Annotated in this window: 55 protein-coding genes and 1 pseudogene; 21 read left to right on the forward strand and 35 right to left on the reverse strand. The window is 61.3% G+C overall.

Annotation, left to right across the window (positions count from 1 at the left end; genetic code table 11):
- Nucleotides 1–138 precede the first annotated feature (138 nt).
- Nucleotides 139–2,457 (reverse strand): FdhF/YdeP family oxidoreductase, encoded by a 2,319-nt coding sequence (locus AWB69_RS11880; protein WP_062085211.1) that lies wholly within the window; start codon nt 2,455–2,457, stop codon nt 139–141.
- A gap of 161 nt (nt 2,458–2,618) precedes the next feature.
- On the opposite strand from AWB69_RS11880, the gene AWB69_RS11885 reads away from it, so the two are divergent.
- From AWB69_RS11885 to AWB69_RS11895, 3 genes are all read left to right on the forward strand, one after another.
- Nucleotides 2,619–4,049, forward strand: a complete 1,431-nt coding sequence (locus AWB69_RS11885) for an aminotransferase-like domain-containing protein (protein WP_062085212.1) — start codon at nt 2,619–2,621, stop codon at nt 4,047–4,049.
- Between the two features lie 16 nt (nt 4,050–4,065).
- Nucleotides 4,066–4,386 (forward strand): hypothetical protein, encoded by a 321-nt coding sequence (locus tag AWB69_RS11890; protein WP_062085106.1) that lies wholly within the window; start codon nt 4,066–4,068, stop codon nt 4,384–4,386.
- 409 nt (nt 4,387–4,795) lie between these two features.
- Entirely contained in the window at nt 4,796–6,496 is a 1,701-nt protein-coding gene (locus AWB69_RS11895) for a methyl-accepting chemotaxis protein (protein WP_062085107.1), read from the forward strand.
- Nucleotides 6,497–6,607: 111 nt separating this feature from the next.
- Here AWB69_RS11895 and AWB69_RS11900 read toward each other — a convergent pair whose 3' ends face one another.
- Nucleotides 6,608–7,117: a DUF1993 domain-containing protein gene (locus tag AWB69_RS11900; protein WP_062085108.1), complete on the reverse strand. Its 510-nt coding sequence runs from the start codon at nt 7,115–7,117 to the stop codon at nt 6,608–6,610.
- 451 nt (nt 7,118–7,568) lie between these two features.
- Between AWB69_RS11900 and AWB69_RS11905 the strand changes: the two genes are divergently transcribed.
- Nucleotides 7,569–7,973: a lysozyme inhibitor LprI family protein gene (locus AWB69_RS11905; protein WP_156528819.1), complete on the forward strand. Its 405-nt coding sequence runs from the start codon at nt 7,569–7,571 to the stop codon at nt 7,971–7,973.
- 165 nt (nt 7,974–8,138) lie between these two features.
- On the opposite strand, the gene AWB69_RS11910 is transcribed toward AWB69_RS11905, so the two are convergent.
- Nucleotides 8,139–8,612 (reverse strand): hypothetical protein, encoded by a 474-nt coding sequence (locus tag AWB69_RS11910; RefSeq protein WP_062085109.1) that lies wholly within the window; start codon nt 8,610–8,612, stop codon nt 8,139–8,141.
- A 341-nt stretch (nt 8,613–8,953) separates the two neighbouring features.
- Between AWB69_RS11910 and AWB69_RS11915 the strand changes: the two genes are divergently transcribed.
- Both AWB69_RS11915 and ydiK read left to right on the forward strand, forming a co-directional pair.
- Nucleotides 8,954–10,471, forward strand: a complete 1,518-nt coding sequence (locus tag AWB69_RS11915) for a sensor domain-containing diguanylate cyclase (RefSeq protein WP_082913360.1) — start codon at nt 8,954–8,956, stop codon at nt 10,469–10,471.
- A gap of 339 nt (nt 10,472–10,810) precedes the next feature.
- Entirely contained in the window at nt 10,811–11,932 is a 1,122-nt protein-coding gene (gene ydiK, locus AWB69_RS11925) for an AI-2E family transporter YdiK (RefSeq protein WP_062085111.1), read from the forward strand.
- A gap of 111 nt (nt 11,933–12,043) precedes the next feature.
- Here ydiK and AWB69_RS11930 read toward each other — a convergent pair whose 3' ends face one another.
- From AWB69_RS11930 to acs, 14 genes are all read right to left on the reverse strand, one after another.
- Nucleotides 12,044–12,367, reverse strand: coding sequence for a chaperone modulator CbpM (locus AWB69_RS11930; RefSeq protein ID WP_062085112.1), 324 nt, complete (start codon nt 12,365–12,367; stop codon nt 12,044–12,046).
- Between the two features lie 11 nt (nt 12,368–12,378).
- Nucleotides 12,379–13,311, reverse strand: coding sequence for a DnaJ C-terminal domain-containing protein (locus AWB69_RS11935; RefSeq protein ID WP_062085113.1), 933 nt, complete (start codon nt 13,309–13,311; stop codon nt 12,379–12,381).
- A 251-nt stretch (nt 13,312–13,562) separates the two neighbouring features.
- Nucleotides 13,563–14,870 carry an NRAMP family divalent metal transporter gene (locus AWB69_RS11940; RefSeq protein WP_062085114.1) on the reverse strand — a complete coding sequence of 436 codons (1,308 nt, stop codon included), beginning with the start codon at nt 14,868–14,870 and terminating at the stop codon, nt 13,563–13,565.
- Nucleotides 14,871–14,885: 15 nt separating this feature from the next.
- Nucleotides 14,886–15,830 carry a F0F1 ATP synthase subunit gamma gene (locus AWB69_RS11945; RefSeq protein WP_062085115.1) on the reverse strand — a complete coding sequence of 315 codons (945 nt, stop codon included), beginning with the start codon at nt 15,828–15,830 and terminating at the stop codon, nt 14,886–14,888.
- Nucleotides 15,827–17,410 (reverse strand): F0F1 ATP synthase subunit alpha, encoded by a 1,584-nt coding sequence (locus tag AWB69_RS11950; RefSeq protein WP_062085116.1) that lies wholly within the window; start codon nt 17,408–17,410, stop codon nt 15,827–15,829. The genes AWB69_RS11945 and AWB69_RS11950 overlap by 4 nt, the downstream gene beginning before the upstream one ends.
- On the reverse strand, nt 17,410–18,141 hold the full coding sequence (locus AWB69_RS11955; protein ID WP_062085117.1) for a F0F1 ATP synthase subunit delta: 732 nt from the start codon (nt 18,139–18,141) through the stop codon (nt 17,410–17,412). The genes AWB69_RS11950 and AWB69_RS11955 overlap by 1 nt, the downstream gene beginning before the upstream one ends.
- Nucleotides 18,142–18,154: 13 nt before the next feature.
- The gene (locus AWB69_RS11960; protein WP_031359402.1) at nt 18,155–18,403 is read right to left on the reverse strand and encodes a F0F1 ATP synthase subunit C; all 249 of its coding nucleotides are present in this window, start codon (nt 18,401–18,403) and stop codon (nt 18,155–18,157) included.
- Nucleotides 18,400–19,098 (reverse strand): F0F1 ATP synthase subunit A, encoded by a 699-nt coding sequence (locus tag AWB69_RS11965; RefSeq protein ID WP_062085118.1) that lies wholly within the window; start codon nt 19,096–19,098, stop codon nt 18,400–18,402. Before AWB69_RS11965 ends, AWB69_RS11960 begins: the two co-directional genes overlap by 4 nt.
- The gene (locus AWB69_RS11970; protein ID WP_062085119.1) at nt 19,095–19,373 is read right to left on the reverse strand and encodes an N-ATPase subunit AtpR; all 279 of its coding nucleotides are present in this window, start codon (nt 19,371–19,373) and stop codon (nt 19,095–19,097) included. The genes AWB69_RS11965 and AWB69_RS11970 overlap by 4 nt, the downstream gene beginning before the upstream one ends.
- Nucleotides 19,370–19,642: an AtpZ/AtpI family protein gene (locus tag AWB69_RS11975; protein ID WP_062085215.1), complete on the reverse strand. Its 273-nt coding sequence runs from the start codon at nt 19,640–19,642 to the stop codon at nt 19,370–19,372. The genes AWB69_RS11970 and AWB69_RS11975 overlap by 4 nt, the downstream gene beginning before the upstream one ends.
- A gap of 71 nt (nt 19,643–19,713) precedes the next feature.
- Nucleotides 19,714–20,157, reverse strand: coding sequence for a F0F1 ATP synthase subunit epsilon (locus AWB69_RS11980; RefSeq protein ID WP_062085120.1), 444 nt, complete (start codon nt 20,155–20,157; stop codon nt 19,714–19,716).
- Nucleotides 20,154–21,611 carry a F0F1 ATP synthase subunit beta gene (gene atpD / locus AWB69_RS11985; protein ID WP_062085216.1) on the reverse strand — a complete coding sequence of 486 codons (1,458 nt, stop codon included), beginning with the start codon at nt 21,609–21,611 and terminating at the stop codon, nt 20,154–20,156. Before atpD ends, AWB69_RS11980 begins: the two co-directional genes overlap by 4 nt.
- Nucleotides 21,612–21,977: 366 nt before the next feature.
- On the reverse strand, nt 21,978–22,589 hold the full coding sequence (locus AWB69_RS11990; protein WP_062085121.1) for an acetate uptake transporter: 612 nt from the start codon (nt 22,587–22,589) through the stop codon (nt 21,978–21,980).
- A gap of 104 nt (nt 22,590–22,693) precedes the next feature.
- Nucleotides 22,694–24,667, reverse strand: a complete 1,974-nt coding sequence (acs, locus tag AWB69_RS11995; RefSeq protein WP_062085122.1) for an acetate--CoA ligase — start codon at nt 24,665–24,667, stop codon at nt 22,694–22,696.
- Between the two features lie 428 nt (nt 24,668–25,095).
- On the opposite strand from acs, the gene AWB69_RS12000 reads away from it, so the two are divergent.
- Entirely contained in the window at nt 25,096–25,545 is a 450-nt protein-coding gene (locus AWB69_RS12000) for a universal stress protein (RefSeq protein WP_062085123.1), read from the forward strand.
- Nucleotides 25,546–25,695: 150 nt separating this feature from the next.
- Nucleotides 25,696–26,724: an alcohol dehydrogenase AdhP gene (adhP, locus tag AWB69_RS12005; RefSeq protein ID WP_062085124.1), complete on the forward strand. Its 1,029-nt coding sequence runs from the start codon at nt 25,696–25,698 to the stop codon at nt 26,722–26,724.
- A gap of 126 nt (nt 26,725–26,850) precedes the next feature.
- Here adhP and AWB69_RS12010 read toward each other — a convergent pair whose 3' ends face one another.
- The 5 genes and pseudogenes from AWB69_RS12010 to AWB69_RS12030 form a co-directional block, all read right to left on the reverse strand.
- Nucleotides 26,851–27,600, reverse strand: a complete 750-nt coding sequence (locus AWB69_RS12010; RefSeq protein WP_062085125.1) for a YoaK family protein — start codon at nt 27,598–27,600, stop codon at nt 26,851–26,853.
- Nucleotides 27,601–27,615: 15 nt separating this feature from the next.
- The gene (gene fnr, locus AWB69_RS12015) at nt 27,616–28,410 is read right to left on the reverse strand and encodes a fumarate/nitrate reduction transcriptional regulator Fnr (RefSeq protein ID WP_062085126.1); all 795 of its coding nucleotides are present in this window, start codon (nt 28,408–28,410) and stop codon (nt 27,616–27,618) included.
- Nucleotides 28,411–28,483: 73 nt separating this feature from the next.
- Entirely contained in the window at nt 28,484–28,882 is a 399-nt protein-coding gene (locus tag AWB69_RS12020; protein ID WP_062085127.1) for a response regulator, read from the reverse strand.
- Nucleotides 28,883–29,046: 164 nt separating this feature from the next.
- A complete protein-coding gene (locus tag AWB69_RS12025; RefSeq protein WP_062085128.1) occupies nt 29,047–29,694 on the reverse strand; it encodes a response regulator in 648 nt (215 codons plus the stop codon).
- A pseudogene (locus tag AWB69_RS12030) lies at nt 29,691–30,965 on the reverse strand (PAS domain-containing sensor histidine kinase); the annotation flags it as partial. The pseudogene AWB69_RS12030 and the gene AWB69_RS12025, both read right to left, overlap by 4 nt.
- A gap of 193 nt (nt 30,966–31,158) precedes the next feature.
- On the opposite strand from AWB69_RS12030, the gene AWB69_RS12035 reads away from it, so the two are divergent.
- Nucleotides 31,159–31,647, forward strand: coding sequence for a universal stress protein (locus AWB69_RS12035; protein ID WP_082913361.1), 489 nt, complete (start codon nt 31,159–31,161; stop codon nt 31,645–31,647).
- Nucleotides 31,648–31,709: 62 nt separating this feature from the next.
- Here AWB69_RS12035 and AWB69_RS12040 read toward each other — a convergent pair whose 3' ends face one another.
- Complete coding sequence (locus AWB69_RS12040; RefSeq protein ID WP_062085131.1) at nt 31,710–32,216, reverse strand: universal stress protein; 507 nt, start codon at nt 32,214–32,216, stop codon at nt 31,710–31,712.
- A gap of 42 nt (nt 32,217–32,258) precedes the next feature.
- Nucleotides 32,259–33,098, reverse strand: coding sequence for a universal stress protein (locus tag AWB69_RS12045; RefSeq protein ID WP_062085132.1), 840 nt, complete (start codon nt 33,096–33,098; stop codon nt 32,259–32,261).
- Between the two features lie 315 nt (nt 33,099–33,413).
- Here AWB69_RS12045 and AWB69_RS12050 point away from each other — a divergent pair, with 315 nt between their 5' ends.
- Together AWB69_RS12050 and AWB69_RS12055 are read left to right on the forward strand one after the other, a co-directional pair.
- Entirely contained in the window at nt 33,414–34,451 is a 1,038-nt protein-coding gene (locus tag AWB69_RS12050) for a zinc-dependent alcohol dehydrogenase family protein (RefSeq protein WP_062085133.1), read from the forward strand.
- A 117-nt stretch (nt 34,452–34,568) separates the two neighbouring features.
- On the forward strand, nt 34,569–34,805 hold the full coding sequence (locus AWB69_RS12055) for a hypothetical protein (RefSeq protein WP_062085134.1): 237 nt from the start codon (nt 34,569–34,571) through the stop codon (nt 34,803–34,805).
- Here AWB69_RS12055 and AWB69_RS12060 read toward each other — a convergent pair.
- Entirely contained in the window at nt 34,777–36,006 is a 1,230-nt protein-coding gene (locus AWB69_RS12060) for a PAS domain-containing sensor histidine kinase (RefSeq protein WP_082913362.1), read from the reverse strand. The genes AWB69_RS12055 and AWB69_RS12060 overlap by 29 nt on opposite strands.
- 295 nt (nt 36,007–36,301) lie before the next feature.
- Between AWB69_RS12060 and AWB69_RS12065 the strand changes: the two genes are divergently transcribed.
- The 4 genes from AWB69_RS12065 to AWB69_RS12080 all read left to right on the forward strand — a co-directional run bounded on the left by AWB69_RS12065 (nt 36,302) and on the right by AWB69_RS12080 (nt 41,023).
- The gene (locus tag AWB69_RS12065) at nt 36,302–36,892 is read left to right on the forward strand and encodes an OmpW/AlkL family protein (RefSeq protein ID WP_062085218.1); all 591 of its coding nucleotides are present in this window, start codon (nt 36,302–36,304) and stop codon (nt 36,890–36,892) included.
- Between the two features lie 129 nt (nt 36,893–37,021).
- On the forward strand, nt 37,022–37,714 hold the full coding sequence (locus AWB69_RS12070; RefSeq protein ID WP_062085135.1) for a CBS domain-containing protein: 693 nt from the start codon (nt 37,022–37,024) through the stop codon (nt 37,712–37,714).
- A 393-nt stretch (nt 37,715–38,107) separates the two neighbouring features.
- Nucleotides 38,108–39,493, forward strand: coding sequence for a glutamate decarboxylase (locus AWB69_RS12075; protein ID WP_062085136.1), 1,386 nt, complete (start codon nt 38,108–38,110; stop codon nt 39,491–39,493).
- Nucleotides 39,494–39,547: 54 nt separating this feature from the next.
- Nucleotides 39,548–41,023: an amino acid permease gene (locus tag AWB69_RS12080; RefSeq protein WP_062085137.1), complete on the forward strand. Its 1,476-nt coding sequence runs from the start codon at nt 39,548–39,550 to the stop codon at nt 41,021–41,023.
- 81 nt (nt 41,024–41,104) lie between these two features.
- Here AWB69_RS12080 and AWB69_RS12085 read toward each other — a convergent pair whose 3' ends face one another.
- Both AWB69_RS12085 and AWB69_RS12090 read right to left on the reverse strand, forming a co-directional pair.
- Nucleotides 41,105–42,025, reverse strand: a complete 921-nt coding sequence (locus AWB69_RS12085) for an NADP-dependent oxidoreductase (RefSeq protein WP_062085138.1) — start codon at nt 42,023–42,025, stop codon at nt 41,105–41,107.
- Complete coding sequence (locus tag AWB69_RS12090) at nt 42,025–43,089, reverse strand: alkene reductase (protein ID WP_062085139.1); 1,065 nt, start codon at nt 43,087–43,089, stop codon at nt 42,025–42,027. Before AWB69_RS12090 ends, AWB69_RS12085 begins: the two co-directional genes overlap by 1 nt.
- 103 nt (nt 43,090–43,192) lie before the next feature.
- On the opposite strand from AWB69_RS12090, the gene AWB69_RS12095 reads away from it, so the two are divergent.
- Entirely contained in the window at nt 43,193–44,083 is an 891-nt protein-coding gene (locus AWB69_RS12095; protein ID WP_062085140.1) for a LysR family transcriptional regulator, read from the forward strand.
- A gap of 183 nt (nt 44,084–44,266) precedes the next feature.
- Nucleotides 44,267–46,273: an APC family permease gene (locus AWB69_RS12100; protein WP_407923031.1), complete on the forward strand. Its 2,007-nt coding sequence runs from the start codon at nt 44,267–44,269 to the stop codon at nt 46,271–46,273.
- A 65-nt stretch (nt 46,274–46,338) separates the two neighbouring features.
- On the opposite strand, the gene AWB69_RS48635 is transcribed toward AWB69_RS12100, so the two are convergent.
- The gene (locus AWB69_RS48635) at nt 46,339–46,482 is read right to left on the reverse strand and encodes a hypothetical protein (RefSeq protein ID WP_197500216.1); all 144 of its coding nucleotides are present in this window, start codon (nt 46,480–46,482) and stop codon (nt 46,339–46,341) included.
- A gap of 238 nt (nt 46,483–46,720) precedes the next feature.
- Between AWB69_RS48635 and AWB69_RS12105 the strand changes: the two genes are divergently transcribed.
- The gene (locus tag AWB69_RS12105) at nt 46,721–47,437 is read left to right on the forward strand and encodes a dienelactone hydrolase family protein (protein WP_062085141.1); all 717 of its coding nucleotides are present in this window, start codon (nt 46,721–46,723) and stop codon (nt 47,435–47,437) included.
- 222 nt (nt 47,438–47,659) lie between these two features.
- Here the strand turns inward: AWB69_RS12105 and AWB69_RS12110 are convergent, their stop codons facing one another.
- The 5 genes from AWB69_RS12110 to AWB69_RS12130 all read right to left on the reverse strand — a co-directional run bounded on the left by AWB69_RS12110 (nt 47,660) and on the right by AWB69_RS12130 (nt 51,508).
- Nucleotides 47,660–47,980 (reverse strand): NIPSNAP family protein, encoded by a 321-nt coding sequence (locus tag AWB69_RS12110; RefSeq protein ID WP_062085142.1) that lies wholly within the window; start codon nt 47,978–47,980, stop codon nt 47,660–47,662.
- Between the two features lie 30 nt (nt 47,981–48,010).
- Entirely contained in the window at nt 48,011–48,760 is a 750-nt protein-coding gene (locus tag AWB69_RS12115; RefSeq protein ID WP_062085143.1) for an SDR family NAD(P)-dependent oxidoreductase, read from the reverse strand.
- A gap of 101 nt (nt 48,761–48,861) precedes the next feature.
- Nucleotides 48,862–49,851 carry a zinc-dependent alcohol dehydrogenase family protein gene (locus AWB69_RS12120; RefSeq protein ID WP_062085144.1) on the reverse strand — a complete coding sequence of 330 codons (990 nt, stop codon included), beginning with the start codon at nt 49,849–49,851 and terminating at the stop codon, nt 48,862–48,864.
- Nucleotides 49,852–50,034: 183 nt separating this feature from the next.
- A complete protein-coding gene (locus AWB69_RS12125) occupies nt 50,035–50,682 on the reverse strand; it encodes a glutathione S-transferase (protein WP_062085145.1) in 648 nt (215 codons plus the stop codon).
- A gap of 79 nt (nt 50,683–50,761) precedes the next feature.
- Complete coding sequence (locus AWB69_RS12130; protein WP_062085146.1) at nt 50,762–51,508, reverse strand: SDR family NAD(P)-dependent oxidoreductase; 747 nt, start codon at nt 51,506–51,508, stop codon at nt 50,762–50,764.
- A gap of 233 nt (nt 51,509–51,741) precedes the next feature.
- On the opposite strand from AWB69_RS12130, the gene AWB69_RS12135 reads away from it, so the two are divergent.
- Nucleotides 51,742–52,632 carry a LysR family transcriptional regulator gene (locus AWB69_RS12135; protein ID WP_062085147.1) on the forward strand — a complete coding sequence of 297 codons (891 nt, stop codon included), beginning with the start codon at nt 51,742–51,744 and terminating at the stop codon, nt 52,630–52,632.
- Nucleotides 52,633–52,693: 61 nt separating this feature from the next.
- Here AWB69_RS12135 and AWB69_RS12140 read toward each other — a convergent pair whose 3' ends face one another.
- Entirely contained in the window at nt 52,694–53,893 is a 1,200-nt protein-coding gene (locus AWB69_RS12140) for a cytochrome P450 (protein WP_062085148.1), read from the reverse strand.
- A 272-nt stretch (nt 53,894–54,165) separates the two neighbouring features.
- Here AWB69_RS12140 and AWB69_RS12145 point away from each other — a divergent pair, with 272 nt between their 5' ends.
- Nucleotides 54,166–54,588, forward strand: coding sequence for a GNAT family N-acetyltransferase (locus tag AWB69_RS12145; RefSeq protein WP_062085220.1), 423 nt, complete (start codon nt 54,166–54,168; stop codon nt 54,586–54,588).
- Nucleotides 54,589–54,642: 54 nt separating this feature from the next.
- Here AWB69_RS12145 and AWB69_RS12150 read toward each other — a convergent pair whose 3' ends face one another.
- Nucleotides 54,643–55,008, reverse strand: coding sequence for a hypothetical protein (locus AWB69_RS12150; protein WP_156528820.1), 366 nt, complete (start codon nt 55,006–55,008; stop codon nt 54,643–54,645).
- Between the two features lie 33 nt (nt 55,009–55,041).
- On the opposite strand from AWB69_RS12150, the gene AWB69_RS12155 reads away from it, so the two are divergent.
- Nucleotides 55,042–55,494, forward strand: a complete 453-nt coding sequence (locus tag AWB69_RS12155; RefSeq protein WP_062085150.1) for a MarR family winged helix-turn-helix transcriptional regulator — start codon at nt 55,042–55,044, stop codon at nt 55,492–55,494.
- The last annotated feature ends 153 nt before the right edge of the window (nt 55,495–55,647 follow it).

Here is a 55,647-nt window from a genome sequence, read left to right on the forward strand (position 1 = left end):
GCGTAAATCGATCATCGTTGCCTGCTGGAAGCAAGCCGAGCTTTGGTGATGTCATGATTTACGTAATACTCAATAGTGCTGAAAGCAGCAACCCGGCATTGACCCCAACCGCCCACCGGCGCGAGCACCCACCCTTGATCAAGCCGCTTCCAGCTCCTGCCCGGCAGAAGCATGCAACAACACAGGAATAGATTTCGACGTAGGTGTCCCCGCGCCATCGGCAACACTTGATAACGGCACAAGCGGATTCGTTTCCGGGTAATACGCGCCAAGACAACCACGCGGAATGTCATAAGCGACAAGCAAGAAACTGTCCGCACGCCGTTTGACGCCGTCGTCCCAAACGCTCGTGATATCCACGCATTGACCTGCTTCGAAACCCAGCATCTCGATGTCGAGCTGATTCGCGAACAACACCCGCCGCTGGCCATACACCCCACGATAACGGTCATCGAGACCATAGATTGTCGTGTTGTACTGATCGTGTGAACGCGTGGTCATCAGCGTCATCAACCGCTCGCCATGAATCGACCGGGCGCGATGAATCGGCGTATCAAACGGGATACCGTGCACCAGGAATTGCGCCTTGCCGCTAGGCGTGATCCAAACACGGTCGCGCGATGCCACGCCAAGATGAAACCCGCCCGGATGCTTGAGCCGCTCGTTGTAATTCTCGAATCCGGGAATCACTTTCTCGATACCGTCGCGAATCAGCGCATAGTCGTTCGCGTGCGCGAGCCAGTCCACCTTCGTGCTGCCGAGCGTGGCTAGCGCCATCCGCGCAACGATCGCAATCTCCGACAACAAATTCGCCGAAGCAGGGCGGTTCATGCCATACGAAATGTGCACCATGCTCATGGAGTCTTCCACGCTCACGCCTTGAGCCACGCCGTTCTGCAGGTCGATTTCAGTGCGCCCGAGCGTGGGCAGGATCAGCGCGTCGCGGCCATGAATGAGGTGGCTGCGATTAAGCTTGGTCGTGATATGCACGGTCAAATCGCATGAGCGCATTGCTTCCCATACACGCGGCGTATCGGGTGTCGCGATCGAAAAATTGCCACCCAGCCCGATGAACACTTTCAGCTTGCCGGCGAGCATCGCTTCAATCGAACCGACGACGTCGTAGCCATGTTCGCGCGGCGGCTCGAAGTCGTACGCGGCGCCCAGGCGGTCCAGGAATGCTTGCGTCGGCTGCTCTTCAATACCGACCGTGCGGTCTCCCTGCACATTAGAATGCCCGCGCACCGGGCACAGCCCCGCGCCCAGCCGGCCGATGTTTCCGCGCATCATCATCAGGTTCGACAGGAGCTGCACGGTCGGCACGGAGTTCTTGTGCTGCGTAAGACCCATGCCCCACGTCGATATGACGGCACGGCCGCGCGCGTAGATATCGGCGAGTTGCAACACGTCCTCCATCGGCACGCCCGATTCCGCGACGATCTCATCCCAGCTTTCGGCGCGCAGGTCCTCGGCGAAGGCGTCGAAACCAACCGCATGCTCCGCGATGAACTCAATATCGAGCACGCGCGGCGCGCCTTTCGCGAGCGCTGCATCGTCGAGTTCGACCACGCGTTTCGCCACGCCTTTGATCAACGCAAAATCCCCGCCGATCTTCGGGCGGATGAACACCGAACTGATTTTCGTGCTGCCGCCGGTGAGCATCTCGACCGGATGCTGGGGGCTTGCAAATCGTTCGAGGCCGCGTTCACGCAGCGGGTTGATCGAGACGATCGTGGCGCCGCGCTTCGCGCACTCGCGCAGTTCTCCGAGCATGCGCGGATGGTTCGTCGCCGGGTTCTGGCCGAAGAGCAGCAGGGTATCCGCGTGTTCGAAATCCTCGAGCGTCACGGTTCCCTTGCCCACGCCCACGGTTCCCGGCAGACCCCGGCTGGTGGCTTCGTGGCACATGTTGGAGCAGTCGGGGAAGTTGTTGGTGCCGTACATGCGCACGAACAACTGGTACAGGAACGCGGCTTCGTTGCTCGCGCGGCCCGACGTATAAAACGCGGCGCGGTCGGGATCATCAAGGCGACTCAGGTGGTCCGCGACTAGCGCAAACGCGTCGTCCCAGGCAATGGGCACGTAACGATCACGTTCTGCGTCGTAGACAAGCGGATCGGTCAGGCGGCCATGCTGTTCAAGCTCGAAATCCGACTGCTCCATCAACTGTTCGACGGTATGTTCTTCGAAGAATGCAGGCGTGACGCGCTTGCTGGTGGCCTCGGCCGCCACGGCTTTCACACCGTTTTCGCAGAACTCGAACGTGGATGCATGTTCGCGATCCGGCCATGCGCAACCGGGGCAATCGAAGCCGTCCGGCTGGTTCTGGCCGAACAGCGTGCGGTAATTCCCGCCCGACACCTTCTCCTTGAGGAGATTGATGGCGACATATTTGAGCGCGCCCCAGCCGGCTGCGGGGTGTGTGTACGGTTCAATGCGAGGTTCGGGTTTTTTCACAATGCCTGCCACGGATTCATGAGGGTTTTCACCAGTGACCGAAGGCTACTGTGTTCCGAAAATGACTCGGTATACAGAAAAATAGATAGACGAGGAGTACAGTTGACGACTTGCCGGGCCGGCTGGCCGCCCGGCTCACTCTTTTTGCTCATTCACTCAACGTGACGCTCTACGAAAAATTGGCGGCCGAGATCGAGGAAGCCGTACGACGCGGGGTATTCGCCGTGGGCGAGCGCGTGCCGTCGGTGCGTCAGGCAAGCGCCCAGCATGGCGTCAGCATCAAGACGGTCCTGCACGCGTACGCGCTGCTGGAAAGCCGCGGCGTGCTGGAAACCCGCCCGCAGTCGGGTTATTTCGTACGCGAACTGCCTGCGGCGCACGCGGCGAGTCCGGTCGCCTCGCAACCGCCGCCGGTTGCATCGAAAGTCGATGTCAGCCGCCTCGTGCTCTCTACGCTTCGCTCCATCCGATCGCAGGACGCCACACCGCTGGGGTCGCCTTACCCGGACCCGTCGCTGTTTCCGTGGCGCCGCATCAACCAGTTGGCGAACGCCATCGCGCGGCGGCATTCAAGCTGGAACCTGATGGACGACCTGCCGCCGGGCAACCCCGAACTCATCCGCCAGATCGCGCGGCGTTACGCGGAGAACGGCGTGCCCGTGGACCCCGACGAGATCATCATCACCGTCGGCGCCACTGAGGCGATCAACCTGAGCTTGCAGGCAGTGGCGAAACCGGGAGATACCGTCGCGGTCGAATCACCGACCTATTACGCGATGCTCCACGCAATCGAGCGCCTCGGCATGCGGGCGATCGAAGTGCCGACGCATCCGGCTGAAGGCATCGACATCGACGCGCTCGTGCTCATCATTCGCGAACACCGGATTGCGGCATGCATGGTCATGCCGAACTTCCAGAATCCCCTGGGTTTCGTGATGTCCGATGCAAACAAGGAGCGGCTTGTCGGCCTGCTCGGCGCGCATGAAATCCCGGTGATCGAAAACGATGTGTACCAGGAGCTGTATTACGGCGAGGCCCGGCCGTCGGCGCTCAAGAACTTCGATAAAAAGGGCTTGGTGCTGCACTGTGCGTCGTTTTCGAAAAGCCTGACCGCGTCCTACCGGATAGGCTGGGCCATGCCCGGGCGCTACCGCCGCGAGGTGGAAAAGCTCAAGTTCCTGAACACGCTGACCACCCCTTCGGTGCCGCAGATCGCGGTGGCCGACTATTTGCGCCAGGGCGGTTACGACCGTCATCTGCGGCATGTGCGCAAGGTGTACCGGCAGCAGGCGCGGCTCATGATTGCCATGGTCACGCGCTTCTTCCCCGCCGGCACGCATACGTCCGTGCCCATGGGGGGCTATGTGCTGTGGGTTCAGTTGCCGGGTAATGTCGACTCGATGCAGCTCTATGAGACCGCGCTGGCGCTTGGGATCACGATCGGGCCAGGCACGATGTTTTCATCGCGCGATGCCTTCCGCCATTTCATCCGGCTCAACTACAGTTGTCCCTGGAGCGCACAGACGGAAAGCGCGTTGAAGATGCTGGGTGAAATCGTCGCCGGCATGGTGCGCGGGAAAACCAGGGACTAGAGACGAGGACCAAAACATGAACGAAAGCACGGAAGACGAGATCGACCCGGCACTGATCGCGATCCTCGCGCAGTTGTGGCGGGCGGCTCAGGAGACATCCGGGCGGGCGTGGTCGCTCGCGAAGTTATCGAAGCAATCGGGCGTGCCTATGAGCAGCCTGATTCGCCACCTGACCGCGCTGTCCGACGCGGCGTTGCTGGCTCCGTCCAATCCGGATGATCCGGAAAAGACCGGCGAAAATGCCACGACCCCACCCACGGCTGCACTAAGCGAAGCGGGCCGCGAGCTGTGCGTGCAGTTATTCGCCCAAGGACCCCCGGAGAGTGACAAATCGTGAACGAACGTGCACTTGCGCGAGCGCTATTGGCTGCCAATTGGTGATCAGCCGCAACATCACGCGAGTTATTGCGTTTTCGACGCTGTAGATGAGGTGCCCCTGTAAGGGATATCGAATTATTTTGTGTTTCGCTCGATTAAGGAAAAAACTCTCAAAAAGTGCGACTCTCGCGTATGAACTACCAATTTTTGCCGATTGCCAGCATCGGAAACGTTATTTTTACCGAAAACTCAAGTATCGGTAGATACCCCATGTCGTCCTTATTAAAAATTACTGATTAAATTCAATGGCTTACAAAAAGGGTCGCATTCTTCATATGTTTTAAGCTAAACACCAAATTGAAAGGTTGTTTCAGGAAGTCGCGAATGCTCCGTAATCGTGTTCATCGTTTATCACACTGGAGCGTTAGATGAACCTGAGTAACTTCAAGATAGGCACCCGGCTCGGCGCGGGTTTCGCGGCAATTCTGCTGCTGTTGTGCACGGTGGGCGGGCTGACGCTTTGGCAGGCGTCGCACATCTACGCCGGTACGCTGGAACTGGGCAACGACTGGCTACCCAGCGTGCAGGCTGCCGGCAGAATGCAGGCCTATGCCAACAACGCGCGCCGGACATCGCTGCGCTCGATCCTCGCTGTCGATCCGAAGGAAAAGCAGGAACAGCGCGCGTCGCACGACGCTTCCGTGCTCAAGCTTCAGGAAGTTTTCACGAAATACGAGAAGCTCGTGTCGTCGCCTGAAGAGCAGCAACTCTTCGACAACATCAAGAGCGCGTGGGCCCGTTATGCGGTTCTCGACGCGAAACTGCTCGACCTGGGCGACAAGGGTGAAGCCGGATTCAACGACGCTCGTGCGCTCTCCAGCGGCGAGGCGGGCACTGCGTTCACGGACATGCTCAAGCTGATCGAAGCGGATATCGAACTCAATCGCACCGGCGCCGAAGGGCAAGTCGCGCGCGCAGCATCGACTTATGACACAGCCATAGTGAGCACGGGCTTGCTGATCGCTGTCGCGGTGTTCGCGGGCATTGCGATCGGCTGGCTGATCACGCGCTCCATTACTGCCCCGATCGGACGCGCCGTCGTGATTGCCGAGACCGTCGCCCGGGGTGACCTGACCGCGAAGATCGAGGTGACGGGCAAGGACGAAGCCAGCCAGTTGCTGGCCGCCATGCGCCACATGAACGAACGGCTGGTCGACGTAGTGGGCCGCGTGCGCAACAGCAGCGACAGCATTGCCACCGGCTCCGCGCAGATCGCGGCAGGCAATACCGATCTCAGCCAGCGCACGGAAGAGCAGGCGGCTTCGCTGGAAGAAACCGCCGCGAGCATGGAGCAACTCACCGCGACCGTGAAGCAGAACGCAGAGAATGCATTGCAAGGCAATTCGCTGGCTGCCAGCGCGTCGGAGACGGCCGTGCGGGGTGGTGACGTCGTCAATCGCGTAGTCCAGACGATGAGCGAGATTTCCAGTAGCTCGGCACAGGTGGCCCAGATCATCACGGTGATCGAAGGCATTGCGTTCCAGACGAACATCCTTGCGCTGAACGCGGCAGTTGAAGCGGCACGGGCGGGTGAGCAGGGCCGCGGGTTCGCGGTGGTGGCGGGCGAAGTGCGGACGCTGGCTCAACGCAGCGCGTCGGCTGCCAAGGAGATCAAGGACTTGATCAGCGCTTCGGTGCAGCGCGTGAACGCCGGCTCGGAGCTGGTTGACGAAGCAGGGCGCACGATGGGCGAGGTGGTTCAGTCGGTCAAGCGCGTGACGGACCTGATGGGCGAAATCAGCGCGGCATCGGGCGAACAGCACACCGGTATCGAGCAGGTCAATCAGGCGGTCATGCAGATGGACGAGGTGACGCAGCAGAACGCGGCGTTGGTTGAAGAAGCGTCTGCCGCCGCGCAGTCGATGGCGGCTCAGTCGGGCACGCTGCGCGAGCTTGTGTCGGTCTTCCGGATCAGTGCTTCCGATCCTGTTGCACAGGCCTTCACGCCGGCGAAAACCGCCCCGGCAGTCAGCCGTCCGGCAAGCAGGATCAAGCCCGCGAAACGGGCGGTGGCTGCGCCCCGGATCGCACCGGTCGTGGGCAAGGATCCGGAATGGCAGACGTTCTGACCGTTTGAAATTTGAAGCTTGAAATCAAGCCGGCTGCAACGGACTGTGTCGAGTCCCTTGCAGCCGGCTTGATGCATTTGCGCCAGATCAATAGCTGGCTCGGCAGCTAGCTTAGTAAGCGCCCATGTAGTCGCGCTTGCCGATCTCGACGCCGTTGTGGCGCAGGATCGCGTACGCGGTTGTCACATGGAAGAAGAACTGCGGCAGGCCGTAGTGTTGCAGGTAGGCGCTGCCCGCCAGCTTCTTCTCTTTCGGCGTGCCCGGGCGCAGCACGATTTCCTTATTCTCGCTGCCTTCGAATTGCGCGGCTTCGAACGTGCCGATGTAAGCCAATGCCTTGGCCACCAGCGCTTGCAGATCGGCAAACGTGACTTCGGTATCGGGCCACGACGGCACTTCCACGCCGGCCAGGCGCGAGGTCACGCCTTTGCTGAAGTCAGCGGCGATCTGTACCTGGCGGACCAGCGGGAACATGTCCGGGAACAAACGCGCTTGCAGCAGCGCGTTCGGGTCGATGTTCTTCTCGGTGGCGTGCGTTTCCGCTTTCTTGAGCACATCGGACAAGGCGGTCAGCATTTGCTTGAAAACCGGGACGGACGTGCTGTACATGGAGATGGTCATGGTCACTCTTTCATTCAGTCAGTGTGGGGGTGCCGGTGCGAACCATACCGCGCCGGTTTGTTTTATCTTTGGACATACCTGGGGCAGGTGATTGAGCCTGCTTCGGAGCAAACCTTCGGAGCAACCCTTTAGAGCAAACTTTGAAGCAGTTGTGGCGTTTCACCCAGCCCGGTACCGCGCAAGATTATAAGCGCGCTGCGGCAAATGCCTTGCGCGCAGGGCTTCATCTTGTGTGGATGGAGCTCGAAGCCCGGGATCGGGCTGACCGTCGATAAGCCATGTGCACCCGGACAGCGTTCGCACGTATCCCTGGTGTAATCTGCTTGTCGCGCAGAAAACCTGCTTCGAACGGAACGGGCTGACTACGCCGTTTGCCGAACGCGGACCAACGGCCGTGCCGCCGGATCCGGTTGCACCCTGCAGCGATTTTTACTTCTTCAGGAGGAGACGCATGACTATCCGCGGGAATCTGGTGGGGATCATCTTGTCGCTGTCGGTAGCGAGCAGCGCCGCTTATGCCCAGAAGCTCGATTGCAAGAACGCTTCCGATCAGTCGACGCTCAATCAATGCGCCGACAAGGACTTCAAGGCATCCGATGCGAAGCTGAACGAGGTCTACCGTGCGCTGTCGGAGAAAACCAGCCAGAAAGGGAAGGCGAGCCTGCAAAACGCGCAGCGCGCATGGCTGGCTTACCGCGACGCGCAGTGCCGGTTCGAGACCATGGGCACGATTGATGGCAGCATTCATCCCATGGTCTATGCGTCATGCATGGACAAACTTACGCAGGCGCAAACGAAGCTGCTCGGTGCGCAATTGCACTGCGAGGAAGGCGACTTGTCATGCGGCGGTCAATAGCGCCGCAAGCAAAAATAGGGCAGCACCACGTCGTCAGGAGGCGCGTGCTGAATGATCGACCGGCGATCAACATCGAAACGGCAGGCAACACCGGTCCCTCGAAGCGTTGTTCAGCTTCGATTTCCCCGAGTGCCAGTCCAGATGACCGCGAAGGATTACGCCGTCTTACGCGGTCGTGTCCGCGGTAACTTTTGAATAGTCGCAAAACCCCCGGAAATCGCTCACCAGGATCTGCAATAACGCAGTGCCTTTCCGTCCGGTGGTCCGATAAAGCTCGCCGTCGCGGCGGCCAGCCTCCATGCCTTTGCCGAAAGCCTCGGAGTTCAGCATCACGCTGTCGACCGAATGACTGAGCGATGCCCGGCTCTCGGGAAAAATCAAACTGACGACGAGGCCGGTGGCTTCGGCCGGAACATCGGTGCCACCGATTTGCCAGGCCGCGCAGATCGGCATGCAAAATCCGTGAAAATAACCAACAAGTTTCGCCTCCAGGTCGGCGGGGAGGGTCTGGTAAGCAAGCTCTGAACGTGAAATGGTGGGAATGGTAAGGGATGCGACGATCGCCGCAATCTTGCGGGCGGTCGCCAGTTCTTGAGTTTCTTGCGACACTTCATGGACTTGATAGGGCCGTTGGAACATCGACGCCTCCTTGTGAACCTGGTTGGGCCTGGGTTTCTACGAACACGCCGGGCATGGGGTTGATGGAATATGATTCGTAACGCGGGAAACCGCGGTTGGGGCGGCACATTCTCCGTTGGAAACCCGCTCGCCAATAATGGCGTGTGCATAACGGCATGGCAAATGACCCCCGGGACGGTTGATAGCTAAGCGGGCAGTAGTGCTCTTCTAATGGAGGTTCGGCGGCGGGATGTCGGTCAGACATGAGTTAACCGTCAGATCAGCGGTTGCATCGAGGCTGATCCGGCGGGGCCAGGAACGAGAACCGTGTCCTCTATCTAGCAGGGAAGACCGCAACCACAATGACAAAAACAGAGCAAGCGAGCTGCGCCGGTATCGTGAGCCGTATCAAGCTCGGACTGTCAACGTCCGTTGCTGTCGCTTCGTGTGGCGCTTTTATTGCAGTTGTCATGATGGGCCTGTGCGGTGTGGTCCTGTACCAGAGCCGGCAGGATGCGCTGGACCATACCCGCGACACTTTGCGCGATGTCGCCGTCATCGCACAGCGCGATATCGAACGTAATCTCGAACTTTACGCGCTGTCGCTGCAAGCCGTGGTCGACGGGCTTCAGGAAGCGGACGTGATGGCCTTGCCGCCGCGCTTGCGCCGGGAGGTGCTGTTCGACCGCGCAGCCAGCGCGAAATATCTCGGTTCCATGCTGGTGATGGACGCGCGCGGCGACGTCGTTATCGACTCCGCCGGCGACACCCCAAGAGCCGGCAATTTCAGCGACAGGGCGTATTTCACGGTTCAACGTGACAACCCCAATGCGGGTCTCTACATCAGTGATCCCTACCGGTCTCGCCTGCGCAACGCCGCGCCCAGCATTGGCCTGAGCAGACGGCTGTCCAACCCCGACGGATCGTTTGCCGGGATCGTGCTCCTGGCGGTGAATATTGCGTATTTCCATGACTTGTTCGTCGGCCTGGCGCTGGGTCCGCACGGATCGCTTTCGCTGATCGGAAGAGACGGCTCCATGCTGATGCGGCAGCCGTACGATCCCGCGGTCATCGGGCGAAACATCAAGGACGCGGCCACTTTCCAGCGGTTTTTGTTGGCGCCGGAGGGGAGCTTCATCGAAAAATCGAGCATCGATGGCATTCGCCGCTTGTATTGGTTCGCCAACTTTCCGCATGCGCCCCTGATCATCATGGTGGCGGCGTCCGAGGAAGATATCTACGCTCCATGGCGCCGCCGGGCGCTGACGATCGGGTCGCTGATGGGTGTATTCGGCGCGGCGTTCATTGCGCTTTCCGTGTTGCTCGGGATGCAGTTGCGGCGGCGCATGCGGGCCGAGTCGGAGCTTGAATTGCTGGCGCGCACGGACGGCCTGACCGGGTTGAACAACCGCCGCAGTCTTGGCGAAATACTCGAACTGGAGTGGCGTCGCGCGAAACGCTCGCAAAGTGTGCTGTCGCTGCTGTTCGTCGATATCGACAGGTTCAAGGCCTACAACGACACCTACGGCCATCAGGCCGGCGACGACGCGCTGGCGGCTGTCGCACGCTGCATTGCCGACAACATCCGGCGTCCGGCCGACAGCGCTGCGCGTTATGGAGGAGAGGAGTTTATTGTCGTGCTTCCCGATACCGCGGCGCACGGTGCCTCGCTGATCGCCGAGAAGATCCGGTCCGCGATTTGCGCATGCCATATCGAGCACGCAGGCAGCGAGTATGGATGCGTGACCGCGAGTATTGGCGCGGTAAGCCGAGAGCCGCAGATGGACGACGATCTGACGACGGTGATCAAGGCTGCCGATGAAGCCTTGTACAACGCCAAGGCGACTGGCCGGAACAAGGTGTCGAGCGCTGAGGTGTGATGCGTCGGCTCACGGCCGCGGTGTTAGTCAGCCGCTTTCGAACGCGTTGTACGTCGCGGCCCATGCTACGAAGATTGACCGCGTGAGCGCATTCAGCTCCTCGGATATATCGACATCCGGGGCGTTGCCTGTCAAAGTCGCTTCGCCACGCGCTGAGGGTGACGTTGCGCGGAAGCATTCGACATTATGTGCCCAGTCCGGGCACACTATTGGAAACCAATAGCCGGTAAACTCCATCAGGCATCGGGCTCGCTGTGCGGCTCGTGCGGCCGGAACCCATGTCGGGTGTTCGGCGCGCGCGTTCAAGCACAGCCAGGATATTCTTGTCAGGAGCACGAAATGAATCCGCGTCAGCCAGTCGATATTGCCCGCATCATGTTTGTCATTGTCATCCTGTCTGCGTTGATGATCGGCAGCCTCTATGTCCTGCGGCCTTTTATTCCCGGTCTTATCTGGGCGACTACCATTGTGGTTGCGACCTGGCCCGTGATGCTGGCGGTGCAGCGCCGCGTCGGAAATCGCCGGTGGATTGCCACCGCGATCATGCTGATCATCCTGCTGGTCGTGATCGCGCTGCCGCTCTATGAGGCAATTTCAACCCTGGCCTTGCACGGGAGCGACATCATGGGGGCCATCAAGGGCCTGCCCCAGTACGCACTGGCGCCGCCGCCCGACTGGGTCGGCGAGATTCCGCTTGCCGGGCAGCGCGCTGCGCATGAATGGCAGACCCTGTCGGACGCGGGGCCGGGCGGCCTGCTGGCGAAGCTGGAACCCTATCTGACGATTGTCGCGCGCTGGATGCTAGGTCATGCGGCGGCCGTGGGCGTGTTCGTGATTCACATGTTCGTCACGATCATCATCGCTGGCATTCTCTACAGCCAGGGTGAAGCAGCGGCCCGCTTCGTCACGCGCTTCGCATCCCGGCTGGCGGGTCAGCGCGGCGCGGAGGCGGTCAAGCTGGCGGGACTGGCGGTTCGCGCAGTTGCGCTCGGGATTGTCGTGACGGCGGTGGCACAGTCCGCGCTGGGCGGGATCGGTCTGTGGATAGCCGGTGTTCCTGCTGCCGGCATACTGACCGCGGTGATGCTGATGTTGTGCCTGGCCCAGATCGGCCCGTCACTGCCTTTGCTCGGCGGGGTCGTGTGGCTTTTTGTGCATGGCTCAACCGTCGTCGCAATCGTGCTGCTGGTCTGGTCAGTTGCAGTCGCCATGCTCGACAGTCTGTTGCGGCCGATTCTGATCCGGCGTGGCGTGAACCTTTCGATGCTATTGATCCTGGCCGGCGTGTTGGGCGGCATGTTCGCGTTCGGCATAGTAGGTTTGTTCGTCGGCCCGGTCATTCTGGCGGTGACATCGACGCTCCTGGAAGCGTGGATCAGCGAACCTTCGCCCGGACCTGTCGTCGACGCCGCGCAAGCCGATCGAGTCACGACGACAGAGAATCCGAAGAACTTCTCCTAGCAGCGAAGGTTTGGGAAATACCTCCCGGTTCATGGCCGATAACATCCGCTATCCGCCATGAACCGGACTCACTTCCGGACTCACTTCCGGTGACGGTCCGTCTCCACGCGATCAGCGAGGGTGTCCCAGCCGTGCCTTCGTCGCGTGTATTTCGGCTTGCAGTTCGTCTATGCGCTGCAATAAGGACAGCGCCAGCGCAAGCCCTCGCTGGTCGAGTTCGAAATCATCGCGTAGCCGCCGTGCTGTTTTCACGGTGACGACATAACGAAGCTGGAACACGCGTGGCGGCGCGCCGGTGTCTACCGGCTTGATGATGCCGGTATCAATGAGGTCTTCAATTTCTTCAATCGATAAACCCGACACCTCCGCCAGATACTCAACCTGGCAAACATCCACGTCGTTAAGCCAGACCGATTCGCTCAATGGTGTGCTCATGGCTTTGCTCCTTACGCGAAATGTTTGCGCGGGTTGAAGGTCGACGCCGCTGCCAGTTGTTCCAGTAACTCGTGTTCACGCGCGCTTACCGTCTTCGGCACTTCTATCCTGACCACGGCATACAACGCCCCGACGTTGCCATCGGCTGACGCCAGCCCGCGCTTGGCGAGCCGCAATTTTTGCCCGGCGGTCGTGCCCGGTTTCACGTTGAGCTCCACCGTGCCGGCAAGAGTGGGCACGTGTACGCTCGCGCCCAACACGGCCTCCCAGGGCGCGAGCGGCAGGTCGATATAGAGGTCGTGGCCATCGGGCCGATAAAGCGGATGCGGCTGTAATGCAAGCGACACATACAGGTCGCCGGGCCGTCCGCCATTAAAACCCGGGCCGCCCTTGCCGGCCAGCCGCAGGCGCTGACCGTTCGCCGCCGATTTGGGAATGGTGATTCGAAAGGTTCGCGGCACACGATGCGCGAGGCCATTGGCGTCGTACTCGGGAAGCTCGGCGCTCAGTTCGATCTCGTCGCCGCGATGGATCTGCTCAAGCGTCACCGGCGCGGCGATCTCGTAGTCCTGCCCGGGAACCGGAAAGCTTTGTCTGCGTTGACTGCCGGCGCCACCGCCCCGGCCGAAGGCTGAGAAAAGATCGGCGAGATCGACGTCGTCAAGACCGGCATCGCCTGTATGGAAATGTTGCTGCCAGTCCGGTGGCGGCGTGAACGATTCGCCGGCCGGATGTTTGCCCAGGTTGTCGTAGGCTTCGCGTTTTTCCGGGTCTTTCAGCGTGGCATACGCTTCGGCGACGTCCTTGAACTTCGCTTCGTTGTCCGGTTCGGCGGAGACGTCGGGGTGATATTTGTGAGCGAGCTTGCGGTACGCCTTCTTGATGTCCGCCAGTGTCGCGGTGCGCTCGACTCCCAAGGCTTCGTAATAGTCCTTGAATTTCATTTGAAACCTAAAATAAAAGTGGAAGGAGTTTTCGTCTGAGCTGATGCGTGGCGACGGCGGGTATCGCATTTGCCTGGTCACCGCGTGGCCGCCGCGTGGTCAAGCCACTCAGCTACCTCGATCAATCACATCGCTAGAAGTGTAGGTCAATGCGGCGCAGGACGGGAAGTGGCTGACAAGGCGCTGACCACGAGCCAACTGCGTGTGTTCTTCAGCAATTCGCAGGCCAAGGACGACACGCCAGCGCTGCGTCAGATCGAGGTGACCACCATGCCCACCGAAATCACCAGCATGACCGCCGTCGCGATCCAGCCCAGCGCCCGCAACCAGCCCTTCGCCGCAAACTTTCCCATGATGTCCGGACGACATACTATTTTCATCATCACGAACATCACCGGCACGGCGACCACGCCGTTGAGCACGGCGCTCCAGTAGAGCGCCTTGATCGGGTTGATCGAGGTGAAATTGATTACCATGCCGATCAGCGTAGCCACCGCGATGGTCGCGTAAAAGGCCTTCGCTTCCTGCATTTTGCGCGTGAAACCCACTGGCCAGTCCCGCGCTTCACCAATCGCATACGCCGCCGATCCGGCGAGCACGGGTACAGCCAGCAGGCCTGTTCCGATCAGCCCGACCGTGAAAAGCAGCGCGGCGAACGGGCCGGCGACAGGTCTCAAAGCCTGTGCCGCCTGAGCAGATGTTTCAATATCGACAATACCGCCTGCGTGCAATGTCGCGGCCGTGGTCGCCAGGATGGCAAGCGCAACCAGGTTGGATAATCCCATACCGGCAAGCGTATCGACTTCGATACGATGCAGCGCCTTGGGACCCTGTTCAGGTGCATCGAATAGATCGAGTCGCCGGGGGTGCACGTGCATGTCCTCGACTTCCTCATCGGATTGCCAGAAGAAGAGGTAGGGGCTGATCGTGGTGCCGAACACCGCCACGACGGCAGTGAGATACGCCGATGTCCACACCGGCCGCGGCAGGAGCAGGTTGCTGGCGAGTTGGCCCCAGTTGACGTGGGCCACCGCCAGCACGGCGAAATACGCAAACAGCGACAGCGTGAACCACTTCAGCACCGCTACGTAGCGCGTGTATTGCAGCAGGAGCTGCATCGCGACGCAGATCACCGAGAACAGCAGCACATAGAGCCACTTGGGGCCGGGCAGCAACAGCGCAAGGGCGTCGGCCATGGCGCCGAGATCCGCACCCAGGTTGACGATATTCGCAATCAGCAGGAGCACCACGATCCACTGCAGCAGCCAAGCAGAGTAGTGCAGGCGCAGCACACCTGCTATGCCGTGTCCCGTTGTGCGGCCGATGCGTGCGCTGATCATCTGGATGGCGACCATTAGCGGGTAGCTGAACAAGAGCGTCCAGGAGAGTCCGTAGCCGAAAGCCGCGCCGACCTGACTGTAGGTGGCTATGCCGCTCGGGTCGTCGTCGGAGGCGCCTGTGATCAGGCCCGGCCCGAGGACGCCGAGCAAATGCGGTTTGGTGGGGCCGATCACTGGATCGCGGCCCTCTGCATCGTATTCCTGGGAAGGCTCGTCCATGATGGCGTGGTGATGTCAGAAGGAGGGGGTGGAGCCGTGCCCATTGCGCGGGCGCGGTTTTTTTGAAGGTCTGCCGGCGGCGATGCTTCCTGCGGAAAGCTCCACGATTTCCGACGTGATCTCCTCTTGCCTCAGCCGGCGAAAGTCGCCGGTCAATGCTTCAAGTTTGTCGTGCACGTTCGTGCGCGCGGCGATCATCGCCCGCATGCGCGCTTCGTTTTCAGCCGCGAATGACAGCATGATTGCCTCGCAAAGCTGCGCGAAGATGTATTCCTCCGCAAGCTGCGATAACAGGCGCCGCGGTGCGAGCGTAATGAGTGGAGGGTTGCCGCGTACGGTTGCCGATGAGGTGGTCGATGAAGTGGCGGAGAAGCGCCCATAGTCAAACGGCAGCAGCGCCTGCTCCACGATCTCGACGGTAGCCGTCGGGTTCGGCGTCGCGTGGATCACGCTCACGCGAGTCGTCCGCCCGGCGACCATGCGTTGGAACAGGACGCCTGTAAGGCGATCGGCGAGCGCGGGCACTTCGTCGGCATGGGTGATCATCGGCGCGGACCAGCTTATGTTCAACCCGCGTTCCGTCGCCGCCACGATTCCGCGGTCGCCGAGCATCAGGTATTCCGTCGACGAAGCGCGCTCGGTGCCTGTACTCGATGCAAACGCTGCATCGATCAGATGCTCGTTGAACGTCCCGACAAACCCCTGTTCCGCGCACAGGACGATCACCATGGCCGCATCGCGCCCGGCTTTTGCGGTTTCGTTCGACGCGTGATCGTCGATCAGCAGCAGCGCGTCGCCGATCGCCGCACCAACAATTTGCGCGCAGGCCCGAATGCCATCCAGACGACTGCGCGCTTCACGCGAGCGGGCCGCCGCAATGCCACGCATGGCCCCGACCACCGATTCGAGCCCGTGTACGCCATTCATGCGCGCCTGAACTTCGCTGAGTTTATTGCTCATGTCGAGGTGGCCTCGGGGTTGGTTGCCTGTGTGACTTCAGCCGCAGGCGCCGTGCCAGCTTGTACTGCAAGATCGCGTACCGTCGCGACGAGCCCGGTTAGCGTGGGGTCATCGAGTGTGCCTGTGGCAACCAGCGCGGCGCTCGCGGCAGGGCCGCCATGCGCATCCAGATGCGCGGCAAGACGCGTGCGAGCCGCCGCAATGCAGCCGACCGGCAGCGAGTCAAACACGCCGTCGGCGAGCGCGGCCAGCAGCGCGATTTCATCGACGGGGCGCAGCGGCGAAAAACGCGGCTGCGTGATCAACGCGCGAATGCGCTCGCCGCGCACCACTTGCGCCTTCACTCTTGGCTCCGCCGCCCCGCCGAAGCGCGTGAACATTTCAAGTTCCAGAAACTGCGAATAATCGAGCCGCAAACGCCCGGAGACCTTGCGCAGCGCGGGCAACTGCGCCTTGCCACCGACCCGGCTCACGCTCAAGCCAACGTCCACTGCGGGGCGCTGGTTGGCGGCGAATAACGCTGCGTCTAGCATGATCTGTCCGTCGGTGATCGAGATCAGGTTGGTGGGGATATAGGCCGACAAATTGCCGGCATCGGTTTCCGCGATCGGCAGTGCAGTGAGTGACCCGCCACCCAGTTCCCTGGACAGTTTTGCCGCGCGCTCCAGCAGCCGCGCATGCAGATAGAAGATGTCGCCGGGATATGCCTCGCGCCCGGGCGGTTCGCGCGTGAGCAGGGCGAGTTCGCGATGCGTGGTGGCATGCTTGCTCAGGTCGTCGATCACAATGAGCGCATGTTGCCCACGGTCACGAAAATACTCCGCGATGGAGAATCCGCTGAACGGCGCGATCCATTGCAAGCCCGGCGAGGAAGCCGCCGGGGCAACCACGAATACGCATCGCTCGGGCGCACCGTGGCGGCGCACGGCATCGATCACGCGTTGTACGGCGGTCGCGCGCTGACCGATCGCCACATACACGCAGATCATGTCGGAGTGCTTCTGATTCACGATCGTGTCAATCGCGATCGAGGTCTTGCCGGTCGCCCGGTCGCCAATGATCAGTTCGCGCTGGCCGCGCCCGATCGCAAACAACGCATCGATCAGCAGGATGCCGGTGGCGACCGGCTGCGCGACCAGATCCCGGTCGATGATGGAAGGCGCCGGCCGCTCGATCGGCAAGTGCATTTCAGCCGCTACGGGTTCGTCGTTGTCGAGTGGCCGGCCGAGCGGATCGACCACTCGCCCGAGCAGTCCGGGACCGACCGGCACTTCCACCACCTGCCCGGTGCCGGTGACGCGGGACCCGGCGGAAATCGCGTCGCCGTCATCGAGAAGCACCGCGCCGATAGCATCGGCGTCCAGCGTGAGCGCAAAGCCGAACCGGCCGCCCTCGAAACGCAGCAGCTCGTTCAGGCGCACATCGGGCAGGCCGGAGACGGAGGCGATGCCGTCGGACACATGCTCCACGCGCCCGACGGTTTCAGCCTGCGCGGCAAACGGAGCGCGGGCGAGGGCGGCGCGGCTGCTGGCGAGCCAGTCGTTGTCTGCTGCAGCGAGGTCGGGCCGGGTGGGTGTCATCAGGCGAGAAGCTCCATTTTGAGGCCGGCGAGATCGTGGCGAAAACTATTGCGCACCACGGCGTGCGGCGCTTCCAGTTCAAGCCCCGCGATCACGGCGGGATCGACCGTGACCTGAACCTGCAACGGATGACCGAGCGCCTGGGTGATGGCCGCCTGACACGCGGCCAGTTCATCGGCACTGAGCGCGCGAGGCACGATCAGGTGGACCGTTTCGTCGTTGCCGGCGAGTTGCGTCCGGGTCGCCTCGGGCAGGGCGGCCAGCTCATGGGCCAGTCCGTCGATGAAACCCGCGATCCGGGCCTCGGCGGGCAGGCGATCGAGTAGCCGCGCGGTGACATCGAGTGCGAATTGCGACGCGCGATCAGAGTCCGCTGCGGCAGCCTCGCGCCGGCTGGCGTCAATCGCGGTTTGCGCGGCCGTGCGCATCTGGTCTGTCTCGGTGCGTGCCGCATTCTCAAGCGATGCCTTCAGTTGCGCGGCTTCGGCCGTCGCCGCTTCGAGCAGATGCGCGCGTTGCCCGGCAAGTTCAGCACTCTGCGCGGCGGCCTTCTGCTGTTCGTCGAGCGCCGCGGCTTTCGCGGCGGCTGCATCGACCATTAGCGCTGTGGCTGCGTGCTGACGCTCCGCCACGATCTTCGCCACCGGACGAAACAGAAAGCGCGCCAGCAACCAGACGAGCACGAGCGCGTTGATTGTCTGCAGCAGAAGAGTCCACCAGTCTATGTGCATGATCAGCGCCGGCTCACTTCACGAACGGGTTGGCGAACAACACGAGCAGGGCGATCACGAGACAGTAGATCGCCATGGTCTCGATCATCGCCAGGCCGACGAACAGCGTGCGCGAGATCGTGCCGGCGGATTCCGGCTGTCGGGCGAGCGCGTCCATGGCGGCCGCGACCGCGCGGCCTTCGCCGAGCGCCGGTCCGATAGCGCCGAACGAGACGGCAAGGGCTGCTGCGAGAATGCTCACTACCTGGATCAGATTGTTCATGGCTGGCCTGCCTCTTTGCTGGAAGTTTTTGTGGAGTTTTCGGCTAGCGCGGCGCCAATGAAGACCATCGCGAGAACCGTGAAGATGTACGCCTGCACCGCGCCGGTCAGCAGGTCGAGCGCCATCAGTGGGATAGGTACCAGCAGCCCCGCGAGCGACAGCACGATGCCAACTACAAAGACGCCGCTCATCCCGTTGCCGAACAGACGCACGACCAGCGAAAAGGTCCGCGTGATCTGCTCGACCACGTTGAGCGGGATCATGATCCAGGTGGGTTCGGCAAAGGTAGCGAGGTAACGGCCCAGGCCGCGCGTGCGCACGCCGTAGAAAATGGTCGCGCAGAACACGATCAGGGCCAGGGCGGCGTCGGTTTCCACATGCGCCGTGGGGGGCTCGACACCCGGCAGCAGCGACGACCAGTTGCTGACGAGGATGAACAGGAAGAGGGTACCGATAAGCGAACGATAGCGTTCGGGCTCGGCTTGCATCGTGTCGCGAATCTGGTCGTCCATGGTGCTGACCAGCAGTTCGAGCACCGTCTGCACTTTCGATGGCGTGAGCGACAAGCGGCGCGTGTACCAGGCGGCGCCTCCGCCAAGGAGGGCCATGATGACCCACGTTGCTACCACCGGCGCCGATATCTCAATCGGTCCGATATGGAACAGCGTGGCGGTAGCGAGAGGCGAGGCAATCATGGCGTGACCTGGACGCGTCGCAGGATGACGCTGCGTGCCAGCAGCAACCCGGCCGCGCCGCATAACAGCGGCCATGCGCCAAGTTTCGCAAGGATGCCGAACAAAATGGCCACGCCCGCAAGGCGCAGGAGTTGCAGCCCGATTGCTTTGACCGGCGTACCCGCGATCAGCAGCCGGACGTTCCAGCGCAAGGTCGCGAAGTGGATCGCACCGGCCGCGAGGCCGACACCCAAGCCAATCGCGATCCGGGCTGCGAGGGGAAAGTGATAGATCATTGCCGGTCTCTCCGGGTTTGCCGATGCATCCATTTCCATGCGGACCACAGTCCGATGGCCGCACCAACCATGAGTAGCGGCGCGGAAAAGAACACGCCCGTGTTGAAGTGCCGGTCGAGCCAATGGCCAATCACGAGCCCAAGCAGCGTCGGGACGACGATGGTCCAGCCAAGAATGCCGATCTGGCCGAGGCGGGCGCCAAGCGATGGTTCCGGCTCTTCCTTCGCCTGGCGTTCGCGCTCCACGGCTTGCCGCGCGGCGAGGGCCATGCGGTCGGCATTGTCTTCGGCATTGCGCTTCGGGTCGCGCTTGCGCTCTCCCTCATGCGGTGGGGGCTGAGTCACGATCCGGCTTCTTCCGCTGGTTTCGCGCTCGGCCGCAGATAGCGCAGCAACTGGCGCACGGCTTGCGCATGGAGACGGGTTTCATCTACGCGGGCGCGCCGCACCGCGTCGAGTTGCACCGCGCGGGCGGCATCGACTTGGGCCTCGAGTACTTCAAGCGATGTGCCGCTCGCGGCCATCACGCCTTCGCGGCAGGCTATCGATACTTCGTGGCCACCTGAAACCCGCAGTACACCTTCCTTAACGGCGCAGAATTGTTCGACACCGTCAGCCGCATGCCAGCGCAGCACGGACGGCGCAAGCACGGTCAGGAACGCCGCGTGGCCGGGCAGAATGCCGAAACTGCCGCTGGCATCCTCGGCGCGCAGCGCAACGACCTCCGTGCTGTCGAACAGCACGCGCGCCGGCGTGGCGATGGTCAGATGCAGGAGCGCGCTCATGATTCGACGTGCTCCGCAGTCGGCTTGGCTTCAGCCGCGGGCGCAGTTGACGAGGCCGCTTCGCGAGCGCGGGCTTCATCGAGTGTGCCGATCATGTACAGCGAGCTTTCCTGCCAGGTGTCGCACTCGCCGGCGAGGATCGCCTTGCAGCCGGCGATGGTGTCGGCAACCGCCACGGAGCGGCCGGGCACGCCCGTAAACGCCTCCGTGACCGTGAATGGCTGGCTCAGGAAGCGCTGCAGGCGACGGGCCCGCCCAACGATCCGGCGATCGTCCACGCCGAGTTCCTCGACGCCCAGCAGCGAGATCACGTCCTGCAATTCCCGATAATGTTCGATGGTCTTGCGCACCTCGATCGCGACCGCGGCGTGTTCGTCGCCCACGAAAGCCGGATCGAGCAGGATGGACGACGAAGCGATTGGATCGATGGCGGGATACATGCCCTCGGCAGCCATCGAACGCGACAGGACGATCATGCTGTCTACATGGGCCGCGATGGTCGTCACGGCCGGGTCGGTGAAGTCGTCCGCCGGAACGTAGACAGCCTCGATCGCCGTCACCGACACACCACCGACCGACACAATTCGCTCCTGTAGCGCCGCTACTTCACTGGCGAGCGTCGGCTGGTAGCCAACCCGCGAGGGGAGCCGTCCAAGCAGGCCCGAGACCTCGGCACCTGCTTGGACAAACCGGAAGACGTTGTCCATCAGCAGCAGCACGTTCTGGTGGCGTTCATCACGAAAGTATTCCGCGACAGTGAGCGCGGTCAACGGCACCCGCCAGCGCGCGCCGGGCGGCTCGTTCATCTGGCCGTAGACCAGCACGGTACGCGGCAGCACGCCGGAGTTGCGCATGTCGAGCAGCATCTCGTGACCTTCCCTCGACCGCTCGCCGACTCCGGCGAAGACCGAGATGCCTTTATAGCGTTCGACCATCGCATGGATGAGCTCCATCACGAGCACGGTCTTGCCCACTCCTGCGCCGCCGAAGGTCGCGGCCTTTCCGCCCTGCGCAAGCGGCGTCAACAAGTCGATGACCTTGATCCCGGTCCAGAAGATCTCGGTAGCCGCACTCTGTGATGCAAACGGCGGCGGGGCACGATGAATCGGGCGGCGCGGGACGTCGTCGGCGAAGGCGGCGCCGCGGTCTCCCGGCGTACCGGTGACATCGATCAGACGTCCGAGCGTGGCTTCACCTACCGGCACGAGGATCGGCCCGCCGGATGCACGCACCGCCGTGCCGCGATTCAGCCCGTTGGTCGACTGCAACGCAAGCGCGCGCACCGTGGATTCGTCCAGATGAGCTTGCACTTCCGCGATGATCGGCGGTCCGCGGTCAGTGAAGATGGAGAGCGATTCTTCAATGAGCGGCAACGCAGCATGGTCGAACGCGACGTCCACGATAGCGCCTCGCACCGCGACGACGCGGCCTTCCCGTCCGTCGTCGGAAAGCACGCCCGAAGGACAGTTTTTCTGCGGGGCGGACTTAACGGCCGTCTGATCGATCCCCGGAAGCGATTCGGCCGGCGTCGCGTTCGTGTTCTCGACTCCAACCGTCAATGGGTGGTTTTCGATGGAGGCGACCGGCTGGCGATGGTTCAATTTGGCTCCTTCAGGCAGACTGCGGCCCCGCAACGAAACAGGGGAGGCGCAAGCGCATGGCGGCATGGCGGTCCGCGAACGAACGCGTGCGCCGCGCATGCTGGAGTCAACTGTATCGTCCGACTGGCGCAAACCGTTGATCTGGGTCAACCGCCCATGAGTCGCATTTGCGGCAGTTTCGATGCCGCAAAAGGCCGCGGCGCGCCCATCAACTGTCGATCAGCTTCGTTGCAGGTTGTGGGTTGAATCAACCGGCACCGACACGACAATCGCCGTCGCGCCTGTCCCCACAGGCAGAATGTTGCGCCCATGCATCTCGTTGATGATTTCCGCAGCCGACAGATAGAACGCAAGCACCGCTGTAACAAGACCGCAATAGCCGCCTGCGTGATGCAGCCACACGAGGCCGGTCCATTCGCTTGCAGCCAGCACGAAGAAAGTGATCCACAGCACGAAGAACACCAGTTGCAGCGCGCGCGCCGAGCGCCATGTCGCGACCCACATATACAGTGTGAACACGCCCCACAAGAACAAGTACCAGCCGACGAAGGCGGCCGGCACTTTGTCATGGAGGAACACCACGAAAAGCGCGAGCGACCACCAGAACGCCCCATAGCTAAGAAAAGCGGTGGCGCCGAACGTGTTGCCGCGCGGAATCTCCATCAGTCCAGCCAATGCTTGTGCGGTACCGCCGTAAGCGAAGGCGACGGCGAGCACCATGCCCATGGCATCGCCTGTGAACCATCCAGCGTTGATCATGCTGAGCAGCCAGGTTGTCAAAGCGAATCCGGCAAGCCCGAGCGATGCGGGGTTAGGTGTCTTGAAGTTCATGATGAGTGTCTCCTGAAGCAAACGGAAGCTGTCGCGCAGCAGTCACAACGAATCAATGACCGCGCGACGAACCCGCGCGGTTCAACCCTCCTGTATTTCGATCTTCATGTCGGGTCGGCGAACTGAGCGATCACCTGAGGATTTTCAACGGTCGACGTGTCTTGCGAGACTGCTTCGCCCTTAGCGACCGAGCGCAACAACCGGCGCACGACTTTCCCGGAGCGCGTCTTTGGCATCGCGTCGCCGAAGCGGATCTCCTTCGGTTTAGCAATCGGACCGATCTCCTTGCCGACCCATGCACGCAACTCGTCGGCTATGCGTTTCACGTCGGCACCCGTGGGCCGCGGCCCTTTAAGCACGACGAACGCGACAATGGCTTCGCCGAAGGTTTCGTCGGGACGACCCACCACCGCTGCCTCCGCGACCAACGGACAAGCCGCCAGAGCCGACTCGATTTCCATCGTGCCCATGCGGTGACCCGATACATTCAGGACATCGTCGACACGGCCCGTGATGGTGAAATAACCCGTGTCGGGATCACGGATCGCACCATCTCCGGCGAGATACAGATTGCCGCCGAGTTCCTGCGGGTAATAACCGTTGCGAAAGCGCTCCGGGTTGCCCCATACGGTGCGGATCATCGAAGGCCACGGCTTTCTGATGACCAGCACTCCGCCTTGCCCGTTCGGGACCTCGTTGCCGGTTTCATCGACGATCGCGGCATCTATGCCGGGCAGCGGCAGCGTGCAGGATCCGGCAACAAGCGGGGTGACACCCGGCAGCGGCGTGATCATGTGACCACCTGTCTCGGTCTGCCAGAAGGTGTCGAGTACGGGGCACCTGCCACCGCCGACTTGCTCCGCATACCACTTCCACGCACTCGGGTTGATGGGTTCGCCCACCGTACCGAGAATGCGAAGCGTGCTCAGGTCGTAGCTTGCAGGATGTACGGACCGGTCTGCGTCAGCGCTCTTGATCAGCGACCGGATGGCGGTCGGCGCGGTGTAGAAGATCGACACCTTGTGGCGCTGGATCATGTCCCAGAAGCGGCCGGCGTTCGGGTAGGTGGGCACGCCCTCGAAAATGACCTGGGTCGCGCCGACAGCAGTCGGTCCATAGCAGATGTACGTGTGCCCTGTGATCCAGCCAATGTCGGCAGTACACCAAAATACATCGTCCGGCTTGATGTCGAAGGTCCATCGCATGGTGACGGCCGCCCATGTCAGGTAACCCCCGGTACTATGCTGGACGCCTTTCGGCGTGCCCGTGGATCCTGACGTATACAACACGAACAGCGGATGCTCGGCGTCCACCCATTCAGGCTCGCAGGTTTCCGGCTGGTCATTCTCAAGCTCATGCAGCCAGGCGTCACGGCCCACGATCCACGGAATCCGTCCGCCCGTGCGCCGATAAATGACGACGGTCTTGACGGCGTCGGTGCCCCCCATTGCGAGCGCCTCGTCAACGATCGTCTTCAGGGGAAGAGTCTTGCCGGCACGTACCTGTTCATCCGCGGTAATGACTGCTACCGCGCCGACGTTCACCATCCGCTCGTGGAGCGATTTGGCGGAAAAGCCACCGAAGACAACCGAGTGCGGCGCGCCGATGCGCGCGCACGCTTGCATGGCGACGACACCTTCGACCGACATTGGCAGGTAGATGACCACGCGGTCGCCTTTCTTCACGCCCCGTGCCCGCAATGCGTTGGCGAGCCGGCATACCCTGTGGTACAGCGCCTGATACGTGACGGAAGAAACCTGGCCGTCGTCCGATTCGAAGATGATCGCGGTCTTGTCCGCGTTGCCGTTGATGAGATTCCGGTCAAGGCAGTTATACGATGCATTGAGTTCCCCGTCCTCGAACCATCTGTAGAACGGAGCATTCTCTTCGTTAAGAATCCGCGTGAACGGGCGACGCCAGTTCAGATGCTCGCGGGCCAGACGCGCCCAGAAGGCTTCGTGATCCTGCGCGGCTTCAGCCACGAGCGCGCGGTACGCATCCATTCCGTCAATCGCGGCATGACGTGTCAAGGGAATACCCTGCGCAGGGATGAGAGGAATCGATTCGATGGTAGACATAGTCTCCTCGCTTGAGTCGTGAGATGGACGGGCAAACGGCAGCCGTCGCCTGGGAGCTCTTGATGGCCCGAGTGGGCTTTGCCCGTGTGAGGGGTTATGCGCCTCTCGCATGGTCGACGCTGGTCGAATCGAGGCACTGCCGCAAGTCAACTATGGGATCTCCACCAGACGACCTGTTGATGCAAATCAAACAGACCGGGCAGACGAATGGACAAATTCGCACAGCGAGGTTATTCCCGCTTCGGGTTGTTTCGCCGGGAACAGGCTGGTTGACATAGGTCAACGACCAGCCTGGGTTCACGCCTAAATTGATAAGTGGACATTTGGTAAAAATCGCGTGCTTGTTCATCCATAAGAGGAACTGATTCTGGCAACGGGGTTCACCAACCCCCTCACGCGGGCCGCGAATTGAGGAGACGACTATGTCTATGTATCGAAACATCCTGATCGCGGTGGATGGCAGCGAATGCTCCAGGCGTGCATTGCTTCAGGCCGTTCATATGGCGAATGCAGGCTACGAAAAGATAACGGCCGTCTATGTACTCGACCGGTCCGCGATGTTCATGTATGCGGCGAACTACGATCAGTTCGCGTTTGTCGACACGCTGCGTCGTGACGGCGAGCGCGTACTGGCGGATGCGCAGGCCGTCATGGCGGAGCATGGGCTCAAGTGCGATGTCGAAGTGGCAGAAACCGACAACATCTCGGAGGATGTCGCGGACTGCCTGCTGCGCTGCGCACAGCGCAATGGCGCCGATCTCGTGGTCATGGGCACGCACGGACGGCGTGGCGTGAGCCGGATCACGATGGGTAGCGTCGCGGAGCGTTTTCTGAGGTCCTCATGTTGTCCTGTCTTGCTGGTCCGTGAGACGCAATAGCGGCTTCAGATATCAAGACCGCGCGCCGGCCGGCGCAGTTCATCGCGGCACAGGTACTACCTGCTGCGATCGGAAGATTCCAGTTGCATCCACAGTTGCGCCTCCCGAGAGGCGCAACTGCTTTAACCATGCATTGACGAGAGGTGAACGATGAGCAAGACAATGAAAGCGGCTGTAGTGCGCGCGTTTGGCCAGCCGCTGCAGATCGAGGAAGTCACGGTGCCGACGCCCGGTGCGGGCCAGGTGCTTGTCAAGATAGAAGCCTGTGGTGTTTGCCATACGGACCTGCACGCCGCACACGGAGATTGGCCGGTCAAACCCAATCCACCGTTCATCCCGGGACATGAGGGTGTCGGTTACGTGACTGAAGTCGGGGCCGGCGTGCGTCACGTCAAGGAAGGTGATCGCGTGGGTGTTCCATGGTTGTACTCCGCATGCGGACACTGCGAGCATTGCCTGGGCGGATGGGAAACGCTTTGCGAATCGCAACAGAACACGGGGTATTCCGTGAACGGCGGCTTTGCTGAATACGCCCTTGCCGACGCGAACTACGTGGGTCACTTGCCGAAGGGGATCGGCTTCATCGAGATCGCGCCAATCCTGTGCGCCGGTGTGACGGTATACAAGGGGCTGAAGATGACGGATACGAAACCCGGAGACTGGGTCGTCATTTCCGGGATCGGCGGCCTTGGGCACATGGCAGTGCAGTACGCAAAGGCAATGGGTCTCAACGTGGCCGCCGTCGATATCGACGATAAAAAGCTCGAACTCGCCACGCGTCTTGGTGCTGCTGTCACTGTCAACGCAAAGACGACCGATCCTGTCGCGTTCATCAAGAAGGAAATTGGCGGGGCACATGGGGTGCTTGTTACCGCGGTTTCGCCCCAGGCGTTCTCACAGGCGCTCGGCATGGTGCGGCGTGGTGGCACGGTTTCCCTGAACGGCTTGCCGCCCGGTGATTTTCCCTTGCCCATCTTCAACGTGGTGTTGGGCGGGATCACCGTACGCGGATCGATTGTCGGCACCCGTCTCGATCTGCAGGAGTCGCTGATCTTCGCCGAAGAGGGCAAGGTCAAAGCCACGGTATCCACCGATAAGCTCGAGAACATCAATCACGTATTCTCGCGCATGAGCAAAGGCGATATCGAAGGCCGGATAGTGCTGGATTTTGCAGCCTGAAGTGAACGATCGAATTGCAGAGGGGATTGTTCCCCTCTGCAATTCGTGGGCTAAGTAGACACCTGAGCTCAATCAGATCGAGTCAGCCCAATTGGTCGGACTAAGGAGGCGGCGGCGCTTCAGGCGCTACCGCCGCTGGCCGACCAGATCGTCCATCAGCGGCACGACTGCCAGCACGACCAGCATGGCCGACAGCGGCAGCGTCGATATGAAACCCACATACTTGAAACCCAGCGCACCCGCGAGGCCGCCGGTAAAGAACATCCCAAGCAGCGACGCCAGCAGCCAGAGCCGCGACCGGTCCGCCTTCACAGCGGCAACGCCGGGCCCCGACTCGGACACGTTCAAATAAAAAAGCTTGCCGAGTTCAATGCCGATATCCGTGACGATGCCGGTCATATGCGTGGTGCGAATCTCGGCTTTGGAGATCTTCGTGATGATCGCGTTCTGCAGGCCCATCACGTAGCACAGCAATGCCACGGTCGCGGGCACGAACAGGATGCGGTTGTTTTCCAGGTTCGATCCGAGCAGACCGAACACGAGCAGCAGCACGGCTTCAAGCATCAGAGGCAGCGCGTATTCGCTTTGTGCCCGCCGCCGCCGGCCCCAGTTGATCATGATCGCGGAGGTGGCCGCGCCGGTCATGAACGCCACGAGTGAACTCAATCCCGCGATGACGAGGCCGAAGTCGCCTATGGAGAGGTTATCGGCGAGTGCCGATACGATCCCCGACATATGCGAGGTGTACTGCCCGACAGCGAGGAAGCCGCCCGCGTTCGCCGCGCCCGCGATGAACGCAAGCCAGCGCCCGAGGCGCCGGTTATTCTGGTCGGTGCGCTGCGGCCGCGCAAAACCTCGCAGGTACTCGATAGGCATGTCCGCTCGCTTTGATCAAACCCCGGCGAGCTTTTCGCTGTCGAGAATATGAACCTGCTTGCCGTTCGTATCGATCACACCGGCTTGCTGCAGCTTTGAGAACATGCGGCTGACGGTCTCGAGTTTCAGCCCGAGATAGCTGCCAATCTCTTCGCGCGTCATGCGCAGGTTGAATTCCGCCGAGGAGTATCCCCGTGTTTTCATCCTCTTCGACAAGTTGAGCAGGAATGCAGCCACGCGCTGCTGCGCGGTCATCGTGCCGAGCATCATCATGAGCCCGGATTCACGCACGATCTCGCCGCTCATCATGCGATGCACATGCTGCTGCATCGCCTTCACGTCGTGGCAAAGGTCCTCGAGCAAGTCGAACGGGATGACACACACCTTGCTGTCCTCGAGCGCGATCGCATCGCAATTCTGTTCATCGGAGCACACGCCGTCGAGTCCGAGCGGTTCGCCCGCAATATGAAACCCGGTGACCTGCTCGTGACCATCGCGATGAGTGATGACCGTCTTGAAGCAGCCGACACGCACGGCGTAGATGCTTTTGAATTTATCGCCGGCGCGATAGAGCGTTTCGCCGCGTCGCACGATCCGCGTGGAACACACAACGGCGTCGAGCCGGGCCAGTTCGGCCGTGCTCAGATGAGGCGGCATGCAGATGGGGTGCAACGAACACGCGGAGCAGTTCGTGACCGCACGGGTGCCCGGTGGTGGTGATTCCGTGATGGTGGATCGCGGCCTGTAAGCCAAAGGCGTAGCGGCCGAAGAGGTCGAAGCGGTGGGCGCGCAAGCGGTAGCTGAGGTCATGCCTGTCTCCAGAAGAGTCGGATGATCAGTGAATGGATGGACTGACGAGCTGTGCGGACAAGGTGCAGGGCGGTCATGCCGGTTCGCAGGATGCTGGCTCGGAACGAGGAGCACCGGCCAGTTGCGCAATCGTGTCGCGAGCCAGTTCGTACTCGCTGGTCTTGTCGAAGAAATAGCGGGCGCCCGCGCGCTGGCACGCAGCACGAAACGCCGGTCCGGAATGATTGGTCAACACCATGGTCAGGACGGGCGGCGTGGCCCGCGCCAGCGATTCAACAATCTCCATGCCGTTGCCGCCGGCCAGATGCGGGTCAACGATCACGAGATCGGCACGGGTCATGCGGATGCATCCCAGTGCCATATCCGCTTCTTCCGACTCGCCCACGATCACCACGTCGGCCAGCGCACCAATCAGCGTGCAAAGGCGGTGGCGCACAAGGCTTGAGTCGTCGACAAGGAAGATCTTCAGCATGGCCCGCAACCGTTTGAGTTCATGCCTCGAAGTATGGTCGAGGCTATCTCAAAATAAAATCGGCGAGCGGCCAGACATGGTGTAGGGGTTTGGGAAGGGCTGTAGGGATCGGACTACACGCCTTGCACAGGCGTGATGCGCAGCGGGCTATCAGGTATGAGGTATCAGGCGTCGCAGTCGTCGTCGAAGAGCTTGTGGCGCATGGCGTAGCGGACCAGCGCGGTGTCGTGCGGCATCTGCATTTTTTCGAGGATGCGGGTCTTGTACGTGCTGACGGTCTTGGCGCTGACCGACAGTGCCTGGGCGATCTGCGTGATGGTCTCGCCCGCCGCGATCCGCCGGAATACCTCGAACTCACGGTCGGAAAGCCGCCTGTGCGGGAGGTCGTCGGCGGGTTCGTTCAGGCTTTGTGCGAGCCGCTCCGCCATGGCCAGGCTGACGTACACGCCGCCTGCCGCCACCTTGCTGACCGCCGTGACCAGCTCGGCGCTCGCGCTTTCCTTCGTCAGATAACCCGATGCGCCCGCCTTGAACGCACGCACCGCGTATTGCTGTTCAGCATGCATCGTGAGGACCAGGATGCGCAGCGCCGGTTTCTCGTCCTTGATCTGCTTGAGCAGTTCGACGCCGTTCCTGCCCGGCATCGACAGGTCGAGAACCAGCACGTCCGCCGGGGTGGCGCGGATCATTGCCATGGTGGTCGCGCCGTCGCTGGCTTCGCCAGCGACTTCCAGGCCGCTCGCGCCGCGCAGGATATGGCGTAGCCCGTCGCGTACGAGGGCGTGGTCATCGGCGATCAAGACTCGGGTCATTGCAGCGGTTCTTCCTCGGTGTTTTCCGGATTGTCGAAGAAATCGTCGTCCTGTTGCAAGGTGGCCAGCGGGAACGTCACGGTCACCGCGAACCCCTGTCCGATACCCGACTCGATCGAGACCGACCCGCCCAGTCCGTGCACCCGCTCGCGGATGCCGATCAGACCGAAGGACTTGCGCCCGGTATCGGCACGTTCATGCGCGCCGATACCGTCGTCGGCAATCCGCAGGATGCAGCGGTCACCTTCCAGATACAACGCCAGGTCGACACGGCTGGCTTGCGCATGGCGCGCCACATTGGTCAGCGCTTCCTGCACGATCCGGAACACGGCGGTCGCGCCGTCGCGGCTGAAAATGGTGTGCCTCGCGTCGATCCGCCGCTCGACGTCGATGCCGTAGCGGTTCGTGAAGTCGTTCGCGAGCCAGTCTATGGCCGGGACCAGACCCAGGTCATCAAGCATCACCGGGCGCAGGTCGGCCGCGATCCGGCGCATGGAAGCCACGGTCGTATCGATCAGGCGCTGCATGCCGCGCAATTGCGCGCGCGCCTCCGCGTCCGTTCCGGCGCGAAGTTCCAGCGAAGAGATATCCATTTTCAGCGCGGTCAATTGCTGGCCCAGGTCGTCGTGCAATTCCCTTGCAATACGGGACTTTTCTTCTTCGCGGACGTTCAACAGGTTCGCGGAGAGCTCCCGTAATTCTTCGTGCGAGCGCTGCAGCAAGCGTTCCGCGTCGACTTGCGTGCTGATGTCGCGCAGCATCACCGTGTAAAGCTTGCCGCCGCCATGGTCGTCCTCGAATTGGGAGATCGATGCTTCGAACGGGAATTCATCGCCGTTCGCGCGTAATCCGTACAGTATGCGCCGGCCGCCCATTTGCCGGTCGGACACGCCGGTGACGCCGAACTGGCGGACATGTGCGGCGTGGCCGGCGCGAAAACGCTCGGGTAGGAAGCGGCTTAGCGAAGTGCCGAGCGCGTCGGCCGCCGGGCAGCCGAACAGGCGTTCCGCCGCCGGGTTGAACATGACGATCCGCTGGTTTTCGTCGATGGTGATGATCGCTTCCATCGACGAACGGATGATGCCGAGCAGTCGCGCTTCGTCAAGCGGTGACGAAGGCTTGGGATCCGCGTGCGCGGCCTTCGTGGCCTTGCGCGTGAGCGCCATGAAGGCGGCGCTCGCGGTGAGCAGGAGCGCGCCGGCCAGGCCAGCCATGCCGGTCACGCGCGTCTGTCGAGCGGTGCCGCGCTGCGATGCCGTCTGCGATGCCGTGTTACGCCGTGGCCCGGACATGGGGTCTCCGAGGAAAGGGGGAAATGCGTGCCGCTGAGGTTGTGCGGATCATACCGTGCTGCTCCGGACGTCGTTCGCGCGGCGTATCAGCTGACTGCGGGCTGACGGCGAGCCGACGGTGCGAATTGATGTGGATCAAGCGGCCAGCGGGCCTGCGCGCGGACACTGACGCATGAAGGACATCTGGGGGACGGTCATGTACAAACGAATTCTGGTAGCACTCGACGGCAGCCTTAGCGCGAGCCTCGCGCTTGAAGAGGCGCTCAAGCTGGCGCGGTCCGTCGACGCGATGTTGATGGTGGCGTGCGTTGTCTCGCACGGCATTTGCGATCCCGTGTCGGGAGGTATGGGAGACGCGGGCGGTCATGTCAGTGCACACCGGCAACTCGATCGTGTCCGCGCTTTGTGCGCCGGCGGCGGGTTGCACGGCGAGGTACGCTGCATTACCCAGATAATCGATGCGCACGGCGCGAGCATCCCGGACGCGCTCATGCAGGCGGCCCAGGCATTCGAAGCGGATCTCATCGTGATGGGTGCACACGGGCCGCGTGACGTGCGCCGGCATTTGATCGGCAGCGTTGCGGAAGCGGTTTTGCGTTCGAGTCATGTTCCCGTCCTCACCGTTCGTGACGCACAGCACGACGCAGCATTCGCGATTTAGCGCCGCTCCGGTACATTCCCGGCCGGACGGCGCTCATGCGTAGGGCAGAACCGGCCCTACGCTCATAACGAAGCGCCGGCTATGTCCGGCGTGCTCATGCTGCGGGGCTCCTTTTTATCCGCGGAATTCAGCGGCACCAGCAACACCGGCCGGGTCGAGATCCGCAAGAAACGCTCGGCCACGCTGCCCAGCACGAGCCGCCGCCAGCCGCGCCGCCCATGTGTGCCCATGACGACGAGGTCGGCACTGAAATCGTTCGCAGCGGCCGTGATCCGCTGAGCGATATCGTCGCCCAAGGGATCGACTTCAACGACCAGCGTCGAGCCTTTGACGCCCGCGCGCCGCATCCTGGCGGCAGCGTCGGTCAGTACTTGCGCGCCTTCCTTGACGAAGGCGTCCCGCACGAGCGACGGATCGCACGCCGGCCCGGAATACATCAGCTGCGGCACGTCCACCACGTAGAGCGGCTTGAGTTCCGCGTCGTGTTCGTGCGCGAGTTCCAGGGCGGCGCCGAGGGCGTGCGATGACGTTTCGCTGCCGTCGATCGGAACGAGAATGCGGGTGTACATGAGGAATCTCCTTGGCTCTAAAGCAACAACAAAGCAACAACGTCAATGCGACATCAGTACGGGTACGGGCATGGATTGCAGCATGGTGTGTGTCGCACCGCCCATCACGAGTTCCTGCCAGCGCGAGTGGCCGTACGCGCCCATGACGATGAGGTCGGCGTCCAGGTCCGACGCGCGCGACATCAGCATGTCGCCCATCGGTACGTCGTTGACACCGTCAATTGCCGCCACTTCCGCCTTGACGCCGTGCCGCGCCAGCAGGAGCGCGATGTCGGCGCCCGGAATGCGGTTGACGCCCGGCTCGCCCTGCGATTCATTGAGTCTGACGACGGTGACACGTTCGGCGCGTTGCAGCAGCGGCATGGAATCGTGGACAGCGCGGGTCGACTCGCGGCTGCCGTTCCACGCAACCATGATGTTCGCGCCCAGCGTCGGAAACACCCCGGTGTACGGAATAAACAGCACAGGGCGGCCCGCGCTCATGACGAGCGTTTCGGGGAAGTGATCGGCGATAAAAGATTCCGGGTCGTCCGGATCGTCCTGCCCCGCCACGACCAGATCCGCGTAACGGGCATGGCGAGGAATCGCTTCGCCTGAGGAATCGGGGTAATCGATCCATTGCCCCGTGACGCCCGCCCGCAGCAATTCTGCGTGAAAGATCCGCTCGAGCGCACCGTGGCGTTCCTGACGGGACTTGCGGTGCACTTCATAGTAGTCGGCCGCGCCGGCCATGACATAGAACGAACGCGGGTCCGGCGTGAACGACGAGAACACACCGGTCAGGTGGGCATCGAATTGTCTGGCGAGACGTATTGCATATTCGAGGCGTGAATGGGCGTGCGCGCTCATGTCGAGTTGAACGACGATGCTTTTGTAGCTCATCGCAGAGGCTCCGTTAGTGGGTCGGTGGCTCGGTGACACAGCGAGCAGGCGGCGCTGTTCCGGAACCAGTCCAGAGCGCGGCGCTTACAAAAAAGTCTATGAGTTCGCGCCTTTTTTCCGTTGATGCAGATCAACAACCGGCATCTCCGGCGCATCTTGAACAGAGCGCGGCTGTACTCATGGCCGCGGCGGACACGTCCGCCTTCATGTCCCCCTGGGTTGATACAGGTCAACTGCGTCCGCGTCGGCCAAGCCTAGAGTTTCGCCACGGAAGCCTGGTGTCCAGGCATGTCCAGGCATAAGGAGAGATTGACGATGAAAGCACTCGTGTATCACGGGCCCGGCAGTAAATCGCTCGACGAACGGCCGATGCCCAAGCTCCTTTCGGCGACCGACGCAATTGTCAAGGTCACGCGCACGACCATTTGCGGAACCGACCTGCATATCCTGAAAGGCGACGTGCCGACCTGTGAACCGGGCCGCATCCTGGGACATGAAGGCGTGGGCGTTATCCAGGAGGTCGGGGCTGCGGTCTCGACGTTCAAGCCGGGTGACCACGTGCTTATTTCCTGCATCACGTCGTGCGGAAAATGTGACTATTGCCGTCGCGGCATGTACTCCCATTGCACGACCGGCGGCTGGATCCTGGGCAACCGGATCGACGGCACGCAAGCCGAATATGTGCGTATTCCGCATGCGGAAACCAGCTTGTATCCGATCCCCGCCGGGGCTGACGAAGAAGCGCTGGTCATGCTCTCGGACATTCTTCCCACCGGCTTCGAGTGCGGCGTGCTGAACGGCAAAGTGCAGCCGGGCAGTACGGTCGCTATCGTCGGCTCGGGTCCTATCGGGCTTGCCGCGTTGCTCACGGCGCAGTTCTACGCACCGGCGCAGATCATCATGATCGACCTCGATGCAAACCGGCTGGAAGTGGCGCGGACCTTCGGCGCGACCGCGTGCGTGAACAACGCGAGTGGCGATCCGGTGGCTGAAATCATGAAACTGACCGGCGGCGTGGGCGTGGATTGCGCGATCGAAGCGGTTGGCGTGCCGGCGAGTTTCGAGTTGTGCGAATCGATCATTGCGCCCGGCGGCACCATTGCGAATGTGGGCGTACACGGCGTGAAAGTCGACCTGCACATGGAATGCCTGTGGGACCGCAACATCTCGATCACCACGCGGCTGGTGGATACCGTCAGCACGCCCGTGTTGCTGAAGACGGTACGTTCAGGGCGCCTGGAAGCGGGCAAGCTGATCACGCACCGCTTCGCGCTGAACGACGTTTTGAAAGCCTATGACACCTTCGCCCAAGCTGCGGATACGCATGCGCTGAAGGTGATCATCGAAGCGTAATGGAGGCGAAGGCGCTTCGCCTTGCCTGGATGAGGCGCGGCGCAAGTGTGGCGGCACTGACACGGGACGGCCGCCGGGTCGTCGAGTAAGGTCGAGTAAGCAAGAGGGAGGCATGACATGGCACTCACAGGTCAAGTGAGCGGGGACGACTGGACCGTTTCGACCTATAGCATTCCAGTCGAAGGCGGTTTTTGCTGTGACGTGCATGTTGCTCACGGCAGCGGGGCGGGTGAATTCAAGCATGGGTTCCGGCACGCGAAGATCTTTCCCACCGAGTGCGAGACGGTGCTCGACGGCTTGCGCGAGGGCGTAGTGTGGATCAGCCTCAAGCGTTCGGAGACGATTCATCTGTAGGGCGGTGCGGGAGATTCGGGTCGCCGTCTTCGTTTTCCTTGACGGCCTCGGCGGGCAAACGGATATCGATTCGAAATCCGTCGCCGGGCGCGCTGTCGAACGCTATCCGTCCGTTTAACTGGCGTACCCGCTCCTTCATGCCGAGTAGTCCGAAGCTTTGCTTGTCCCGGTTACCTTCGAGCTTCACTCCTTTGCCGTCATCTTCTATGTGCAGGCGGAATTCGTTTTGCAAGAGGTGCATCTCGACGCTTACCCGCGTAGCTTCCGCGTGACGCGTAACATTGGTCAGCGCTTCCTGGACCACCCGGAACATGGCGGTCGCCGCGGTTGCCGAGAGCGCGAGTTGATCCGTCGTGTTCCGCACGGTGATGACAAGGCCATAGCGATTGCGGAACTCCGCCGCGAGCCACTCGAGCGCGGCCCCCAGGCCCAGGTCGTCAAGCATGGGTGGGCGCAGTCCCCCCGCAATGCGCCGGACCGAGGCAATGATCGAATCGATCTGGCTCTGCAACGCGAGCGTCTGCGATAAGTCGCGACATACGGCTTGGCTTTCGTCGGCCGGGACCTGATTCAGCAAGGCGACATCCATCTTGAGCGCGACCAGTTGCTGGCCGAGGTCGTCGTGAAGCTCGCGTGCGATCCGGGTTCTTTCTTCCTCGCGTGCACTCTGAACGTGTAAAGACAACGCGCTGGCATGCTGAAGCTCGATCAGCCGCAGGCGATCCGTCATGTCCCGCGTTACCTTGGCGAAGCCGCGAAGCGCGCCGTCGGGTGCACGAATCGCGGTGATTGTTACGTTCGCCCAGAAGCGTGAGCCGTTGCGGCGCACGCGCCAGCCTTCATCTTCAATGCGGTCTTCCGATGCAGCAAGCGCCAGTTCTGCGCGAGGTTTGCCGCTGGCATTGTCTTCCGGCGTGTAGAAAACCGAAAAGTGCTGCCCGATGATTTCGCGGGCCGTGTAGCCCTTGATATTTTGCGCCCCGCGGTTCCAGCTCACGACACGCCCGTCCGGATCCAGCATGAAGATGGCGTAGTCCTGCACCGCGTCGATGAGCGCCCCGAAGTGGGGATCGCTCAGGGTAAGGGGGAATGCGCTGCTGGCGAGCTCGTCGCCTGGCTGGGAGCTGCCGGGCTGAGGTGAGGAGGATCGGTCGCTTGGCACGTGGTTCTCCGGCTCGAATTGCTCGTGTCGTTCGGTCATCCTCCGGGCTGCCGCGCGCGAAGCGTGGGCCCGGCGGAGAGCAGGTTTGCCTGGGATCGATTGTATACGGCGGGGTACGCCGGTTTGGATAGCACGGAATGGGCCCGGCATACGGGTATTGAAGCGGACGGTGCAGCTCACGCGGAAAGCGCAATACGCCGCACCCCTGTCATGCCGGTTTTCTGATCCACGTCATAACGCAATAGCGGCCGCATTCGGAAAATCCCCCTACGGAAAAACGCATTCGCGACCGGAAAAACAGGGGAAAACCGTGGGAAAGCATTCAGTATTTGCAGTGGCGTTGTTGAGCGCGGCTTTATCGGCGGTATGTCTGCCCGCACAAGCCGATCAGGGCGACATTCTTGCGCGCGTCAGGGCAATCAGCATCCAGCCCAGTGTCTCGGCGGGGGGTACGCTGGGAAGCATCGGGACGGGTGTCAACAACGCGATCGTTCCCGAGCTCGATTTTGTTTATATGGTGCGCCGGAGTATTGGCATTGAGTTGATCCTTGCTACGTCGCGTCATCAGGTAACGTCGGGCGCCGGGGCGCTTGGCGGCGTGAATGTCCTGCCGCCCACGCTCCTGCTTCAATACTATTTCAATGCTGCCGGAAAGGTGCGCCCTTACGTTGGCGCGGGCGTGAACTACACGCTGTTCTATAACAACGGGCTTCACGCCGGAGATACGCCTGTATCGATCAAAAGTTCAAGCTTCGGACCCGCCCTGCAAGCGGGTGTCGACGTGCAGGTCGCCCGCAATCTGTTCGTCAACTTCGACATCAAGAAAATCTGGATGCGCACCAGCGCGTCCGCGGACGGTGCTTCGCTTGGATCGCTCAAGATCGACCCGCTGGTGGTCGGTGTTGGCGTAGGCATGCGTTTCTGATGGCGGTACGGTTGACCTGAGTCAAGTCTGCGGCACGATCCTTCACTAGCATTCCTGATGTAGGCGAGTCCTGTCGAAGGAGATTCACCCTCCTTCGGGAACTCGCCCGATCACATTCAGGAGCGGAAGATGCGAGCAGTCGATGTCATGACCCGGAAGGTCATTACCGTAGGACCCGGCACGACCGTGCGAGAAGCTGCTCGCCTGTTTGCCGACAATCACATCAGTGGTGCGCCGGTAGTGGATGACGAGGGCCGCTTGCTCGGCATGCTTACCGAAGGCGACCTGCTCCATAGAACCGAGATCGGCACGCAAGCCCGGCGACGGTCGTGGTGGCTTGAATTTTTTGCATCGACACAGAATCTTGCCGCGACGTACATCAAGGAGAACGCGCGCTTGGTGAAGGACGTGATGACCCCCAAGGTGATTACGGTCAAGGAAACAACGCCGGTCAGGGAAATAGCCGACCTTCTGGAGCGGCATCGGATCAAGCGCGTTCCGGTGTTGTACGACGGAGAGTTGCTGGGAATTGTCAGCCGGGCAAATCTGGTAAAAGCCCTGGCAAGCGTTCCGAAGGACGCAGGCATGAGCACGCCGAGCGCCGACCAGACGCTGCGCGACGCGGTTCTCCGGCAGCTGGAAGGTCATCGCTGGGCCGTGGCCGCCGAGAACGTCATTGTGAATGACGGCACGGTTCATCTATGGGGCGTGGTCACCTCGCTTGAGCAGGCGCGTGCCATGTGCATCGCTGTGGAAAAGGTACCGGGTGTCAAGGGTGTGGAAGACCATACCGATGCCCCAATGATGATTCCCGCGATGTAATCGTTGCGATGTAATGGTTGATCAATCCGCGCATCGCGACCCGGTGCAATCAGCGCCATGGCGGATGCATTGCGGTGGGCATAAGCGTGATTGAAAGCCCCATGCAACCGCACATGACCGCACGCCATCCATAAACAAAGCCGGCTTCACGAATTGAAGACCTACCCGCCATGCGTGTGACACAGGTCAACGACCGTTGGAGTTTGCGGCATATAACGGTATCAGGTCGAGCGAAGCGGTTGTTAGCTGAACCATTAGCTGAACCGCTATCGAACCTGGCCGGCTCTTCAAATAGCCGCAACACACTCATTCCTTACGTGGTTGCAATCAACCACTTGGCTTCGAGCACCGCACGTCCGGCATCTCCGCTCAATCTTCTCACCGGAATGGTCAATGACATTTCTTAAGCCCGCGCTCAGCAGCGCCGAAGCGAACAATGACGAGTATTCAAGCACTATCTCCGGCGCGTCATTGCCGAAATATCGCATTCCCCAAATGCCCTCGGAGCCTCGTGCGGTGTTCGATCTGGTTCGCGACGAGCTTTTCATGGATGGCAATTCGCGTCAGAACGTAGCCACTTTCTGCACGACCTATGCGGACGACGAAGTCCGCCGCCTGATGGATCTGTCGATCGACAAGAACATGATCGACAAGGACGAATATCCGCAGACCGCCGAGATTGAAAAACGCTGCGTCCACATGCTTGCCGACTTGTGGCATGCGCCGCGTTCGTGGGAGACAACGGGATGCTCGACAACCGGTTCGAGCGAAGCCTGCATGCTCGGAGGACTCGCGCTCAAATGGCAATGGAAAAAGCGCCGCCTGGCTGAAGGAAAATCGGTCGACAAGCCCAATATTGTGTGTGGGCCCGTGCAGGTGTGCTGGGACAAGTTCGCCCGTTATTTCGATGTCGAGCTTCGTCAGGTTCCGCTGAGCGGGGACTCGCTCGGTCTGCAACCGGAGCAGCTTGCTGCCTATTGCGATGAAAACACCATCGGTGTGGTCGCAACGCTAGGCATTACCTTCACATGCGTTTATGAGCCCGTGAAGGCCCTTGCCGGCGCCCTGGATGCGTTGCAGCGAGATGTTGGCCTGGACATCCCCATCCACGTGGATGCGGCCAGCGGCGGATTTGTCGCGCCTTTCATCCAGCCGGATCTGGAATGGGACTTCGCCATTGAACGGGTGAAATCCATCAACACCTCGGGCCATAAATACGGTCTGGCGCCGCTCGGAGTAGGTTGGGTTGTATGGCGCAGCGTGAAGGACCTGCCGGACGAGCTGATCTTCATGGTCGACTATCTTGGCGGCAACATGCCCACGTTCGCGCTCAATTTTTCGCGGCCGGCGGGACAGATCATCGCGCAGTATTACTTGTTGCTCCGGCTAGGCCACGAGGGCTACAGGCGCATCCAGCAGGAATGTGCCGATACGGCGCAATTCCTGGCGGACGGTCTCGCCAAGCTCAGCACCCTGGAAATGGTGTACGACGGCCGCGGTGCGCTGCCCGCAGTTTGCTACAAGCTGCGCCACCCCGATACCGCCGGTTTTTCGCTCTTCGACTTGTCGGACCGTGTTCGTATGCGGGGCTGGCAAATCGCCTCTTACAAGCTTCCCGCTGATCGCGAGGAAACGATCGTCCAGCGCATCCTGATTCGCCGGGGCATCACGCGCGACATGGCGGGCCTGCTGCTGAACGACATCAAGCATGCAATCGCTCACCTGCAGGAAAACCCGACGCCCAATTCGAAGGCGGGACCGGGCTTTCACCATGACTGACATTGATGGCTTAGTTGACAGCTTAGTTGACGACTTAACGACCAAGGCTCTGATATGACTGCGACAGCGAAGAAAGGCACTTACCTGAGTGCCACCTCCATCGGCCTGATGACGGCGGCCGCCGTGGTGACCAGCTTGCGCGGCTTGCCGCTGCTGGCGAAGGAAGAGATGACGATGTTCGTCTATCTCGCGTTCACCGTGATCTTCTATCTGATCCCGGCGTCACTGATCTCCGCCGAACTTGGCGGCGCTTTCGCCGACCGGCGCGGCGGAATATACACATGGGTGGGCGAGGCATTCGGTAATCGATGGGGTTTCCTCGCGATCTGGCTGCAATGGATCCAAAACGTGGTGTGGTACCCGGTCGCGCTGACGTTCGGCGCAGCGGCTATCGCCTACACGATCGGCCGTCCTGAACTGGCGACCAATGGCGTCTACGTGGGCGTGTTTTGTATTGTTGCTTATTGGCTCGCTACCTGGGTGGTGCTGCAAGGCGTCGAAGTGTTTGCGCGGATCGCCAACTGGACTTTCATTATCGGCACGATTGTTCCCGGGTTCGTATTGCTCGCGTTGCTGGCGTACTGGATCTATACGGGGCACGCGCTCGGCTGGCAGCATCTGAAGGACCCGGCGCTTTCGGAAGCGGGCCATGCGCGTTATTGGCCTGCGATTCACGGCTTCGGCACCATCGCGTTTCTCGCCGGTATTGTGCTGCTGTTTGCTGGTGTCGAAGTCCAGGCCGTACATGTGATGGACATGCGCAACCCGAGCCGGGGTTACCCGGCAGCAATCGGTCTGGGCGCCATCATCTCGATCCTGATTTTTGCGCTTGGCGCGTTGCCGATCGCAGGCATTCTTCCGTACGAAAGGATTTCGCTGCAGTCCGGCGTATTCGATACATTCGCAGCGGTCATCACGGACATCTGGCATATGCAGTGGCTGGTATCGGTGCTGTCGCTGCTGGTGGGCGTGGGCGCCATAAGCGGTGTACTGGCGTGGCTCGGCAGCCCTTCACGCGGACTGCTTGAAACGGCTCATGAGGGCGAACTGCCGCCGCTGCTGCAAGCGAAAAACAAGCAAGGAATGCCTACGCATATCCTGCTCGTGCAAGGCTTGATTGTTACCCTGATGTCTTGCTTCTACTTCGTCATCAAGGATGTATCGGTCGCGTTTTTCCTGATCTCGGCCATGACTATCGCGCTGTATTTGATCGCCTACATGCTGATGTACGCAGCAGCGATAAAACTGCGCTATTCCTCGCCCGATCTCAAGCGTCCGTTCACCGTACCCGGCGGGATCGTGGGGATGTGGATTTTTGCGGGCGTGGGCCTCGCGGGCGTGGTGTTCAGCTTCGTGGTGTCGTTTTTCCCGCCCGACCAGTTGCCTGTGGGTTCGCCGGGTATGTACATAGGGCTGGTGACGCTTGGCATTGTGGTGTTTGGCGGCGTTCCGCTGATCATTCATCACTTGCGCCGCGGTAGCTGGGCCGCGCCGGCCGATTCGCCGGTGCTGAATGCGGCGGCAAAATAAGCGGCAAAGCAAGCTGCGAAAACATCATCACCCCGGGCATTAACAACGGCTTCGCTGCGGTTTCCCGCAGCGAAGCCGTTATCAAAACAGGATCACGGTTTTACCCGGACCATGACCCGTCTTGTTGCGCTCGATTGCAGCGGTAGCGTCGCTTAATCCGGCGACTTCAGACACTTCCACCTTCACCGCGCCTTGATCGATCATGCCCACGATCTCCGCAAGTTGCGCCGCGTCGGGCCGCATCTGAAACCAGATGCCGTGCTTGCCCGGCGGCGTCTGTGCCGTGACATCCGGCGCAGCCGCGCTCACGATTCTTCCCGCGTCGGCCAACACTTGGCATGAGTTGGCCAGCACCGCGCCACCCACCAGATCGAGGACCAGATCGATGTCCCTGGTTCGCTCCCAGAAAGAGGAAGTGCGGTAATCGATGACCTCATCCGCACCCAGCCCACGCAGATAACCCGCGTTGATGCCCTGAGCGGTCGTGATGACACGCGCCCCGGTACGGCGCGCGAACTGGACGGCGAAACTCCCCACGCCGCCGGCTGCACCATGAATCAATACGGTCTGGCCGCGTTTCAGTTCTCCCGCTTCGAACAAAGCCTGCCATGCGGTCAGCGCCCCGACCGGGATGGCCGCGGCACGTTCGTCGGTCAGGCTGGCCGGCGTCTTCACCAGCGTGTTCGAGGCGACCGCCACATAATCGGCGTAGGCGCCAAGTCCGCTCACGGGACCCATGACCCGGTCGCCAATGGCGAACCCGCTCACGTCCTGGCCGACTTCAATCACCTCGCCGGCAAGTTCAACGCCGAGCGTTGCGGGGAGGGGCAACGGGAAATCGTTCTGCAACCAGCCGTCGCGAATCTTCCAGTCGACAGCGTTAACTCCCGCGGCCCTGACGCGAACAGTCACCTGACCCGAGGCGGCGGCCGGTATCGCGATGCTGTCAATCTTCAGCGCGTCAGGAACGCCGTAAGCGTGAATACGAAGAGCGCGGTTCATTAAGCTTTCTCCAGTGCGGGATAGTCGATATAGCCGGTCGGGCCGGGCGAATAGAACGTGTCGCGGTCAGGCGTGTTGAGCGATGCACGGTCAAGGAAGCGTTGCGGCAAATCCGGATTGGCGAGATACAGGCCGCCGAATACGGTTGCATCGGCGTTGTCCTGCTCGATCAGTGCTTGCGCTGTCTCGCTGGTCAACCCGCCGCCTGCCAGATAAGGGCCATCGAACAAGGGGCGCAGGAATGCGCGGTAATCGAATTCGCTGCCGGTCCTGAGCACATGCAGATACGCCAGCTTGAGTGCGGAGAGCTGCCCGACGAGATATCGATAGGTATCCTGCGGAGTTGCATCGGTCACGTCGTTGAAGCCCATTTCAGGCGCGATCTTGATACCTACCCGGTCGCTGCCCGCTTCCTGGGACATCGCGCCCAGCACTTCCAGAATGAAGCGCGCGCGATTCGCCAGCGAGCCGCCGTAAAGATCGGTTCGTTGATTTGTCCCCGATGACAAAAACTGCTCGGGCAGATACCCCGAGGCTGCATGCAATTCAACGCCGTCGAAGCCGGCCAGCAACGCGTTGCGCGTGGCAAGCCGATACCCCTGGACGAACTCCGCTATCTCACTGGTCTCAAGGGCACGCGGTTGCACGAACTCCTGCGGTCCCGTTGCGGTGAATACCGTCCCGGCGGCCCGGATAGCCGACGGAGCAACCGGCGTTGCGCCGTGCGGCAGAAGGCTCGGATGAGAGATGCGCCCGGTATGCATGAGTTGCAGGAAGATAAGGCCGCCCTTGGCGTGAACTTCGCCGGTGACGTGCTTCCAAGCCTCGATCTGCGCTTCGGAGTGAATGCCCGGCGTGCGCACGTAGCCTTTGCCCATCGGCACGGGATAGGCGCCTTCCGTGATGATCAGGCCGGCGTCGGCGCGCTGGCCGTAGTAGTCCACTGCCATGGGCGAGGGCACGCCCGTGGTGTCGTCGGCGCGTGAACGGGTCATCGGCGCCATCACGAAGCGATTGCGAAGCGTATAGCGGCCAATCCGGGTGCTGCTGAAGAGCGGGTTCATATCAGTTCCTTGGTTGAGGAGGTGTAGAGACATGTTGCATTGATCCACTCAAGGGATAAATAGCTATAATTGAAAACAGTGATCCACCAATGGAGCAATCATCGTGGAACTGTTGAGCTATATGCGGTTGTTCGTGGAAGTGGCGCGGACCAAAAGCTTCAGGGGCGCGGCCGAAGCGCTCGACATGCCCAACTCAACGCTGTCGCGGCATATATCGGAGCTGGAGAAGGCGATTGGCCTGCAGTTGCTGCATCGCTCGACACGCAAGGTCGAGCTCACCGCCGCGGGCGAGGTGTATTTCAAGCGGTGCCAGAGCATTGTCGAAGAGGCGCGCATTGCGCACGAATCCCTGCTTGATGTGGTGGAGCGGCCTAGCGGCACGCTGCGGATATCGATGCCGGTTGATCTCGCGACCGGTCATCTCGCGCCGATCCTGAGCGATTTCGCCAAGGCTTATCCGCTGATCAGTTTTGAATTTGACGTGACGCCGCGGCGCGTGGATCTGCAGAGCGATCCGTTCGACCTCGCCATTCGCATCGGAGCGCCGCCGACGACTCCGTCCACGCTCGTCGCACGGCAGATCGCGCTGTTGCCGCGTTATCTCTATGCATCGCCCGGTTATCTCAAGGCTGCCGCGCCGCTCACTCATCCCGACGACCTGACGAAACACGTGTTGTGCATCGGACAAGCAATGACGAGCCAGGAGGAGGCCTGGAGAACCTTTTATCGCGGGGAAGAGGAGGTCAATGTGATGATCGCATCGCGCTTCAGGATGAACAGCGTTGGCCTGAGCCGTGAGCTGGCTGTATCGGGTGTGGGTATTGCCGTGCTCGATACCGACCTCGCGCATGAGGATGTGGCGTCGGGACGTTTGCGGCGGGTACTGCCGGAGTGGAGTCTTGCGCCGGTCCCGGTACACGCGATTACCGACACGCGACTCTTGCCGGCAAGGACCCGTTTGTTCATCGACTTCATCAAGGCACGGCTGAATTAGTGGGGTCTTTGGCGTCAGATGTCTCGTCCCCGCACTACCGGCAGGCGTAGCATATGAACCGGCCCCACATCCTTCTCGTTGAACCTGTGAGTCAGTGCGCGCGGTCGCTCAGACAGTAAGAAAGGTAAGAAGGGAAAGTAAGGCAGGAGAAAGGGAACCGAGCCTCAACGTTCTTATCCGCTAATGGTATTGCCGCTTCTCGATCAACCGGGAGACGCCGTGACAGCCGTTCAAAAGATCTGGGGTGTACTGGTAGGCAAGCCGCTCGATCCTCTCGATCCGCGCACGCGCCATGTGATCGCCGTCACGCCTCTGCTTGCTTGGGTCGGGCTGGGTGCCGACGGTTTGTCCTCCTCCTGCTACGGTCCCGAAGAAGCGTTCCTGGCGCTCGGTCAGCACACGCCGCTGGCGTTGATCCTTGCCCTGGCGACCGCGGCGACCGTCTTTATCATCGCGCTGGGCTACAACCAGGTCATCGAGCTGTTTCCGACTGGCGGAGGCGGATACCGGGTGGCGACTGCGTTGCTGGGATCAAGCCCGGGGCTTGTCTCGGGGGCCGCGCTGCTGGTCGACTATGTGCTGACAATCGCGACATCGCTCGCGAGCGGTGTCGACGCGTTCTTCAGTTTGTTGCCGGTCAGCGCGCAGGCATTCAAACTCGCGACCGAACTGACGTTGATCGTCCTGATGACCGGCCTGAATTTCCGCGGCATGAAGGAATCGATCCTTGTGCTGTTGCCTATCTTCCTCGGCTTTGTCGTGCTGCATCTCGGACTGATCATCTATGGCGTAGCGGTTCACAGCGATCATCTGGCGGCCGTCGTGCCGGGCGCCGTGGCGGAAGCGCACAGCATGTCGCACACGCTCGGGCCGCTCGTGGTCGTGGCGCTGCTGATGCGGGCGTTCTCGCTGGGCGGCGGGACCTACACGGGGCTGGAAGCCGTGTCGAACAACGTCAACATGCTGGCCGATCCGCGTGTACCGAACGGCAAGGTGACCATGTTCTACATGGCCACGTCACTGGCGTTCACGGCGGGCGGCATCATCCTGCTTTACATGTTGTGGCATGCCCAGCCGGTCGAAGGCCAGACGCTCAACGCGGTGGTGTTCGGCAGCGTGATCGAGCACCTGGGACTGGGCTCGGCGTTCGCTCGTCATGCCTTGCTGGCGGTTGTGCTGGCGCTTGAAGCGGGATTGCTGCTGGTCGGTGCGCAAACGGGCTTTCTGGATGGCCCCGCGGTGTTGTCGAACATGGCTTCCGATTCATGGGTGCCACGCCATTTCCGCGACCTGTCCACGCGCCTGGTCAGGCAGAACGGCATTGTGGTGATGGGCATAGCAAGCCTCGTGATCCTGATGTGGACAAAAGGCAATGTAGACATCCTCGTCGTGCTGTACAGCATCAACGTGTTCCTGACCTTCAGCTTGTCGCTGCTCGGTTTGTGCACGTACTGGTGGCAGCATCGCCACGACGGGCGGGGCTGGGTGAGGCCGTTCGTGCTGTCGGCGCTGGGTCTCTCTGTGACGAGTGCCGTGCTGGTCATCACGCTGATCGAGAAGTTCACGGCAGGCGGCTGGCTGACTGTGCTGGTGACCAGCGCAGTGATCGCCGCGTGTTTCCTGATCAAGCGCCATTACAGCGACACGCGTGCGCAGCTCGCTCGCGAAGATTCGCTTTTCTCGGACCTGCAGCTCGCTGCCAGCGAACCCGACGTCGCTAAGCCGGACCCGTCCCGGCATACTGCGATCCTGCTGGTCGGCAAGCATCGCGGGGCCAGCATGCATGCGCTTTTGTGGGTCAACCGACTGTTTCCCGATCACTTCAAGAACTTTATCTTCCTCGCCGTTGGCGAGGTCGACGCGCAAAGCTACGAAGGCGCGGAGCACTTGGAGCGGCTGCAGAAAACGATCCAGTCATCGCTTGAGTATTATGTTTCGTACTGCCGCCGGCACGGCATTCCGGCTGACTACCGGATTGCCTTCGGCACGCATCCCATAGGCGAATTCATGAAACTCGCGGAGGCTACGATGGACGAGTTTCCAGACAGCGTGTGTTTTGCCAGCAAGCTGATTTTCAAGCGCGTCAATTTCCTGACCGCATGGTTGCACAACCAGACGCCGGTCGAAATCCAGACGCGCCTGCATCAGCAGGGCAAGCAGATGGTGCTGTTGCCGATGAACGTAGGGTGAGGGTGACAATTCGTGAACCGTAGTTGTATGCGCGGGCGGTTATGCTCACGCGTTACCGCGTACCCCTACGCCGGTGCGCCATACATTCTGCGCAATTCCAGATTCACCTTGAGCACCTTGATCAGCGGCTCGCCCACCAGACCGCCAAACGGGGCGACGAGCTGCCCAGCCTGCGGTCCGGTAGCATAGCGTGCAATCGGCTCCAGCATGCGGGCCACGCGATCGAACAGTAGATAGTTCGTATAACTTATTGTGGGTGACTCGGACGCCGTGAAAATGTATATAAAAATAAATGAATCCCATGTTTACCCGGAATTTTGATGCCGGATCCGGTCAATCGGTCAGCCCGGTTCGCCAGGGTGACGGACGGTGCAATCGGCAGGCGGATCAGCGGGCGCGCGGCACTGGCGCTATGCTACCGGTTCCGCCCAACCAAGGACCAATGTCATGAAACAGTCACCAGGATCCATGATCACCTACCAACGCCCTGACGGGAAGGACGTCCAGGGTTACCTCGCCAAACCGCAGAAACTGGAGGGCGCGCCTGCCATTGTCGTGATTCAGGAGTGGTGGGGCTTGAACGACCAGATTCGCGGCGTGGCGGACCGCTTCGCGCAGTCCGGTTATCTGGTGCTGGTCCCCGATCTTTTTCGCGGAAAAACCACCGTCGAAGAGCAAGAGGCAAACCATCTGCTGGGCGAGCTGGACTTCGCCGATGCGGCCGGCCAGGACATCGCCGGCGCCGTGAAATACCTTAAGGCGCATTCGGAGCGGGTCGGCGTGACCGGCTATTGCATGGGCGGCGCACTCACGCTTCTGGCCCTGTGTCATGTCCCTGACATATCCGCCGGGACGGTGTGGTATGGCTTCCCGCCGCTCGAATACGTCGATGCGTCGAAGATCACGGCGCCCGTGCTCGGTCACTGGGCCACGCAGGATGAGTTCTTCCCGGCTGAAACGGTTGACGCACTGGAGAGCAAGCTGAGTGAGGCCAAGGTCGATGTGGAGTTTCATCGCTACCTTGCGCGTCATGCGTTCGCCAATGAGACAGCCGTTGGTCCGGGCCGTATTGCCAGGACCCAGTTCGACCCGGTCTGGTCGCAATTGGCGTGGGACCGGACGCTGACCTTCTTCGGCCGCACGCTGTGGCCGCACGCCGGCTAGCGCCGCGGGGAGGGGCGTTCGACCAGCGGCGAAGCGGTGCGCCGCTGGGTCGGACTCTCGCGAGTGTGCTGCTTACAAGACCTCAAACACGCTGTACACCGGCCCATACGGGAACCAATGTCCCGCACCTACGGCGATGATCCGGTTCAGCCATTCATGCTTTCCGGCGACGCCAGTCCGTATGACGAATCTGAAGGCTGCGTGTTAATTAGATTGCCCAAGCTATTTAAGCGGCGAAAAGTCCGTGGGCCGCATGATCCGCGACTCCATGCTGACGAAAATATCCAGCGCTTTAACCTTGCTGCCGAATGCCTGCCAGCGGCTGTCGGCGGCCATCCTGTCGCGGCGCTCAAGCCGGTCGTCCAGGCTCTTGTATGCCCAGATATGAACGATCTGACTGATGTCGCCAATCTCTGTCGTGAAGAACCCAACCAGTTCGCCCAGGAATTCCTGCTGAAGCGGCAGCCCCTCGCTTTTGTACAACGCAAGCCATTCAGCACCGCGCAACGGTTTGAAGGTATAGGTTCGGATTTCGTAAAGCATGAGTTATCTCCCGGGTTTTTATAACAAGGGTTAGGACGCGGTCCGTCCGCCATTGATCCTGAGCACTTCGCCGGTCATGAAGCTCGACTTGCCTGACGAAACAAACACAATGGCATCGGCGATTTCTTCGGGCGTCCCAGCGCGTTTAAGCGGGACGGCCGCGAGAAAGGCCGCCTTGCGTTCCGCATCCGCCAGCAGCCGATTCAGCATTGGCGTCTCCACGGGGCCCGGGGCGACAGCATTGACCCGTACACCGAACGCTGCGGCCTCAAGCGCCGCAGATTTCGTGAGGCCCTCGACCGCGTGCTTGCTGGCCACGTAGAGGGACGCGCCGGCCGCGCCACGCGCGCCCATTGTCGACGATATGTTGACGATACTGCCGCTGCCTTGCGCATTCATCACGCGCAGTTCGTGTTTCATGGACAGCAGCGTACCGAGCACATTGCTGTCGAAGACGGCTGCGTAGCGTTCGGGCGTCTGCTCCACCACGGGCACTGATTCGCCTTCAGCGCCAGCGGCGTTGACCGCCACATCAAGCCTTCCGAAGCGGGCTACCGCGCCGTCGACGAGATTGCGCACATCGTCTTCGAAACGGACATCCGCCTGAATGAACTCGGCTTCCACGCCAAGGGCGATCAGCTCGGCGGCGAGCGTCCGGCCTTCTGCAACGCGGCGGCCCGACACGACAATCCGCGCGTTCTCGCCGGCGAATGCAAAGGCGGCGGCGCGACCGATGCCGGTCAGCGCGCCCGTGATAAGTACAACAGGATGGTTCGTCATTGAGTTGCTCTCCTTGATCGGGCAGCGCGAAAGAGGGTTCTGGTGATCGCACTGTCATTCATCTGGTGCCGGCGTCCGTGATCGGGCCCCGGCGCGGTTGCCTACACGGTCACCACGATCTTGCCGAACTGGCCGTTGGTTTCCAGATAGCGATGCACGTCGACCATTTCGTCGAACGTGAAGGTGCGATCGATCACCGGTTTGAGCGCGCCGCTCTCGAGCCCCTTGAGCACGAACTCCACGACGGCCTTGCGACGTGTTGCGTCACCGCTCGTCAGCCAGATGTTGTGAGCCTTGACGGTGATCATCTTCGCGATCATGTCCAGCACGGGCAGGGGCGTCACACCCTCGCTGAGCGCGCCATAGATGTATGCAATGCCCTGGAACGACAGCGCGGAAATCAGCTTCGCGAAGGTCGGGCCGCCGACCGGATCGAACGCGACGCGCGCGCCCTGACCGCCTGTGATTCGCATGACTTCTTCGACCAGGTCGGTCTCGTCCGTGACGATCACGTGCGCCGCGCCCGCATCGAGCAACTGCTGCTTCTTGTCGGCCTTGCGTGTTGTTGCAATGGACGTCGCCCCGGCGTAGTTGGCAATCTGGATCGCTGCGAGTCCGACGCTGCTGGACGCTGCCGGGATGATCACAAAATCGCCCTTGCTCACCTTCGCATCTTCGATAAGTGCGCCATACGCCGTCACGAACATCATCCAGATCGATGCAGCCTCGGCATACGAAAGCGATTCCGGGTGTTCAACGACCGCGTGGTCCGGCGCAATGATGACTTCACCGTACGTGTGGTACTGGTTCATCGAGAATGACGGAATCAGGTTGACCTTGTCGCCCGGCGCGAAGCGGGTAACGTCGCTGCCCACTGCGTCGACAATACCCGCTGCTTCGTATCCGAGCCCGGCCGGGAACTTGACCGGTTCAACGTAGGTGTCCACGCGCCACATCGCTTCGGCGCGATTGATGCCTATTGCCTTGACGGTGATGCGAACTTCGGCCGGACCGGGAGCGGGCACTTCTGTCTCGACAAATTCGAGGACTTCAGGGCCGCCGGCCTTGGCAAACTTGATCGTGCGTGACATGAGACTCTCCAGGGTAATTGGGTCCAGGCAGAGCGCCGAAGCGCCGTTCGGTTCACACGGCTTCTGCGACTTCTACAGTAGGCAGACTAGCGCGGAAATCCGAGCAATGCTTTTCTTCTCCGCCCCGGAATGCGGCGCGGACACAAGGCGTAAGCGACGGCCGGTCAGGACCCGCGCCAGGTTTTATGCGGTGGCGCTCGGCCGGGCAGAGACCTCGTCGTACCATCGGCGAAATGCGGTGTGTTCTGCCGGGATTGGCATCTTCAGCGCGTTGGCCGCGAAGTCGACCGTGACCAGCGTGGTGATGTCCGCTGCCGAGAATTCATCGCCGGCAACGAACCGGACCGTCTCGAGCCGTTCGTTGAAGTCGGAGAAAAAATCTACCACGCGTTGTTTGCTGCGTTCGACCAGTTCGGGAATCTGTTCATAAGCGTGCGGTCCGGACAAAGCGCGGCCTTTCAGTCCGGCAACCGCGTTGCGCACGCCTTCCATGACCGGCGCGAAGCCGTCGAGTTCTGCGCGGCGTTCCCACATGGTGACGAGCGCCTTCGACTCTGGCGTTGTCCCCAGCAATGGGGTCTGGCGGTACGCTTCTTCCAGATAACGCCAGATGGCGAGCACTTCCGCGATCATGGGTCCACCGGCCAGGACGAGCGCCGGGACCTGGCTGCGTGGATTGATTGCACGGTAGGCATCGGAAAACTGCTCCTTCGTACCCAGGTCGACCGGCTTCGTCGGGATATCGATTCCCTTCTCTGCGATGAAGATGCGCACACGGCGTGCGTTCGGCGAGCCTTTCGACTCGTACAGTACGGGAGTGGAGAGTGTCATTTGAATTGTCCTTTGATGTTTTTTAAATGTGGATACCTGATCAATCAGGTTTTTCACGCACTATGAAAAAAGGTTTGGTCTAGAGTTTCGAACCACCGTCCACACGCAGCGTTTCGCCGGTAATCCAGCGCGCCGCATCCGATGCCAGAAACGCGACTGCGCTGCCAATGTCGTCCGGTTGCGCGACCCGTTTCAGCGCTTGCATACCGAGCGTGGCTTCGCGTTCCGCGTCAGTCTTCATGAAGCCCGACATGTCGGTTTCAACTACACCGGGCGCTACCGCATTCACGCGAATACCACGCTCGCCGAGTGCCGAAGCGAAGTGTTTGACTAGTGTATCGACCGCGCCCTTCGTCGCCGCATATGCCGGGAGCGTACCCACTGCTGCATGTGCCGCGAGCGAGGAGAGCAGGACCACGCTGCTGCCTTTGCACATCACCGGCAGCAACTGCTGCACGAGGAAATAGGGAGCGCGCACGTTCACGGCAAACAGGTTGTCGAAATCTTCTACCGTCGTTTCTTCGATGCTTGCTGCTTTTGAAACGCCGGCATTCGCCACCAGAATATCCAGACGATGGCCAATGACCGCACGTACGCGTTTCGCGAGAGCGTGCGGGCCGTCCGCGTCGCGAAGATCGGCCGCCACTTTCTGGGCATTGCCGCCGGCCGCGCGAATTTCCGCAACCACCGCGTCGGCGGCCTTCTCTCCGCTGCTGTAGTGGACCAGCACTTGCGCGCCCTGGCTTGCCAGCGCAAGCGCACTTGCCCGGCCGATGCCGCGTGAAGCGCCTGTCACGAGCGCGGTTTTTCCGGCGAGGTTGGTCATGATCAGGCTCCTGTCAGTTGGATGAAAACAATCAGGTAATTCATTGCTTCGTGCCTAACCGCGGTTTTCTGCGATATAGATGAAAGATATGGAGCGAGGCGCTTGCAATTGCCGCTTCGTCTCCGTCTGGTACGTAATCTAGTGGGCTCTTGCGGAAAGTAAAAAGACTTTGTAGGCTGGCGGGCATGCCTGCGAGGCATGACTGCCAGGTATGACTCAAGTGAAGGAAGCGTATGGAGCTTCGACATCTGCGGTATTTCATCGCTGTCGCCGAGACCGGTAGCCTTACCGTTGCGGCCGAGCGCCGCCTGTACACATCACAACCTTCGCTTAGCCGGCAGATCCGTGATCTGGAAGAGGAGGTTGGAGCGGAACTGTTCAACCGTGGTTCGCGTGGAGTCGAGTTGACGGCGGCCGGCAAGGCTTTTCTTGACCATGCGCGCTTAGCGCTGACCCAGGTCGACGCCGGTATCGAGGCGGCGCGGCGTGCCGCGCAACCAGCAAAACAGGTCTTTGCGCTCGGTTTCCTGACCGGTCAGGAAATGACCTGGCTGCCGCGCGCCATGCAGGTGCTGCGCGATGAACTGCCGAACATCGACGTGACGGTATCGAGCGACTATTCGCCGGATCTTGCCGATGCGCTCGCACGCGGCAAGCTCGATCTCGCGTTCCTGCGCGCCGAACCGGGGTTCGATCTGGACTATCGTGTGGTCAGCCGCGAAAAGCTGATTGCGCTGATGCCTAGTGATCATCCGCTCACCGGGCGAACGACGATCCGCCCCGGGGACTTCGTGGGCGAGCCCTTCATCATGGCGTCGAACAAGGCGAAGGTGCTACATGAAGTGATCGACCGGTATCTACTGCAGAGCGGGGTAAATATCACGCCCGAACAGGGCGTCGACAATCTGGCGATGGCCATGTCGCTTGTATCGTCCACGCGTGGGCTGGCGCTGATGCCGGAGTATGCGAACAACCTGCTGCCCTGGTCCGTAGTTAGCCGGCCGCTTGAGGGCGAGGCGCCGACGATCGACCTTGTGATCGGCTACAGCAGGTCCAACACCTCGGCCATCCTGAAGTTATTTCTCTCAAGAGCGGACGAGCTGGTGATGCCCGCGGCGGCTTGATCCCGGTGTGCCTGGCCACGGTCTTGATTGACAATCCGTCGATCCTTGCGTTCGATCGGGCCTAACCGAGCGCCATTAACGATTCCACTCCGCGCAGGGTATTGCGTTGCCGCCACTGCAGCGCGTCGAGATTCGTGATGCGCAGATCCGGCAGCCGCGAGAAGAGGGCACCTAGCCCTGTTTCGAGTTCCAGCGTCGCGAGCCGCGCACCCAGGCAGTGGTGAATGCCGGCGCCGAATGAAAGCAACCGGCCCAGCGCGGGACGCCCGATATCCAGTTCATCCGGCCTCTCGAACTGGTCCGGATCGCGATTCGCGGAACCGGCCATCATGAACACTATTGTGCCGCGCGCGATCGGGTGGCCCGCCGCCTCCAGGTCTTCAAACGCCGTACGCACGATCACTTGGACCGAGCTGTCGAATCGAAGACACTCTCCAACCGCCTTGGGCAGGAGCGATGTATCGCCCTTGAGCAACGCAAGCTGCTCAGGATGACGGTGCAACGCTATCAGTGCATTACCCAGCATGTTCGACGTCGTCTCATGCCCGGCCACGAACAGCAGAAGCACGTTCGAGATGATCTCGTCATTGGTGAGCGACTCGCCGGCTTCCTCGGCACGAAGCAGCGCGGACACGAGATCGTTGCCTGGTTTCGTACGCCGCTCTTCGACCACCCCCGCGAAATAGCGTTCCAATGCGAGCGTTGCTTCGTTCGCCGCAGCAAGGTGCGCGGCGTCCATGGGCGCTGTTTCCAGCGCGTTGCCGAAGTGACTCGCCGCCGCGCCGAACTTGACGCCATCTTCAACAGGCACGTCGAGTAGCCGGCAGATGACGTTCACCGGCAAGGGCAACGCGTAGTCGCTGACCAGGTCGAAATTCGCGCCGGGTTCGAGCGCGTCGATCAGGTGATCCGCCGTGCTTTGCACTACGTCGCGAAGCAGGTCGATCTGGCGCGCGTTAAAAGCCGCCATGAGGAGACTGCGCAGGCGCGTGTGCACAGGGGGGTTCGTCATGAGGAACATGCGGCTAAGCGCCTGGAACACCGGCTGCCCGGGTCCGCTTTCACCGTATCGCGCGACCACGCTGGGCATATAGGTCTTCCCTATGCGTCGATCGCGCAGCAGCGCGTCCACCACCGCATAGCGACCGGTTATCACGACGTTGGGCGCCAGCGGAACCAGTGCGCCCTCGGAGCGAAGCCGTTCATAGACGGGGTAGGGGTTTTCAAAGAAAGCAGGGGATGACAGGTCGCTGAATTTCATGGGAGGCATGGGTAAGTGGGGAAACCGCGAACGGAGGCCAGGCGTGCGCCTTACGCACGGTGAACACGTACCCGGGCCGGTTTATTCCATTGAGTCCTTTCGTTGCTGCGAGCGTTGTTGAAAAATGGAAAGGCGGATGGATAGAATGTTGAACATAGGTGTAAGTAGTAGCGTAAGCCTACGACCCTAACCCTACGAAATTCCGCATGCTGGCCGGACCGCGGCCAAGCCATGCAACTCAACCTTTAACAATAGTTCTTTGCAGGATGATGATGGGCGCGCAGATTCGAGAAATGGTGTTGGCCGACTATGAGGCCGTGGTGGCACTCTGGAAGAGTACGCCGGGTGTCGACATCCGCCCCGTTACCGACAGCCGCGACGGGATTGAACGCTTACTTGCCAGAAACCCTGGTCTGAGCGTCGTCGCAGTCAATAACGGCGAGCTTGTGGGCTGCGCCCTGGCCAGTCACGATGGCCGCCGTGGATTCCTCCAGCATGTCGTGGTTGCTCAGGATTTGCGGGGGCAGGGTCTCGCCCGGGCGATGATCGGAAGGTGTCTCGAGCGCCTTCGGGAGCACCATCTGGGAATGGTGCACCTGGATGTTGTTGTTGATAACGAAACCGCCATGGCTTTTTGGCAGAAGGCGGGCTGGCATCGCGTCGACACGCTGACCCGGCTGTCGCTTGCGCTTTAGGCATCGGCTAGCCTGGCCTTATTGACACTGAATAAAGCGCCGCGACAAACTCGCCTACCGGGTCTCCAGGGGATCAAGCCGGTCGCGGCGCAAGAAAAGAATGACCGGCACGAGGGTTAGAACTGCCAGCACCAGCGGTCCGATTGTCTTGCCCGCATCATGCGACACCCATCCGACGATCGCGTCACACGCCTGTATCAACGCCAATAACAAACCCAGCACCACGATACCGTTATGCGAGCGCCTGGCTGTCGCGGCCAGCGCCGCAAAGGCGAGCGGCACGCTACGCGCAACGGCGTACATGGCGGCGGCCTCCATTGGCTGCTGGCTCATCAGTATTGCCAGCGAAAAGGCTACGCTGGTCAGCGCGTTCAGGCAGGTGATCGACGCGCAAAGGTAGAAGAGGGTTTTCGTTCTCATTGGGAATAGTTCACATAGTGAATGATATGTTCAATGTACTATTCCTTCATGAAACAAGCAAGTCACCTGACCAATACCGCCGGTTACATGCTCAGCAAGCTTGGGCAGGCCGTGACTGAGGAGTTTGCCGAGCGATTGCGCAAGCTTGGGCTGCGGCCAAGGCATTGCGGTCTGCTGGCGGCTATTCGCAGCATGCCGATGACCTCCCAGCTCGCGCTTGGCCGGGCATTGAACGTGGTGCCGAGCGCGATCGTGCCGATGATCGACGACCTGGAGGCGCTCGATGCGATCATCCGCGTGCCGGATGAGGCAGACCGTCGCCGCTACGCGATCCAGCTCACGCCGAAGGGCGCGGCATTGCTGCAACAGGCGACCGCGATCGCGCTGAAACTCGACGACGTTATGCTGGATTCCCTGGAAAAGGACGAGCGGGATACGCTTCGCCGACTTCTGGAAAAGTTGTCCGTGCGCCCACCGGGGAGGTGAGCGCGGGCGAAAAGCACGGCAACCTGTGCACGCCTCGTCCGCATCGCTCAATTGTTCGTTTCTGGTAAACCCCAGCTTCAATCCGGCTGATGGCGGTTATCAAGCGGTTTAGCGTGTTTTCGCTTGTGTTTCCACTTCAACTCGCCGTGCAAC

The organism is Caballeronia udeis, assembly GCF_001544555.2.
Taxonomy (GTDB): Bacteria; Pseudomonadota; Gammaproteobacteria; order Burkholderiales; family Burkholderiaceae; genus Caballeronia; species Caballeronia udeis.

Bases quoted from the DNA above. Each gene is read 5' to 3' on its own strand.
- AWB69_RS12070 (WP_062085135.1), top strand. From the start codon at position 37,022: ATGCGAGCAGTCGATGTCATGACCCGGAAGGTCATTACCGTAGGACCC.
- AWB69_RS12085 (WP_062085138.1), bottom strand. From the start codon at position 42,025: ATGAACCGCGCTCTTCGTATTCACGCTTACGGCGTTCCTGACGCGCTG.
- AWB69_RS12025 (WP_062085128.1), bottom strand. From the start codon at position 29,694: ATGACCCGAGTCTTGATCGCCGATGACCACGCCCTCGTACGCGACGGG.
- ydiK (WP_062085111.1), top strand. From the start codon at position 10,811: ATGAATCCGCGTCAGCCAGTCGATATTGCCCGCATCATGTTTGTCATT.
- AWB69_RS11975 (WP_062085215.1), bottom strand. From the start codon at position 19,642: ATGGCCCTCGCCGCGCGGCAAGCCGTGGAGCGCGAACGCCAGGCGAAG.
- AWB69_RS12050 (WP_062085133.1), top strand. From the start codon at position 33,414: ATGAAAGCACTCGTGTATCACGGGCCCGGCAGTAAATCGCTCGACGAA.
- AWB69_RS12010 (WP_062085125.1), bottom strand. From the start codon at position 27,600: ATGCCTATCGAGTACCTGCGAGGTTTTGCGCGGCCGCAGCGCACCGAC.
- AWB69_RS12150 (WP_156528820.1), bottom strand. From the start codon at position 55,008: ATGAGAACGAAAACCCTCTTCTACCTTTGCGCGTCGATCACCTGCCTG.
- AWB69_RS12115 (WP_062085143.1), bottom strand. From the start codon at position 48,760: ATGACGAACCATCCTGTTGTACTTATCACGGGCGCGCTGACCGGCATC.
- AWB69_RS12105 (WP_062085141.1), top strand. From the start codon at position 46,721: ATGAAACAGTCACCAGGATCCATGATCACCTACCAACGCCCTGACGGG.
- AWB69_RS12020 (WP_062085127.1), bottom strand. From the start codon at position 28,882: ATGCTGAAGATCTTCCTTGTCGACGACTCAAGCCTTGTGCGCCACCGC.
- AWB69_RS11930 (WP_062085112.1), bottom strand. From the start codon at position 12,367: ATGAGCACACCATTGAGCGAATCGGTCTGGCTTAACGACGTGGATGTT.
- AWB69_RS12140 (WP_062085148.1), bottom strand. From the start codon at position 53,893: ATGAAATTCAGCGACCTGTCATCCCCTGCTTTCTTTGAAAACCCCTAC.
- AWB69_RS11945 (WP_062085115.1), bottom strand. From the start codon at position 15,830: ATGAGCAATAAACTCAGCGAAGTTCAGGCGCGCATGAATGGCGTACAC.
- AWB69_RS12000 (WP_062085123.1), top strand. From the start codon at position 25,096: ATGTATCGAAACATCCTGATCGCGGTGGATGGCAGCGAATGCTCCAGG.
- AWB69_RS12155 (WP_062085150.1), top strand. From the start codon at position 55,042: ATGTACTATTCCTTCATGAAACAAGCAAGTCACCTGACCAATACCGCC.
- AWB69_RS12035 (WP_082913361.1), top strand. From the start codon at position 31,159: ATGAAGGACATCTGGGGGACGGTCATGTACAAACGAATTCTGGTAGCA.
- AWB69_RS12145 (WP_062085220.1), top strand. From the start codon at position 54,166: ATGGGCGCGCAGATTCGAGAAATGGTGTTGGCCGACTATGAGGCCGTG.
- AWB69_RS11980 (WP_062085120.1), bottom strand. From the start codon at position 20,157: ATGAGCGCGCTCCTGCATCTGACCATCGCCACGCCGGCGCGCGTGCTG.
- AWB69_RS12125 (WP_062085145.1), bottom strand. From the start codon at position 50,682: ATGACACTCTCCACTCCCGTACTGTACGAGTCGAAAGGCTCGCCGAAC.
- AWB69_RS11905 (WP_156528819.1), top strand. From the start codon at position 7,569: ATGACTATCCGCGGGAATCTGGTGGGGATCATCTTGTCGCTGTCGGTA.
- AWB69_RS12110 (WP_062085142.1), bottom strand. From the start codon at position 47,980: ATGCTTTACGAAATCCGAACCTATACCTTCAAACCGTTGCGCGGTGCT.
- AWB69_RS12090 (WP_062085139.1), bottom strand. From the start codon at position 43,089: ATGAACCCGCTCTTCAGCAGCACCCGGATTGGCCGCTATACGCTTCGC.
- AWB69_RS11970 (WP_062085119.1), bottom strand. From the start codon at position 19,373: ATGATCTATCACTTTCCCCTCGCAGCCCGGATCGCGATTGGCTTGGGT.
- AWB69_RS12040 (WP_062085131.1), bottom strand. From the start codon at position 32,216: ATGTACACCCGCATTCTCGTTCCGATCGACGGCAGCGAAACGTCATCG.
- AWB69_RS12120 (WP_062085144.1), bottom strand. From the start codon at position 49,851: ATGTCACGCACGATCAAGTTTGCCAAGGCCGGCGGCCCTGAAGTCCTC.
- AWB69_RS48635 (WP_197500216.1), bottom strand. From the start codon at position 46,482: ATGCTGGAGCCGATTGCACGCTATGCTACCGGACCGCAGGCTGGGCAG.
- AWB69_RS11935 (WP_062085113.1), bottom strand. From the start codon at position 13,311: ATGAAATTCAAGGACTATTACGAAGCCTTGGGAGTCGAGCGCACCGCG.
- acs (WP_062085122.1), bottom strand. From the start codon at position 24,667: ATGTCTACCATCGAATCGATTCCTCTCATCCCTGCGCAGGGTATTCCC.
- AWB69_RS11890 (WP_062085106.1), top strand. From the start codon at position 4,066: ATGAACGAAAGCACGGAAGACGAGATCGACCCGGCACTGATCGCGATC.
- AWB69_RS12100 (WP_407923031.1), top strand. From the start codon at position 44,267: ATGGTATTGCCGCTTCTCGATCAACCGGGAGACGCCGTGACAGCCGTT.
- AWB69_RS11915 (WP_082913360.1), top strand. From the start codon at position 8,954: ATGACAAAAACAGAGCAAGCGAGCTGCGCCGGTATCGTGAGCCGTATC.
- adhP (WP_062085124.1), top strand. From the start codon at position 25,696: ATGAGCAAGACAATGAAAGCGGCTGTAGTGCGCGCGTTTGGCCAGCCG.
- AWB69_RS11955 (WP_062085117.1), bottom strand. From the start codon at position 18,141: ATGCACATAGACTGGTGGACTCTTCTGCTGCAGACAATCAACGCGCTC.
- AWB69_RS12135 (WP_062085147.1), top strand. From the start codon at position 51,742: ATGGAGCTTCGACATCTGCGGTATTTCATCGCTGTCGCCGAGACCGGT.
- AWB69_RS12055 (WP_062085134.1), top strand. From the start codon at position 34,569: ATGGCACTCACAGGTCAAGTGAGCGGGGACGACTGGACCGTTTCGACC.
- AWB69_RS11900 (WP_062085108.1), bottom strand. From the start codon at position 7,117: ATGACCATCTCCATGTACAGCACGTCCGTCCCGGTTTTCAAGCAAATG.
- AWB69_RS12045 (WP_062085132.1), bottom strand. From the start codon at position 33,098: ATGAGCTACAAAAGCATCGTCGTTCAACTCGACATGAGCGCGCACGCC.
- fnr (WP_062085126.1), bottom strand. From the start codon at position 28,410: ATGACCTCAGCTACCGCTTGCGCGCCCACCGCTTCGACCTCTTCGGCC.
- AWB69_RS11960 (WP_031359402.1), bottom strand. From the start codon at position 18,403: ATGAACAATCTGATCCAGGTAGTGAGCATTCTCGCAGCAGCCCTTGCC.
- AWB69_RS12130 (WP_062085146.1), bottom strand. From the start codon at position 51,508: ATGACCAACCTCGCCGGAAAAACCGCGCTCGTGACAGGCGCTTCACGC.
- AWB69_RS11965 (WP_062085118.1), bottom strand. From the start codon at position 19,098: ATGATTGCCTCGCCTCTCGCTACCGCCACGCTGTTCCATATCGGACCG.
- AWB69_RS11910 (WP_062085109.1), bottom strand. From the start codon at position 8,612: ATGTTCCAACGGCCCTATCAAGTCCATGAAGTGTCGCAAGAAACTCAA.
- AWB69_RS12060 (WP_082913362.1), bottom strand. From the start codon at position 36,006: ATGACCGAACGACACGAGCAATTCGAGCCGGAGAACCACGTGCCAAGC.
- AWB69_RS11895 (WP_062085107.1), top strand. From the start codon at position 4,796: ATGAACCTGAGTAACTTCAAGATAGGCACCCGGCTCGGCGCGGGTTTC.
- AWB69_RS11950 (WP_062085116.1), bottom strand. From the start codon at position 17,410: ATGACACCCACCCGGCCCGACCTCGCTGCAGCAGACAACGACTGGCTC.
- AWB69_RS11940 (WP_062085114.1), bottom strand. From the start codon at position 14,870: ATGGACGAGCCTTCCCAGGAATACGATGCAGAGGGCCGCGATCCAGTG.
- AWB69_RS12080 (WP_062085137.1), top strand. From the start codon at position 39,548: ATGACTGCGACAGCGAAGAAAGGCACTTACCTGAGTGCCACCTCCATC.
- AWB69_RS12075 (WP_062085136.1), top strand. From the start codon at position 38,108: ATGACATTTCTTAAGCCCGCGCTCAGCAGCGCCGAAGCGAACAATGAC.
- AWB69_RS11990 (WP_062085121.1), bottom strand. From the start codon at position 22,589: ATGAACTTCAAGACACCTAACCCCGCATCGCTCGGGCTTGCCGGATTC.